The following is a 57,671-nucleotide window of genomic DNA, read 5'->3' as shown; positions in this document are numbered from 1 at the left end:
CAAATTTATCTCCTAAGTAACTCTTCTGCAGGTGAGATCAAACTTGCTCAACCACAAGATAGTCAAGAAGCGACTCCAGAGTTGGGAACCATCTCTCTAACCAATACGACAGTACAGACAAATGGTGTGCGAGGAGGGAGCGTTTTTATACGTGGAGGAAATTTGACTCTTGATAGAACATTAGTTGTCGCAAATACCACAGGGCAGTCTGAAATAGGAACTGCCATCACGATAAAGAACGGAATCTCTATCAACGCAACAAACAAAGTTTTGCTGGATAATAATTCCGTTCTAAAAAGTAATGTACTAACTGACGCATCACCTGGTATCGGATCAGGGGGTATCACGATAACCGCAGCAGACGTCGATATCGGCAATGGCAGTGCGCTCGATTCCAGCGTGAAAGTCGAATCAATGGGAGGCCCAAGCGGGGACATTTCAATTGACGCAAATTCATTAACTCTTCATGACTCTGGGTTTTTTCTGGCACTCACCGAAGGAACTTCCGACTCAGGAGACATTCTTCTCAAGACCTCTCGAGACCTCATCATAGAAAATGGTGGTCTGGTTTTTACGAATACAGAAGCTTTGGGGAATGCAGGGGACATCGAAGTCAATGCTAATCGCATTTTCCTGCTCGGAGGTGACTCCTCCAATTTCACGGGAATTTCGAGTGATGCAGACGAATTTCTTCCAAGAGGTGTCCCAACAGGCAACGTCGGAAACATTCGCCTGACAACTAATTATCTCGAAATCCTCAATGCTGAAATTTCTACTCCAACATTTTCGAATGGGAACGCGGGGAACATTGATATAGTGGCAAATGGAGATGTTCTAATCTCTGGCTCAACAGATCCAAGGATATTTAATAACCCCAATATATTCAGAGGTGTGTTCACAAACACATTCGAAAGTGGATCGGGCGGTCAACTACTTATCGCAGCCAATAATCTTACTCTGGAGAACAAGGCAAGCCTTCAAGCTTCAACCTTCGGGCAAGGTCCCGCAGGAAGTGCCATCATAAATCTTACTGGCAATCTGTATATGCGAACGGGCGCTTTCATTCAAGCACTTTCGACATCAACTGGCGCTTCCGGCAACCTTTCTCTTCAGGTCAATGACATCACGATTACAGGAAATAGAAATGCTACTAATTTTGCCAAATCCCCGGACTTTACCGGTCTATCAGCATCCACCGAAAACCCTGGGAACGTCGAACCTGCTGGAAACATCGACATCGTCGCCAACTCACTTACGATGCTAGATAAAGGATTAATTAGTACATTCAGAGAAGGGCCCCCAGGAGAGGAAATGCATTCTCTCAAAGCTGGGAATATTTCAATTGATTTGGCTACGACATTATCCCTCACTAATGGCTCTCAAATCGGTGCGAATACCAATGGCGCTACGGAAGGCGGAATCATTACAATAAGTGCCGAGAATATAGCCCTACGTGATATCAATGAGAATAGCCAGATAAGACGATCAGCAATCGCCAGTGCCAATTTTGGTGGCATCGATAGGTCTGGAGATGTCATGCTGTCAGCTAGACAGAGGATTGTGATCGAAAATGCCGCAATTGTGTCAACAGAAAATTTTGCCGCTGGCCCCGCAGGTACGGTTAACCTGGAAGCCGGTGATGCAATACTCGTCAACCAAGCATTTGTGAACACCAAGGCTGAAAATGGCCTTGGTGGACAAATTAATATTAAAGCCGAAAATTTGATTCAAATCACGGATAGCGAAATTACAAGCCGTGTGCAAGAAGGATCAGCCTCGGCTGGCAGCATTCTGGTTGACCCTCATTTTATAGTGGTGCAGAACAGTTTGATTGATACCAGTGCGAATGTTGGGACCGGAGGAGATGTCACGTTTGTCGCAGACTCGGCGATTCTCATTGATCCGTTTAGCACGATTGATACGTCATCACAATTCGGTGGTAGTGGGACAGTGGATATCCGGGCGCCCATCCAAAATCTTGGTGAAACCATTGCCCCATTGCCTGAAGGGATATTAAAAATCTCAGCCTTGTTCGCGGCGCGCTGTGCGGCGCAGAAAGGTGGCACGTTTAGTAGCTTTACAAACGAAAGAGGCCTCACTCCAGCACCAAGCAGTTTCTTGCCGAGTCCATTGGCGTTTTCGACCTCTGGTCCTGAAGGTACTACAACAACGATTTCACCGTTGGGCTTTAACAAAATAATAAATGAGACTGAGTGGAAATTTTTCACTACTGCCAAGACATTGGACCTTCCCCAAGGGTGCTCATCAGCTCCAGCATTCCCCTCCTAAGTAATTTTTCCAAATTGTCGTTCTACTCTAATAATCTACATTCTAATTTTTTGCTCGTGTGAAGCGACCTAAGATTCCTTCATCATACCTGACATGACATTGCCTCCGTGTCTTCGCTTACGTTTGACAGCCTACGCCTTAAATCCTATAGTTTCATTCAATCCGTCACCACATACAGGCCGTTGAGGGGTAAAACCTATGGCCGAAAATTCAAAGCGCAATCGCATGACTCCTTTCAGTCGAAAGGAAAGTCCATGTCATTGTGCTTTTTTGTTTGTACACACCATCAGAGATAAGGGTCGAATTTTTAAGGAAGGAAAATTTGAAAGACAACGAAGCATTTATGGATTTGAGTTAAAAGATACCGTCGAAGAGGAATTTAGTCATTAGAGTTGGATTATTCTAAATACCAGAGAACTAAATGCCTGACGTATCTAGAAAGATACACATGTTATCCAAAAGGATACAGCTCAAAGAAGTTGCACCAATAATTATATGGATCAAAGTTTTTAACAATATTAGATAAACATTCTTGCAATTACGACATTTATCCTCATGGCATCGGCCTTGCTGTATCTAGCAAGCAGCCATGGAAATGCTTCTGTAATTCGAAATACTGTCAAGAAGGGAAGGAGCCATGGCACGAAATCACGTTTTTCATTGTTGCCAAGAGCCTTTTTTGAAACTTCTTTTGTCAGTAGGAATTTGGACCATCTTCAACATGATTCCGAATTACAGCTTCTCCCAAACTCCCCCGCCAGTCACCATTGATGGATCTCTACAAGGTCTAACAGGAAGCGGAAACAATTCAGGTGCCCAAGCGTTGTCCGGTCAAGACATCACGGTGACGCGTGAAATGGGTCTTGTCAGAGGAAGCAATCTTTTTCATAGCTTTGGTCGGTTTAATGTTCCGACTGACGGAAGTGTGACATTTACCGGACCTAATTCGATCCAAAACATTCTCAGCCGCGTGACCGGCAATGACATTTCCAATATCGATGGCACCCTCGCCTCTGAAATTGCGGGCGCTGACCTCTATCTCATGAATCCCAACGGAATCATTTTTGGCGAAAAAGCATCTCTGGACGTAAAAGGTTCATTTTACGCAACCACTGCAAACAATATTGAGCTAGAAGATGGAGAATTCTTTAACGCCGTTAATGATAAAAAAATAGACACCTTACTGACCACTTCCCCACCTGAAAAGTTTGGATTCTTGGGGAATAACCAATCGGGCTCAATCGTAGTTGAAGGAAGTTCCCTTGCAGTTCCTCAAGGGAAGACCATTGCTTTGGTGGGTGGAGACATCAGTATCACCGGAGCTCCACCAATTTTTCCTGGCTTCCCTCCTCCAGACACCCTTAAATCTTCACAGGGACAAATACTAATTATCAGCCTTGAGAATGAACAGAATAGTACAAGCGTACCTTCTTTGACTTCTAGAGAAATTACTTCGGGACAAGCAGGTGGCTCAATCACGATTAAAAGCGCAGCCTTGAACACTTTCAGTTCCAGCGATTCTGGGGGAAGCCTTACAGACTTCGAAAAGAACCAACCATTAGTGGTCATTAGGGGTGGTCAGCTAACTATGAATGACACTGTCATATCAGTGGGTGACTCTGCTCCCAACCGGAAGACTGCTGATGTCACAATAGACATGACAGAAACCGTGACTGTCCGAAAATCACAAGTTCTGTCACAATCAGAAGGTTCAGGAGAAATTGGGCTCACTTCCATTAGCGCAGGTGAAACTCTTTCTATAAATGAGACCAGGGTTTCTACATCGGGGTTCCTAGAAAACTCCAATGTATCTACTCAATCTGAGAATGGCATAGCTTTCAAAGCTTCTACTTTGATGATTCAAAATAGTGAAATTTTAGCAAGCAGTACTGGCAAAGATGGTGATCAGGGTCCTTCAATAATCTTAGAGGGTAATTCTATTTCCGTAACGGAAGGTTCAACCATTGCATCAAGTACTTTAGACGAGTCTAATGCTGGCAATATTACGATCGAAGCTATCGAAGAAGTCCTTATTTCCGATACTTCGGCATTGGACTCCAATACGTTAGGACAAGGAAATGGTGGTGATGTTTCCGTAAAGACTCAGCGCTTCACACTTCTTGATGGAGGCACCATACAAAGCGTCACAAGAGATAATGGAAACGCAGGAAATATCTTCATAAATGCAGAAGAAAGTTTCACTATTTCTGGAGAAGTTAGTGATGAGTCTAGTGTGATCCCTAGCCGAATCCTGACTCAAAGCGCACAACTGTCACAAGGCCAAGCCGGAGTAATTGAAATAGATACAGGTGATTTTGTTTTGATTGATGGCGCACGTGTAGACACTAGCACTGGAGGATCCGGGACCGGAGGGTCAGTAACAGTCAAAGCTAAATCCATCTTGATTTCAGGCAATACCACTCAGATCAACTCAGGCACTATCGGAAAAGGCCGAGGTGGAGAAATCAAACTTGATGCCTACGAGAAAATAGAAGTAACTGATGGATCGACTCTCTCATCACTAAGCAATGATGCTGGGAATGCCGGTAACATTAAACTCGACGCTGGAAGTAGCATTCATCTCAAAGGCTCTAGAATTACTACGGAGGCCGAAAATTCTTTAGGAGGGAACATCACATTTAATACAACTAATTTCATTGAAATTGTGAATAGTCAGATTGCAACCAAAGTTAATATAGGTTCAGGAGCCGCTGGAAGCATTACCTTGGATCCACAGTTTATCATCGTACAGAACAGCTCCATAAATACTAGTGCCATTTCAGGGAATGGTGGTGATGTTACTTTTGTAGCCGATTCAGCAGTCTTGATTGACCCGTTTAGTAGCATAGATACGTCATCTAGATTTGGCGGAAGTGGAACTGTAGATATAAGAGCCCCAATCCAAAACCTTGGTGAGACGATCGCACCATTGCCAGAAGAGATTCTAAAAGTCTCTGGATTATTCACGGCAAGTTGTGCTGCACAGAAAGGTGGAAAGTTTAGTAGTTTTGTTAAAAAAGAACGAGATGGGATTTCACAAACAGCTAGATCCTTTCTAACAAGCCCACTGTATGCACCATCCCTTAGATCCGAGAAAATTCGACTAGCTCTGAACAAAGAAAAATTATTCAAACGGCGTTTGTTCCATCCAACGATTGAACGTCATACGTCTTATAAAATCAACTGCTCTTTTTAAGGAAACTGGACGCCGGAACAAAAGGTTTCGAAGTTGTGAGTCACATACTCGACCTAACACAGTAGGACCTCACATTAAACGAAATCATTCAGCGCTAATTATACTCATCTGATAGAAAATGCTTATGAGTAGGGAGTTACTATCATTTTCGTGAGTCTATATGTTCATTCCACTACAGAGGGAGGGTTATCATGGAACATAAAGTTCCCCTGAATCAACTATTAGTTGCTGTCCTTGGGCTTTCTAGCATTCTACTATTTTCCGCAGAGCTTTCTTATGGAGACTATAAACTAAAAAAACAAAAAGTAAATAATACAACTGTATGTGGCTTTTCACTCCCCACTGTAGAATGGGAAGATGTTCCACCACCGAATTCCAACGAATTCGAGAGTTTTGTTATAGCTGTTGTACTGCCAAATGGATACCATATTCCAATTGAATCAACTGCCCTTCCAACCGATATGAAATTAAAAGTTTCGCCTGGAATTATGAAAGGCTTGAGATCATTCACCGGAATATACATAAAGTTAACCTTTTCTGGATATACCAGAGTCTGGGATAAGTGTAAAATGCCCTAGATAAAGAGAGATAGTCTAGAATAACTAGATACGAAAGAACCGATTAAGCAGCATAAAACAGACTCACTTGATCAAGCACTTTGATCCTGGACCACGGAGTAAATCGCGAACATTCACCATTCGATGGTCAGGTACATAAGGCGGATGCAGAAAGTAGTAGGGTCAGGCATGTGAATTTATTTTCTAGCCAGATACCCTTAAAGTTTCCCGCATGGCACACGAAAACCACGCGTGGAGTTCGAAGGGGCGCTCTATCATGTGATTGCACGGGGCAATCGCTGCACCACGTTGTTTAACCATGCGGACAGAGGTGGTCCCGTTTTTTTGAACAACTGGATGCCCTTCGATAAGTAGATTACTCCAGGTTGAGTTAGACCGCTTGCGGGTGCGGCTGTTCATGAAAGGACACATGATCCGGCGTCTGGCCGGTCAGTCCCGAATGAGGCCGCCGACTGTTATAAAACTGGAAATAGCGAGCGAGTCCCACTCGCGCCGCTGAAACTGAGTCATAAGCTTGTAAGTACACTTCTTCATATTTCACGCTTCGCCACAACCGTTCGACGAAGATGTTATCACGCCAAGCCCCTCGCCCATCCATACTGAGGCGAATCCCTTGCGCCTTGATGAGCTCGGTAAATGCGTGACTCGTAAACTGACTGCCTTGATCCGTATTCATGATGTCGGGAGGGGCATACCGGCTGAGGGCATCCTCAACGGCGTCGAGACAGAACTGGACGTCCATGGTGATCGACAATCGCCAGGCCAGGACTCGGCGCGTAGCCCAATCCACCACAGCCACCAAATAGACAAAACCCTTGGCCATTGGAATAGAGGTCCCCTCCATGGCCCACACCTGATTCGCACGAGTAACCGCTAGGTCTCGTAGTAAATACGGATACACTTTGTGTGCCGGGTGACGCTGTGTGGTCCGCGGCCGACGATACAGCGCTTCCACGCCCATGCGCTTCATGAGTGTACCCACATGTTTTCGACCCACGGTGACACGTTCCTGTCGCAAGAGATTTCGGAGCATTCGTGCCCCAGCAAACGGGAGCTCTAGATGCAACTGATCAATACGGTTCATGAGGAACTGATCCTCCTCGGTGACCGGCTTGGCTCGATAATAGAGGCAGCCGCGACTCACGTCCAACGCCTTAGCTTGTTTCGTGACTGCCAATTGGTGTGTGCGGTCGACCATCGTCTTGCGCTCAGCACGCCCGCCTTGGTGAGCGCAGTTTCTAAGAAATCATTTTCCAACGTCAATTCCCCAATTTTTGCATGAAGGCTTTTCACATCAACGGGGGTTTGAGCCAGCTCTCCGCCCTCAAAGACGCCCGCGGCGCGATCCAGAAGTACGGTCTTCCATTGCGTGATTTGATTCGGGTGGACATCGAAGCGTTGAGCGAGTTCCGCCACCGTCTGCTCGCCCTTGATGGCGGCCAGCGCCACTTTCGATTTAAAGGCTGGAGAATGGTTCCGTCGAGGTCGTCGGCTCATGATCCGCTCCTTTCTTGGGTGGCAGTATCATGCCACCTTTTGCAGAGCGTATCCACTTATCGACTTGTTCAGTTTCTTGGGACCACCTCTGACAACTACAAAGAATACCTCACTCGCCTCCAGCGATATCAACAGCGCAATCGCCTCACGTGCTATGTCTGCTGAGTCAGTTAGGGTCAGGCATTAATATTTATTAATAACCATTTGGCTAATACTCTCCTAACTAGGAATTCCATTATTTTTAAAATATTTCTGTGCTACACAGCAGCAAAATACGGTACTCTGCACTGATTTCCAACACTTTATAGTAGACAGGTTTAACTCTATTTTCGTGTCGACCCCATTTTCACGTACAATATCGGTCGACTGAATGATCGCATCGAGCAATGGCGTAATAGGATTGACAGTGCAAAATAGTGTATTACTACTTGTAATACACTTAATAATTTTAAGGAGGATCAATGGCAACTCGCACCATGCGACTTGATGACAAAGCTGAAAAAGTTCTTCAAGAAGTTGTTCCTAAAACAGGACTCTCGATATCTGACACGTTCAAAAATGGAATCTTGGCTCTTCGAGATGCCATCTCGGATCAGCCACTCCAATCACCGTATGACGTCTATCAGAAATTGTATCGGGCCTGGTGGATATTCGAAAGCTCCCTCTACGCAAACACGTCAAGGGGTACAAGACGCCATCAAGCGAAAACATAAACGATGATCATCGTCGACACGGTTCTGTTTGAAATTTCAAATAGGGGTCAGGCATGTGAATTGACTTTATGGCAAGGATTCCATACAATTTCTCCCATGGCACGAAAACCACGCGTGGAGTTCGAAGGGGCGGTCTATCATGTCATTGCACGAGGTAATCGTCGTACGACGTTGTTTCATCACGCAGACGACTACAAGGAATACCTATCTCGCTTTCAACGTTACCAACAGCGGGATCGCCTCACGTGCTATGCCTATGTGCTGATGGCAAATCATGTCCACTTGCTCGTGCAAAGCAGTGAGATTCCTTTGTCCCGCACGATGCAGACATTGCAGTTTACCTATACCCAGTACTACAACCGTCGATATCGAAAAGCTGGCCATTTATTTCAGGGACGGTATCAGGCCATTCTCTGCGATCGCGATGCCTACCTCCTAGAACTTGTCCGCTATCTGCATCTTAACCCCGCCAGGCTGAGAAAGCCGATGGATCCGTGGCGGTACCGCTGGAGTAGTCATGGCGCATACCTCGGGCAGACATCTCCTATTCAGGTCGATACCGACAGCGTCCTAGAGCACTTTCACAGACGACGCGGACCCGCACGCAAAGCCTATCGCGATTTTATGCGAGACGGGCTGACAATGGGCCATCAAGTGGAGTTTTATGAGACAGTCGATCAGCGATTTTTAGGTGACGATCGTTTTCTCGAGGAGATAGCGAAAAAGAGCAAGGAACGCAACGCAATTCCTTTACGAAAGCTGAAAATCTCTTTCACTCGGCTCTTGTCTGCCGTCGCTACCGTGACCGGGAAGACAGCCACCGAGTTAGTCGAACAAGGGCGCTACCGTGATCGAACCGAGGCACGTGCGTTCTTAGTCTTTGCGACTCGAGAGTGGAGCAGATTAACGGTTCAAACCATTGCCCGGCATCTCAACCGTGACCCTTCGATGATCAGCCGCCTCCACAGCGGATATCTCACCCAACGTCGACCTTCCTGGGAAAAACGGCTTCGCTCTCTATTGACTCATTAAAGCAATATTCATGTCTGACCCCTATTGAAGATTTCTCCAAGTCGTCATATCTATCACTGGGTTTTCTTTAAAACGTTTCCATGCCCGTCGGTTCGGTGCGTGGCACACCGCGCTGCTTGAGGCGGAGGTCGGATATGGCTTTCATTTCATCCCGGCGCGCACGGTTAATTCCGCCAAGCGGTTTGTGTACCGTTAAGCCATGCCACGGATTGAATGAGAGATCTTCGCAGAATAGTTTTTGGGCATCGGATGTGAAGGTTTGTTGGGGAATGTCGATCGTGGCGATTTTGATAAACGGAGATTCATTTTCATCCCAGATAGCTAAGGTATCCTCTATGGGCATCGTCTCCGGATCTTTCTGCACTTGAATTAAAAATTCCAAACACCAATCGCCCTGCGCCAAATCCTTCGCCATCGCTTCTTCAAGGTAATCACCGGAAGGGTTGTCAGGAAGCGGGCTTTGTCGTTCGATGCACGATTTGACTTTATATTTGACGGCAACCGCGCTTCCGTCAGGATTTGGAGCACCAAGTTGAAATGGTGCGACACTGAACCAAGTGATTTCCAAAGGGTTCGCGAATTGTTTCCGGCCTATGAGTGTATTCTTTAATGCCCGTGGCCGTTTCGAAAAGTATCCGGCTGTTGCGAACGTTCCGCCATTAAATTCCCCATCGAAGAACTCGAAGAAATCTTTCGGAGTCCCGGCAAAAAATCCAGGGAAGGCGATAAACAAGAAATCTTGCGTATGCTGTTCATCGCCCGGAATGGGAAGCCGTTCGCCCTCAACGCCCATCAGCTTAATCGCCAATCCACGGAAATCTTTATCTTTGTCCGGAGTCACCTCCGGCGCCGAATTAGAAAAGCGCATCCATGCTGGGTAGGACATACCCTTTTGAAACACGCCGACCTGATACTGTTCCGGAATATCCTCGTCCACGATAAACCGCGCTTTCACACAGCCATTGGACTTGGGATGCGTGTCGCGCAAAAACTCTTGGCCTTCATACTGCTTGGCAAGCTGAGTCGAGAGCAATGTCTTAATATTTTCAACCGTCTGCCGCTCATCATTGGGTACCTGCTCTTGCCCTAGCTGTAACGCCGGGCTATGCGTACATCCGATCACCACCGTGAACACCATCGAAAGACTGAAAAAACGTAATCGCGTCATGTAAAAAGACCATATCATCATAGCTGCCATCGATCCTTTCACACGTCGTGTTTCTGGGTGAACCAGACACGACGGATAGTTTCACAACGGCTGAACATTGAAAAAATGTCAAACATAGTTCACGTAGTTATGCCATCGCTTGGGCATCAGCAAGAATCACGTCAGTTGCCTTCTCGCTAATCATATACACCGAGGTGACGATAAAAAACCCCGGGATCTTCGGAAACACGGAGGCATCGACGACACGTAAATTTTTAGTTCCATGAACACGAAAATTTCCATCGACCACCGCCAACGGATCATCTTTCGGTCCAATCTTACACGTGCAGGAGGCATGATGCCCCCAGGCATTATCTTTGACAAATTGGCGGAGTTTCTCGTCGCTATCATATTCCGCACCCGGAACCAACTCACTGTCAACCACATTGTCGGCCCGCTTCATAATGCGTCGCGCAGTTCGAATCCCGTCGACGACAGAATCGAGATCTTCCTCCCACCCAGCCGTGCCTTCATCAAAATATCGAAAGTTAATATCTGGCGTATCGCGTGGATCGTTTGAACGAAGTGTGACCATACCCCCTCGATTTTGGGTATGCGCTTTTAATACCGCCCAGGTGAAGAAGTTTTTTTGACGTGCGGCATCTTTGGAATAGCCGGGATAGTACCCCTTGAAATAGCCGACTAACCCGAAAATGAATAAATCTGGATCCGGCCGACTGCTATCTGATCGTTTAATGAGCGACAAGACTGCCCCATTAGACGTATAGATTCCTTTCCCCGCTTCCCAATTTTGAAATATGGGATCTGAGATTCCACCAGGTTCTGGAGGAGTAAAGGTCGCCCCTTCAAGAATGGAAAAATCGTTTTTCATTTCACTGACAACACCGACTTCATATCGGTCCTGTAAGTTTTGACCAACGCCTGGCAGATCCACCTGGACATCAATCCCATATTGTTCCAACTCCGCTTTGGGCCCAATCCCCGATAGCATCAACATTTGCGGGGTATTGAATGCACCACCGGAAAGTATAATTTCACGGCTGAATCGTACAGTCTGCCGTACCCCGACATTCGTCATCGGATTGACCTTGGGGTCGGCTCGATACAGATGTTGCCCTTCGAGATATTCCACTCCAACGGCTTTCTTACTACCATCTACGTCGTCTTCAAATATAACCCGCGTCACCAACGCCCCTGTTTTGATGGTCAGATTGTTTGGGCAGGCCTGCTGCACTCGTCGGATGTATTCTCTGGTACCCACCCGCTTCCCTTCATTCGTGGAAAGAGGAGTAAACACGAGACCTTCAGGACTCTTTCCTTTTCCTCGCCACCGCCAATCGTTGGGATCTAAATGCCCTTTGAGTTTCAGCTTGACGCGACTGATCAATCCGTCCACTCGAAAAATCGATTCGCGAAGCGTGGCCTTGATAAGCTTCTTAAGCGGTTTATCTCCAATAACCAATTTCGGATCCGCAATGTTCGTTGTCAACCACCCGCTAAAGCCATGCCGTGTCGGATTGCCATCTGCAAGTCCGGGAGCCTTCACATACTGGCAACGCTCAAGCCGTTCAAAATACTGACGCATATTGTCATCCGACCATGAATCATCGCCAGTTAATTCCGCAAGCTCATCCCAATCGCTTTTGTGCGGATAAATAGTAATCATGGCATGGTGAGCCGTACAGCCACCAAGCGCACCAGCTCGTGGATACAACACGCCATCTTTATCTTTCACATATTTGTCATCACGAGCCTGTTTTCCATCAGACGCATAATGTCTGACGAAGAAATTCCATGACTGCGATTCGTCCTCTGACGCTAATCCGTGAAACGCTGGGACTTGGTAGGTGTACGACTCGGCATCTCCCCCGGCTTCGAGCAACAAAACACGATGGCCAGCCTTGGCCAGATTAGCCGCCAATGGTCCGCCACCAGCCCCTGAGCCAACGACGACATATTCGTATGCCTCCTCGCCAACCCCCAACGATGAGCAGGAAATGGAGGGCAATGGCCCAGACGGATCCTTGTTAAAGAATGACGCACACCCGCTCAGCCAAGCCGTCAACCCTGCGGCAACAGTGGCAGCTTTCTTTGAGAACGATCGCCGAGTGAGTTCGGATTGAGGCACGTTCTCTGTTGGTGATGGTTTGCTCATATTTCTGTCATTACAATGTTTTGAGAAATTCAATCAGTGCAAGCTTGTCGGTATCACCAAGCTTGCTCCCATACTCGTGACCACGATCGATAACAAAATCCTTGCATTTGTTCACTTTGAGAAGGTCCGGCACTAATTCTTTCAACAAAGCTGTACTTTGTTCATCATTGAGATTCTCAGCCTTGATGCGTTTGAGCCCAAGCTTCACTTTGAGTAGAACTTTAACGAGACGGGCAAGGCGGACGGGATCTTTAAAGGACAGCTCGTTGTTAAGATTGGCCAGTAAGTTGATTGGTGTCCCTTTGGGAATCGGACCAAGAACAAACTCATCTTCACCATCTTTCAGGAGCTTGCGCTTGAGTATCTCGGGAAGATATGCCTGGTTCACTTTCAGGTAGCTCACTTTGGTGGTTTTATAAATGGGCGGGCACCAGGGAAGCCCCCAGGTTTCTTGACAATCAGAATTAAACCGCTTTTCGGGCCAGAGCAGTTTTTCTACGCCGTCTTGAAAGGCTTCCATCCGTCCGGCAACCGATGGATCGTTCGTAAATTTTCCAAGCGCATTATTATGGAAATACGGCGCCGTACTCCACATGCTGACGAGTGAAGGCGAACGATAGTACCCGCGCCCCCCACCCGGCATTTCATAGGTTGAGGGTTCTCCCGTCAGGGGATGATGTACGGTAATCGGACGCACGGCTGGAAGCGTCTTGTAGGTTTCCGATGTAAAATTATCCCAAATATGCCCCCTCAATCCATTTGTGGCCAATGCGGCACATGCATTAGTCTTGAGGTCCGCAACAGAATACCGATGTTCATTCGACAAATAGTTATTCTCCAGAAAATCTGGCTGCATAATGATCTGGCGCATCTGTTTCTTGAAATCTTCCGATTCCACCCATTTATTGTAGAAGGAATCAAACTTCGTGACGGTATCATGCGGTTCGGGCTGTTTGCTGGAATGACAGCTTGCGCAATTGTCTGCAAAGACAGTTTTCCCCCGGTTGAGAACTGACTCATCATTCGTTACATAGGCTTGACCACCTGGCGCGTCTTTTAAATGATGGCCTCCCGCCGCTTTCAAGAAAAAACTCGCGAGATTTCCGACACGTTGTTCCGTAGCCTGCCAATAGACAGAATTTTCTTTGGCCGTAGCCACGTCCATCGGCGACTGTTTTTTACCGCCAATAATCGGCTTAAAATGTTGAATCCATTCTTCGTGGAATTCGCCAATATTAATATAGACACGGCTCAGCGCACCAAGAATGCCAACCGAATCAGCACCATCTTTAAGAATATGGGGAACAACCATCTCAGGTGACGTTCCCGGTACCGCGAGCGCGCCTCCGGCAATTTGCTCTGTCTCTCCTGTTCCTAAGCGAGCACCCACCTCGTAAATCGCATTCATCGTTCGCGGATTGTTGATATTGTCCGTCGCAATAATTGAAGTATCCAAAGCCCCAGGGGGCGAACTATTAAATAATTGCCACACAAAATTCTCTTCATCAGGATGGGCGATAAAGATTCGACCGATCCAGAAGTATTGCGCCCCAACGTTTGTGGAAAGATTTTTCCATTCAGGGTTTTCAGGATCAGCTGGCGGGTGAAGCGGGTGAGGTCCGGCATGACAAAACGCACACGACATACCCACACGATATGGACGTTCTAGTTCTTTATCTAAATAGTAGGTCGGATCCGTGTAAAAGCGTTCGGCATCCCAATAGTCCACGGCATCCTGATCATATTCAGAACTGGATTCATCGAACTTGGGATTGAGGAACAGACGTAACCCCACGATTCCTGACGGTTTTCCGTACACCGCCGGATCGATGCCTTCCGGCTCCGGTTCTATTCGCTCGTCGAGATATAAACCATATTGAGGATCGGGACCTGTGGCTTTCTTGAAACCCGGTTCGTTCATCAACCCTAAATATTCAAAGCGATTATCTCGGCTGTAATAATATTTTTTGCCGTTTTTATCAGGGTTGGGATACGAAGACAGCGTTTTCAAAAAGTCCAACGTGCCAAAACTATTTTTCGCCATATAGTCCCAAAACGCCTGATTGCCACCCGTCCACAACATCCATGTGTTTCGGCCTTTGACTTCATCCGTCGTCAGCTCAATGCCTCCGTCCATATCACGAAACACATCTACAGCGGTTTCCGGAAAGTCGGCAGCCGTTTTACCCTGACGTTTGGCCTCATCCTGTGCAGTGGTCCGAAACAGGCTGCAACCCGACACGAACACAAGCGAGGAAACAAGACAGGATACAATAAGTACTGTGAGCTTTTTCATATCAACCATACCTCCTTACAATCAGTCATTGAACACAAATTTTTCGATGAACGTGTATGGCTTCTTTTTTCGCATTTCAAGAAAGGAAATGCCGTCATTGGGGCAGTAATGTTCGTACCACCCGGCAATGGTGAAAATCTTGTCCAAAAGTCTGCAGATTACATGCCATCGAAAAATGAATGGCGCAGTACCATGGGCCGAACAATTTCACGAGAGAGGCATAGGGGTTGAACATACGTCGCTTCCAGAGTTAGGACGTAAAACTACCCTAGAATTGCCGAATTCTATCGAAGAATACCATGGTAGGTGTTTATGAGAAATTTGTCTAGAGGGGAGGGCCTCAGCTATACCTGCGGCAACGATGTATAGATATAGATACACCTTGTATCTATTTTGATAAATAACTTTCCGATCACGGGCATGACTGTCATGTGTGATTTACGTTAACCGGTTTAATTCTTCTAAAGTATCGGGAATGTGAAAGGTAATCTCTCCGTTAAATTCTCGATTAATGAGGCCTTGAAAAAAAATACGACTGATATTCTCATGAAGATGTTGTGAGGTATCGACTCGATCAACGACATTCCACAGGCGGCTCCAAAGGGAAGGAAAGGTCGCTACCAACCATTTCGTCAGATACAGGAAACGAACTGGCTCAATGCCGATCCTTTCACACCCTGCTTTTCCCATGAGTTCTTCCATGTACATCCTCGGGAGAATGTGCATACCAAGCCGTCGCAACGGAGTTTGCGGCAACAGATCATTCAACATGCGGAGATTGACCGCTGCCAATTCGACGCCTTCTGGATTATCGACGGCATTCACATAATGCCTCCGGGTATATGACGTATAAAATTCCTTGGCCTCGGCAAGATTTTTCGGAACATATTCGCTGCTATCAGGGTCTCCTTTGGGATGAATACCCATCATTTGGGCAAAGATCCGCCAGAGATAATACAAATCTTCAGCTTGTTCATTCGATAACCCAATGCGTAATTGCTTGAGTCCCGAAATCACCAAATAGGAAAACCCCATGACCGCTCCCAATTTATCTTCTAGGTTAACTGGGACACCATAGCGCTCTTCGTAGTGTGGGAGATGTTCTCGTACAATCTTACGAACGCCGGCATGTAGCAAGCGGATTTTAGGGACGGTGATCAGGGCTTTACCTGAGGGTTCAAACCCTCCCACGGCTGAAACATTAATGAGCATTTGCAACACCCCAAGTATCCGTCGATAGGGACGGTGCGAAAGATTATTCGATATGCTCAGTACTTTCGATAGATTGGGAGCCGCATACCCTTCAGGAAGACTTTTCGCTAATAGCACTAAGGCAGATGGAAGGGCATGCGTCATAAAGACGCGTTGCCCCCGTTTAATCCGCTCACCATCAATGGGGTGCGCCTCAAGCAAGGGCAGATTCATCGTCGAGGCCAGAAACGCGCGAAGCGGTTCAGGGATATCGTTCGAAAGAACAGCCGTATTCGTATTGAGTCGTTGAAAAAGATTGTTGAAATCTTCCTCCTTCACCACGTCGTGAAGTTCAGCCAAGCAGTGATCGGCCGTAGCATCTCCCTGTAGTCGCAAGCTATCTAAAAATTGATCATCTGACCACTGACTTTTGCCTCTGTCGTCATTGATAGCCATGTCGATGATATTCCGTGTTCCGTCGTGAGTCACGCATGAAAGAATACACATATTTCGTGACACGAGAAAGATGCATCGCACGAGAACATCGCGCAAGAATGAACGATGGAGATCTATGGTAGTCGGCTATAGCTGAACGAGCAAAGATGGGTAGGAGGCCGTATCACATGACCATCGTGCTAGAACTTCAAACGCCAACACACGTACCATGTGCTACTGGAACACGAAAAGTTACTCCGGCACATATAGCAGAGCACATGAATTATTCCACGGCATTCATGGATTAAGACTCTCCTTGCGCCGTCAATTAATATTCTCGACAACCGTTCGAATATACGGTTTTTCAGAGTGTGGGTTATCCGGACTGATGGAGTCACGGTACCATGAAACACTATCTTCCTCTCTAGCGACCTCCAGAATATCGCTCATTTCGATTTGCTCAAGTAGATACACTCGTCCCTTCGGATATTCTGGATTCTCAGGTGCCCGCTCAATCAAGTCCGAGATCGAGTCGAAGGCGTCATACCACAAACCCGCTTCGGAATACACGGACGTCACTTCCTGCGGTTCAGCATTCCGTAATTCGGCTAACAACGTTTCAGGCGGCACAATCCGCTTGATGTATCCGCCAGCGACAAGATTCTTGGAAGGGGAATCCTGATCGACGACTAACTCGACAAACCATTGGTATTCCTTATTTAATTCCAGTTTGACGTTGTGATCTCGGAGACAGATCGTGTGAATACCAGGCACGCCATCATCGGCTAAGGTTAATTCCAACACTGGCTTGATGTAGTCTTCATGATTCACGGTCAGCACCATTTTGTAGGGAGCAGATTTGGACAAATACCAATAGAGCGACGGTTGCTCTTTGATGGTCAATCCTAAGTGGTCCGGAACCATAGCAAACAACATGGCTAGAGCCATATCATCTCCTCGCGTTCCACCTCCAACTCTGCCGCCTGGAGCTCCAATACCCTTTGGTGGTTTGTACACAGGCATTCGGAGAGGTTTCGTAGATATTTGTACCTTTTCAGAGAGGTTCATCTTCCTCTGTCCATCTACCTCGTGTGCGTCTCCTTGTACATTGAGAGTCTGCGCATAAAGCGGATTGCCCCATTCACTCATTGGCATGAGACCGACCATTATCCCTAAGGCTGTGAGAAGAAGCGTATTGGACTTCATGATGAAGACCTCCAGTTATAAACACTCATCCTTGGAAAATAAAAAGAACGGTTACTCAACAGTGTTATAGCCGTTCCAATTGACTTCCGTCTGTACGACGTGTGTTGTTGCGCTGTGTACATGATGTACATTCGCTTGGAAGTTATTTGGTTTCGCTATAATGTATGGAATATCGAGTCCGGAAGCAATAATCATCCAGCCTTCTTCTATTCCAGTGACGATAGACTGTTGAAACACCATGAACAATATAGAAACTAAGAAAGGCAAGGTTAATGCCATAGAAATATCTTGAACGTCGTCATGCAGAACGAAATCCCAAACCACTGATAAAGAGAAGAAAATCTCGTCCATACAGAATTCCGGATGAGAAAAAGCATTCTACATACTACAGACATACTGTCTTCACCGTAGACAGTCATAACGAAAATATATTCATAAAATACTGTATTATTTGAAATTGTATAATATGTCTACATAGTGAATTTATGTAAACATTGTAGACATTTTTGGACAATTGCAGTATATTTTTTCATCATCCGTTCAGCGAAAGACTGAATCTACGAGATTGCTTTGCACAAAATTCCATGCCACGACTTCAAAATCGGCAACGGCCAAGGCTTGACCCATCGATTGATCCACTTCAATCAATCCTACCTCTCTGTCGAAAAATGAGAGCAGAGCGTAATCTGCCCGCGTTACTCAAACTGATTGCCAAAGAAGCGAAACATCACCTGTCAGCAAACGACGCCAGCCTTCTCCTCTTCGATCAGGAACGCTGCGAACTCTGGTCCTACATCACATTGGACGGTGAAATCATCCGTTTTGATGCAAGACTTGGCATTGCCGGAGCAGCAGCACTCACTGGAGAACTGCTGAATATTACTGACGCGCAACAGGATTCCCGGTTTTACAAAGACATTGACGCACACTCCAAAAAACGAACTCGCAATCTTCTTGCGATACCGCTTCAATCTCATAACCATGAAGTGCTAGGAGTGTTGGAGGTCATGAATAAAAAGCAGGGGACCTTTACCCCTCAGGATGAAGTGATTGGACGTGCGCTCGCCGAACAAGCGGCACTGAGCATTGAATCAACGCAAACCGTCCAAGAACTTACACAACAGCAGCAGCAGCTCATCACGGAGAACACGCAACTTCGGAAAGAAATTGAAGGACGCTTTGCGACGCAACATTTCATCGGCATTAGTCCTCATATGCAAAGCATCGTTCGACTTATTGACCAAATCCAAGAAAGTTCGGTTGATGTGCTGATCACGGGAGAAAGTGGGACAGGAAAAGAGCTGGTCGCCAAGGCCATTCATTACAATAGCCTACGAGCTCACAAGCCGTTCATTGCCTTAAATTGTGCCGCAATTCCAGAACATCTCGTGGAAAGCGAACTCCTTGGGATACAGCGAGGCGTGGCCACAGGAGTCGAAGCGCGTATTGGGAAATTTGAACAGGCCAATGGTGGAACGCTCTTCCTCGATGAAATTGGAGATCTTGGTATCAATGCGCAAGCCAAAATTTTACGAGTATTGCAAGAACGGATGTATCAGCCAGTCGGAGGCCGAACCAATCATTCAATTGATGTCAGAATTCTGGCCGCAACCAATAAAAATCTTGATGAACTCATTGCTCAGGGCACTTTTCGACAGGATCTCTATTATCGCCTGAAAGTTATTCACATCCATACGCCCCCGCTTCGGGAGGTTCCGGAAGACATTCCACTCCTTGCCGCACATTTTTTAACGCAACAATCACGTCAGGTGAAGAAAGAGGGCAAGCATCTGAGTCTCAATGCGCAACGTGCCTTGCAAGCGTATCACTGGCCAGGAAATATTCGAGAACTTGAAAATGAAATGAAACGATTAGTGGCCACCTTGAGACGTGTCGTGGTTTCGGAACAAGACCTTGACACCCATATTCGCACTCAGAAAAAGGCTACCCCCAAGCAATCAACACACAGTGCCGGCACGCTTCCTGAGGCTGTCGCCCAATTAGAAGAACAGATGATTCGAGACGCATTACGCTCCTGCCGATCGAATCAGGTGCAGACGGCAAAAACTCTTGGGCTAAGCCGCCAGGGTCTCATCAAGAAAATGAAACGATTGGGGATCTAGAAGAAATGAACGTATCTCGTGAGAAAAATTTTCTGTTTTTTCTTGACAAGATACGCTTCACGAGACACGAGATACGTTCTTTTTTTCGACAAGTGACGGTATTACGAATTCTGTACAATTCGTTCCGGTGGCCCACTCAACACACGATACACCGTCACGGAATCCTGCTTGCCGCGAAGCTCGAATTGCCCAAGCTCTTCGATGGCCCATCCCTCATCAAGATAGCGTTTGGTTTCCTTGGTAATCAGAAGGCTTCCAAAATCCAAACCCGTATCAATTTTCGACCGGTCCTTGCCAAGCTGCTCTAGCCGCGCTGCGATATTCACGACATTGCCAACTGTCGTATACTTTAACCGTTGGATGCCGCCGACACTTCCCGCAATCACTAACCCACTGGCAACTCCAATTCTCACGTTCCCTACAGGAATGGATTGTTGAACATGGATCTGATTTAACCGGTGTATTTCTTGAATTAATGTCAGCCCGCATTGCACCGCATTGATTGCATCTTGGCGAATATCGTTTTCGTGCGTACGAGCAAATGGCACACCAAAGTTCGCCTTGACGCCATCACCAAAGTAATCATCGATCACGCCGTGATGCGCAGCAATGACGTTGGCCATCGACAGGAGATAGGTATTAATCCACTCCATTAACTCCTGAGGCGACAATCGTTCAGCCACTGCGGTAAACCCTTCGAGATCGGCAAAAAGCACTGTGGCTGTCAATTTTTGTGGCCGAATGCGTCCATCTTGCAAAAATTGTTCACGCTCAGCCCAAATTGTCTCAGCAACCTCGCGCGACACATGTTGAGAGAAGAACTGCATGAGTAATTTTCGCTCCTGTTTATCCCTTTGCGACACCCATGCGGTCACGATACTTCCCGCACTGAACCATGCGATCGCAGGGGGAATGAGAGGAATCCACCAGTTGCTCAGAAACAGCCAATACGCGATCAAGATAATCCCGCCAACCCCTCCGCCTAAAAGAAAAATTACACGCCAGGGTGATCCCAGTCTCAACGCTAAGAGTCCACCCAAACTCCCCCAGACGATGATCCAGCCAGCTTCCAGGACTTCCGATACGTGACGAATCGGGGTCTCATGCCCTAATGCCATCCGAATAAATTGGCTGACCATATGCGCATGGAGTTCCATGCCTGAAATCTGCTGGTCTCTCTCCTGCCCAAGACTGAACGGAGTGTAAAAATCATCTCTGACACTTTCAGCCACAGACCCGATCACCACAATTCTGTCCTTTATCGCTTCTGGATTTACATCACCAGACAATACTGAAGCGAGAGAGAAACGTTGAAACGAATCATGCGTCCCATAATACTTCAGTAACATTTGGTATCCGCTGGGATCGCGGTTGACATATCCTCCATCAGAAGAGTGAAATCGTGGTATCGTCGTATTCCCAAGTCTCATCAATTCTGGCTGTGACGGATCAGGGTAAGGCACGATTTCGTCTTTTTCTAAATACTTGAGCGCGATTAACAGAGAAAATGACGTAGCCACGCTCTCCTGGTCTTCTAAAAATAAAAACCCTCGTCGAACAATTCCTCCAGGATCAACAAGAATGTCATTGAATCCTATTTGATCGGTTCCCTCTAACATGGGAGGGCCAGCTACGCCACGTCCATGCTGATCAGGAAATTTCATGACCGTCACAATTCGTGAATTCGCAGCGAATATCGCATGTAAATCGTCTGTACCTGGGGAAACGTCCCGATCCCGGTATAAATCTAACCCGATGACACGCGCATCAGACTTCGTCAAAATTTTCAGCGCTTGCGCAATAAGTTCATCGGAGATGGGCCACTGATCAAGAGACCTCAGATCGTCTTCGGTGATGGTAATCAGAACGATGCGAGGGTCGGGAGTGACGGGGACTGAGGTGAGTCGCACCATCCAATCATAGGTACGAAGCTCTATAGGTTCGAACAAGGCGAATTGACGACAGCCAATCACCGCCATGCTCACAAGGAGACCAATCCCAAACACACGTACCGGAGAAGACCGAAGGACCGTGCGTAGAGAGGTCATAGCAGACCTATTAATTTAGAGCCAATTATTGATAAGGAGGAATGGCGACCAATAGCCTGGATGTTGATAGGAAGGATGGCTCAATAATTTCTTCTTGGCCATTTGCAACGCCACCGCTTTGGATACAGACGCATCTTGTAATTGGCGGTAAAATTCCGTGATCAGTTCTGATGTCGCCTTGTCATTAATAAACCATAGGGTGGCCAACGCACTACGGGCACCAGCTTTTATCGCGATGCCTGCCAGCCCAAGCGCGGCGCGATCATCCCCCGCCGCCGTTTCACAGGCACTCAACGTTAATAAATCCAACGGCGTGTCTCGAAATTGATACAGCCCAATCAGTTCATCCAATCGATCCATCGTTAACTTTTCATCGAAAGCCAAGAGAAAGGTGTTCTTGGCTTCCCCAGAAAATTTCGCATGCGAAGCGATATGGACAATGCTCGGACGTTCGTCTTTCATTTCAAACTCAAGTTCATCAACCTGGAATTGCTGATTTAAGAGAACACGGCCGCCATACAGTTTTGTCAGAGCTTGTATTTCTGATGCCACATTGGGCAAGGAAGGAAACCCTTGCACAGCGTCCGTTAATCCAACCGAAAGCAGCTTCACCTTCTCTCTATCGATCGGACGTGGGTCCGTCAAGTCAATTCCCGGCGTAATAGCCAGCGCATACTGCGCAATGAGAAACTCTTTGCCATCGTGAAGCGCGCCAAGAGGAATGGTCCGCAATGGTCCATCCGGGACAAACACAAGGGTATGAATATCAAATTCGTCCAAATGAGCGCGAAGCGGTTGAATAAGCCAGGTGTAGACCTGCTGGGCATACGGCAAATATTCACGCGTTGTACGTTTTTCCAGGAATTTCCTCAGCATTCGAACTTCTTTTGTCAGAACCTTTAACGTGACTGACACTCGTTCTCGTTTGAATTCAGCCTTCTTCCCATTGTGAACACTGATGAGTAGCTCCATTCGGTCAGGCAATAGAATCGGATACACGACAGCTGTATGTTCCAACCCCTTCACAATTTCATCAACATTCTTTTTTTTCGATAATGACGCTTCCACACAATTGTCGCGAAAATAGTCCTGCAGCTCCGCTGTTTTGAATTGCTCCATCGTGCGCCGTGCATTTCCTAAAATACTCTGGTTCACTGCGTCATCTCTCGTCTTATCGGCTTGCGTCAACAACAGATCCACCAGTTCAAAAAACAAAGGACCGATCGACGTTCGAAACGATGCAGATTGAACGGGAAAGCCGCGAGTCACTTCATTTCGGATCGGCTGAAGCGTATAGACAGCTCGGCGATACGCTAAAATGGCTTCATCCGCCTTTCCCTGAATTCGCAATAGGCGACCGGCTTGCCATTCCCACTGATACAACGACTCAGAAGCGGAGCCTTGCTGAGCCGCGTGAATAGCTCGACGCGTCAGTTCCATCGCCTCATCGAGTCGACCTTCGTCTTCGTACAAATGCCCTAAATGCCCCCAGCCATAGGAGGCCGTTCGATGATCTTTGAGGCGACGGGCGATCTCTGCGGATTGCTGAAACGCCTCAGCCGATTGGAGTCCAAGCTGCTGCTGAAAAACCTTCCGCTCCTGACGAAGACGATCATAGGCCAATCCAATACTCAGAAACTCTTGCGCTTTTCGATGAGAATCTTCTAGGTCATGTACTTGCGTCATGGCTAAATCAAGACGGTCTTGGCTTGCTGTCCATTCACCTTCAAGAAGGGAGCTCCAGGCCGCATTAATGAGCGCCGTGACAGCCAGGGAAGGATGATTCATTGCTTCGGCAAGGACCGTGGATTCCGTAAACGAACCAAGCGCCTCACCGTATCGTTGTTGGGAGGCCAGCACATTGCCACGATCATTGAGAATCGTCGCAACCAACTCGGAGTCTTCGAGTTCTCGAGCCTCTGCCAAGCTTTTAGTGAGATACTCTTCAGCCACGTCCACCATCCCTAAGGCAAACGCCACATTGCCTAACCGCCCAAGAACCCTAGAAGCCAATATTCGATTGTTGGACTCAACGGCTAGCTCTCTGGCCAAATTCAGCGTGACCCCTGCCCGTTGATATTGACCAAGGTTGTACAAGGCTTGAGAAAAGTACAGTAGAGCCTGGGCTTGGGCATCAGGTTGCTCTGCTTCCTCAAATTCACGAGCAGCTTGCTCCCACTTCTGAGCCGCTTGGGCAAAATGGCCCTGAGAAAAATATTGTTTTCCTGTCTCGAGAGCATCGTTGCTGGCCTGAGACTCTGCAGCAGAGACGAGAGGAATCGGAGAGGAAGGACTCACAAGGACAATCCCAAGAGTCAAGGCCCTCGCAGCTAGTAAGCACGGCGTTCTTGAGAACATACGTGTTGATATAGAAAAGAGAAACTCAAGAACACTCTGCATCTTCGTCTTCCTAATCTGTCCGGGTAGCAGAATGTGATCATGCATAATTTCGCGCGCTTCGTCTCAATGTGCTTCTGTAGACTCTTTGAGAATAAAAGCTCCTAATTGTCGTAACCGCGAAAAGTATTCCACACCCTCATCGGGTAAGTCCGGCAACAAGACATCGAGCTCCGAAAGACTATCCTGAAGTATCGACACTCGTTGCCTGTCCAATTCTTTTTCTTCTACATAATATGTAATACATCCCACAATGACCGTATCCAACATCATTAATTCACCCTCAGCGCCTTCTAATGCCTCTGGCCACTTTGCATCCTGATGCGTCTGCCACAGCTCGGTGAGATCGGTCATTGAAAACACCTGTTTCCCCCATGATGTCTATTAGGCAACAGCATGAACAGGAACATGACGATTTTCTCCTTTTGCCAGTTACACTCGTGAGTATTGAAGAGGCTGCATGAATGCAACAAATCTGTCAAGTCATTGCATGACAGTAGCCAAGCTCAGACCGGTACAGGTTATAATGTCATTCAAATAGCGCAAGAGGAGCGAAACACATATGCAGACACTTGAACAGTTATCATTTGATAATTCCTATACCCGATTACCCGATGGATTTTTTCAACGGGTTCACCCGACTCCATTCCCCAATCCACATGTCGTAAGCATGAATCCAGTAGCAGCCAAACTCATTGACCTTGATCCGGCTGAGGCCAAGCGACCCGAGTTTGCCGAATACTTTTGTGGAGCAAAGTTGTTTCCCGGGAGTGATCCCATAGCCACATTGTATTCAGGCCATCAATTTGGCCACTACGTGCCGCAGTTAGGGGATGGCCGGGCTATTTTACTGGGTGAGGTTCGAAATGCCAAAGGCGAAACATGGGAATTGCAATTAAAAGGGGCTGGCCTGACTCGATTTTCTCGCGATGGGGACGGCCGAGCCGTCTTGCGATCCACTATTCGTGAATATTTGTGCGGGGAAGCGATGCACGGATTGGGAATCCCGACCACGCGAAGTTTGTGCATCGTCAGCGGAGAAGAAGTTGTCTGGCGGGAAAGACCTGAACCCGGCGCCATGCTTCTTCGGATGGCTCCCAGTCATGTTCGCTTTGGAACCTTTGAAGTCTTTTACTACCGTGGACAGCATGAGAGTTTAAAAATCCTGGCTGATTATGTCATTCAGCATGACTATCCCCACTTAGCTGCTGTCGAAAACCGATATGCCCGACTCCTTCACGAAGTCGCGGTTCGGACAGGCAAAATGCTCGCGCAATGGCAGGCAGTCGGGTGGTCGCATGGCGTGATGAATACGGACAACATGTCTATCCTCGGCCTGACAATCGATTACGGACCCTATGGGTTTATGGAATCCTTTCACCCTGGATTCGTGTGCAACCATTCCGATCATCACGGACGTTATTCGTTTCAGCACCAGCCCGATATCGGCTATTGGAACATCCGGGCACTTGCAAAAGCGATGTCACCGTTGATTGAGCAGTCTGAACACCAAGCCGCACCAGAATTGTATGAAAAGACTATGCTCGAAAAATATGCAGGGCTGATGCGAGACAAATTAGGCCTCGTCGAGAATCATACTGGCGACGACAAATTGGTGACCGACTTGTTAAATCTGATGGATTCCAGCCGTACGGACTACACGAATCTTTTTCGATCCTTGAGCGGATTTCAACAAGAATCTCCCCAGAACAACTCAGCGATCAGAGATCAATTTCTCCACCGTGAGGCCTTTGATGATTGGGCAGCACGCTATCGTGAGCGGCTGCAAGCCGAGAAAAGCCAAGACTCAGAACGTCAAACACGGATGAATCAAGCAAACCCAAAGTATGTCCTCCGAAACCATTTGGCCCAACAAGCCATTGAGCAAGCGACCCGGCACAACGATTATTCTGAGATCGATCGTCTTTTGAACCTGTTTAATGATCCGTATACCGAACAACCTGGGATGGAAGCCTATACCCTTCCACCGGCTTCGGGTAGCGAGCCAATCATCGTCAGCTGTTCATCATAGTTTCGCGAATTCTAATATATTCCACTGAGCAGAATTGACGTACCCAGCATGAAGCACTTCAAGCTGCGGAAAGTTATACCCGCTTAGCTGACTGTACACCATTGAGGGATTTGACGACGCAGGGATTACGAGAATTTCGTCATGAGAAATGACACCAATCCGGTAAACTTAATCGGCGAAAACCGTGAAGCATTCACACATAAAGCATATTAAAGGCTTGAGCTTTCAAAGCTTTCCTCATTTTTCGTTTGACGTCTAACATTTTCCGACTTTTCCATGATTCGCATTCTTCTCTTCTTTTTTGTTTTAGCCGCGGTCTTCATCGGCCCACAACTCTGGGTCAAGCGAGTGTTTTCGCAATATCGAACTCCAAGAGAGGACTTCCCTGGAACAGGAGGAGAATTGGCCAGACATCTGCTGGATCGGTTTCATCTTCAAGACGTCCAGGTTGAAACCACCGACATGGGCGACCATTATGACCCTCTCGCCAAAATTGTCAGACTGACTTCGGAGAACTACTACGGTCAATCATTGACTGCGGCAACGGTTGCAGCCCATGAAGTTGGGCATGCCCTCCAAGATCAAGCGGGGTACTCCCCCCTCAAGGAACGGACACGTCTGGTGCGTGTAGCACAGAGAGCAGAAAAAGTGGGATCGTTTGTGATGTTAGGGATTCCAATTGTGGCTGCCATCACACGTGCGCCCGGAGCGGGACTTCTCGTCATGATTGCCGGCATCGCCACCATGGGAATTGGCACACTCATTCATTTCTTGACGCTGCCAGTGGAATGGGACGCCAGCTTTCGCCGCGCACTTCCCGTGTTGGAACAGGGTGGATATCTCTCTCCGGAAGACCTTTCTGGAGCGAGAAAAATTCTCAAAGCCGCCGCACTCACCTATGTTGCAGGATCAATGGCCAGCTTACTCAATCTCTGGCGTTGGATTGCCATGATGCGCCGGTAGAAGAATACTCGTCCTTCGTGAAGCATCGTTCCGAGGAGAAAAAACGTGAAGCGTATCCCGTAAAAACTGGAAAGACTCCTTATGCGAGATACGAGCAACGAGCGACGATTCATGAACGACCAGTCAAGAAAGGCCGCGGATGGATTTTCAGTAGACCCAGAGAGGAAAACAAGACGGCTCAAAAAATCGATTGGCTTGTCAGCACAATATCACTGATATCCGTTTGATTCCCGCCAAACATTGGTGCAGCTAACAAACGACCCAACGGAGTTATTGGCACATGATGATAATAGACCCTCACAACAGTCAGACGTTCTATTGGTGCCAAGGTTCCATCATAGGTAAGGTAGGTCGTCAGTTCAGATGACAGCCCGCAATTGGGTTCCGTCTGAGGAGAGCGAACCCCGTTCCCCGATAACGTTCCTCGTTGAAAGACCACACCACATGACGGCACACTATCCGTCGAATCTCCCGCTTGAACAGGAACAATATATATTTTGTAATCATCTGGGTTTTGAGCGAACGCCAACGACGAACTCGACGCGGCAAGGAGGTCTAATAAGTTTTCGCCTGCATTGAGATCGCGTGAAGCCAGATTCCCTCCTTCTCTGGCAATATGCGTAACTGTGGTCTGCGCATGAATCATCGAACCAAATTCTACAATACCAAAGGCGATCACGAGAAACACGAGCATCATAAACAGCCCTTCAACAGCCGCGATACCTTGTTCTCCAATTCCTGTATGCGAGCGATGGTTTGCTGTGTTCTTAAAATTCTTCATTTCGATATGTGCCTTCCGCGGCCATGGGAATTCCCGAACCATAACTTGAAAACAGTTTCTCAAGAAATGGTGTGATAAATTGATGTTCATAATGTACGCGAACACGCATATAGGCCCCACTGCCTCCCGCACTAGAAGGATTCGTGTCCCACGAGTCTGGGTCTGAATAATCAGAGCCCACTGGGAACACCCAAATTTTGGCTGGATCCAGTTCCATGATAGAGAACGTCTGGTCTTGTATAGCCTTGACGATGGAAGCTTCCCGAGACAAGGAATTATCGTCTTCATCTTTGAGTGTGACGCCCAATAGGCCGACACGCATACCTTCCCGCGTGGCATACTGCAAGGTATGTTGATGGACAAAGAACCAGCCAAATTCAATCACAGCCATCACAACGAGTAAAAACAAGGGCAGCACAAGAGAAAATTCAAGAGCTGTCGAACCCTTTTCATTCCTTAGCATCGATATATCTTTCTTCCCGTCAGCGCAAAGCTACTGCAATAGTCTTAATTTCAACCGATTCGCGATAATCTGGAGCAATCCTTCCAATTCAGACGAACTGGTGGCATAAAACCGGTAGCTCGGTCCGCTTGAGACTTGATTCAAGAACGTCTGATTGATCGTCCCAAACCCAATCACATAGATTTTGATATTCTGCGCTTTGATTAATGCCGCTTCATCAAGAGCCTTTTGGACAGACGTTTGGCTGATATAGCCTCCGGCAGCAGCCGGAGCACGATCATTCATGCAATCTTCCGGTCCTCCTCCCGCGAGAGGAGCATAGTAGTTGTGTGCACTCCCCGGACCATAGGTTGCATCTTCGAGGATCCACCATTTGGTTGTCTTCGGAGAGGGACAACTTGAAGGCCCAACCGGTAAGCCGTCCCCTCGAGGTAAAGGATTGACACCCCCTGATGGGAAAACCGCTTCTACAGCATTTGGGTTATACAATGTATCATGAACCTGGCCTGCAGTATTTTCTAAAATAGCTGCCGTAAACGTATTAGAATTTCTCGTAAACACCGAAGTAAATCCCGTCGGCTGACCATCGGAAATCAAGATCACATATTGATCATCCCGTTCATTGAGTGGCTCGGTCGTATAGGGCGTAAATCCCGTACTAGTACGAGCTTTGGCTAAGGCTTCAGACGTATTGGTCCCGCCATTTGCCGCTAACCCGCTGATGGCACTCGTCAAGTCCGAATGAAAATTATTTTGCAAAGCATACGAAACGACGGCACCTGAGGCAAAAGAGACCAATCCAAATCGACTTCTGTCTTGTGTATCCTCAAAATTGTCAATGAATTGCTGCGCGGCATCCCTTAGGTCTGCGATGGCAGCTCCCTTCATAGAGCCTGACACGTCTGTGACTAAGACCACTTCAGCTCCGCCAAGTCTCGCGGCCCCTAAGGCTTCAACTGGTACGCTATCGCCGGCATAAGATAATGCTCGACTGACCGTACTCAGAACATTGGCCGACCCGCTAATGGTCACTTTGTTTGTTACATCGTTCTTATCCACGCTAAACGTGGTGTGTTGATCTGTCCCCAAAAGGCCATCGGGAAAGTTTGCTGTTGCCATCTGCTGCATAAACAAAACTTTATCCGGAATATTCGGATTCGTGAGATGTGTGGCCCCAGCCAACGACGCAGCATCGACCGCTTTGGCAATTTCCGCTTTCACGGCGAACCATCGACCAGCTTCAATGCCCAATGCGGCAAACCCAAAAAGTAAAACGACGAACACCGAGCCCAATACTAAGAAGCCGCCTCTCGTATTCTGTAATATGTGCTGATTCATGGACTTCAAGTGTTTCTTCCTTCTTTGGCCCTGGCAACGCCGTATTTCGCCAATAGTTTTATATTCGTGAAAGCACGACACACGCACACCCAATACTGACCTGTATCGGACAATCTCCGTCAGGAGTTGAAGGGAAAAAGTACTATTGTTAAGAGGTTAAGAGATTGTTGTATTCAAGATACAATGGAGCGGGGAGTTATTGACTGTCCAGATAGCAGAGGAAATGAGACAACTCCATGAACGGCGTTATCGTTCAATCTTGTATATTCCCTGTTATTGTCTTCGGTCTTACCCGTTTCTTTGCGAGAAAAGAACACTCAGTACGACAAAAATACCTGAGAAAGAAATTATTTAGGAAGGAAGTGTGTCTAAAGTGTTGAGGAGAGATTCAACAGGTGTCTCTAATTGTTTACGTTGGTTGCAGGGTCGACAGGATGGAACGACATTGCCTCTGGTACTTTTCCCTTTACGAGCAAGCGGGATCTTATGGTCCATGGTAAGTGCTGAAGCGGGGAAGGTTTGTTGACAATAGTGACATGTCCCTTTGTTGATAAGAGCAAGCCACCATTGCGTTTTTCGAAGTTTTCGAGCACGCTCCCGCTCTACCTTGATGTGACGCTGCAAGGCTGGATCAGGGTCGAGGTCGTAGTAGGAGTCTTGACTCGCCATACGTTCGTGAATTCTACCTTACTCCTTTTGTCTTTGACGAATTACGCTTTACGAGCGACGAGATACGATAGCTTAGTCTAGAGCGAGCGTGAGGCACTTCGCGGACCCACCGGCTTTTAAAAACTCATCCAACTCAAGTTGATGAGGGAGATAGCCTTTCTCCTCTAGCAGCGTTGTGGTTTCAGGGCATCCGGTTGGCAGGACAACATGGTTCCCGACACACACGGCATTGCACGCAAACCGTTCAGCCTCTTGAGGAGGGACTGGCACTCGTCGTGCTTGCTCAAGGCGTGATTCAATAACCGCTCGCGCGTAGGAATCAAACGCACCGGGGAAATATAATACTTCACCGCCGCTGAGGGGACAAAAACAGGTATCCAGATGATAAAATCTGGTACTGACGAGTTCGAGCGGAAGTATTTCTTTATGAAAGATGTTGGTTAATACCGTATAGGCGCGGACATCGCTCCGTTGCCGATAGCCTCCGAACCACACATCAGCAAATCCCAGCAGATCTCCTGCACCTTCAAAATAGAGGTCTTCGTCCAACCGAATGACTTCATACCCCTGCTCTTCAAACCATCGCGCAAAATACTGTTCCTCACGCTGACGTTCTGGATGACGAAACCGACTGGGTACGGCTTTTCCATGGGCCACGACTCCTGCATTGGCGGTAAAGACTAAATCGGGCAAGCCAGGCACTGGTTCAATATATTCAACCTTCACACCAATGTCTTCTTCGAGAACATGAACAAGTGCTTGCCATTGGGTTTGGCATGTGGTCGGGTCGGAGGCATTGGAGATCCGCATCCACGGATTGATTTCGTATTCAATCCCAAAATAATCCGGACGGCACATCAGCAGGCGACTCATCGAGGACTCTCTTTGTCTTGCCAACCTAACTCGCGCGCCAACTCACTCAGAAACGAAGACGAATCCATGACGAGTCCCACCGCCTGAAAACTACCTCGGTCACTCAGCTTGGTCGGCACGGCTGGATTAATGTCCACACACACAGTCGGCACCGTTGCGGGAAGTAAATTTCCCGTGGCCACGGCATGGAGAGTTGAGGCAACAAGGAGGACGAGTCCTACGCCTGGAAGTGCAGCTCTCATCGCGGACTGCGCGTGAATCGAATCGGTAATGACTCCCGGTAACGGACCATCGTCACGAATCGTTCCAGCCATCACGACCTTCACCCCACGGCGGACACACGCAGCCATAATGCCGTCATGAACAAGACCTGACTCTACCGCCTTCTCTATGCTCCCAATACTCCGTATACGATTGATGGTTCGTAGATGATGTTCATGGCCATGTGGTACGGCTCGCCCGGCTCCAAGGCTGTATCCCAACGAGGTCCCAAATATACCAGCTTCCATATCATGCGCGGCAAGAGCATTCCCGCAAAACAGCACGTGAATATAGCCGGAGTCAATAAGCCAGGCGAGCGCCTCTCGCCCACCCGCATGCACGATTGCCGGGCCTCCGGCTAAGAGGACCTTTGGCAAAAACCCTTCGGTCTTTCGTTCCTGTTTGATATTGCGCATTCGATTGGCAATGTCGCATATGATATGGCGATGCGGACGTTCCGAGGAGACTTGCGCTTCCATAAACCCGAACACATCCCGCTCATGCGGACGTTCAAGCGGAAAAACCTTTACCCCTTCGCCTCCGGTCACGATCAAGTCGCCTTTCTTGGCTTCTGCCATCGGGAGCATCTTGGCCGAAGGTGGATTGTGATGCACGGCAATTGCCAGATCCATCTCGACGCGCTGAACCTCAACCCATTGACCATTCAGCCTGACCTGGGTGGGGAGATGGCTTGTCGCATAAAAGGCATCGGGCAAAATGCCATCGGCGGGCGCTGGCTGAACGGTACAGTCACGCTCAGTTTCAATCGTGGCACCATGAGGTTGAATCGCTTCAATAATCTCTGCCAGCAAGGAAGCCGTCTCAGCTTTAACTTGAATCATGACATGAGATGAGGCTTCTCGTGTCTCCCCAATCTTGACTTCTAACAAATCAAACCTACCTCCTAACATGACAATAGCGTCTAACACCTTGGCCAGAATCAGTGAATCAATGATATGTCCGTTCAGAATAACTGTTTGGGTTACCATCGCTGTTATTTTATCATGGTTTTATCTAGTGCATATCGCGTCTGTATGCACGGCAGGTCTTCTCCTGCGGAGTGGGGGACCCTCTACGCTCATCTGGTAAGCAAGCGAATCAACTGGTATACTTGAAAGTGTGAAAGGATCATTTTATATGTGTAACAGGCTACACTCCTCACAAATCCACACATGGTTCTTGTTTCCAATACTTTCACTATTTGCGGGTATGATTGCCGTTGATCCAGTCTTGGGGTCCACGGGCACAGAAGTGTTTCGAGGATTTACCAGTCACATTAGCCAACACATTTTACAAAATAAACAGGACTTCTACGTCGCTCAATCATGCACGTCTTTTTTCTATAAAAAAGTCAAAAAACCTCAACGTCCACAAGTTGAGAGGATTTTCTACATCCCGGCATCCCAACCTCCCGAAAATTTTGACTGCTCGACTCGATACCCAAAAGGACTTGATGAAGCCCGAGAAGCGTTTTCACAGACGCAACAAACACTTTCCCTGAGCCTGACGTTTTTTGAATTTGCACTGGTGGGAGATAAGGATGACGACGAGCAATATGCAGGGATGGAGTTACAGGATGTCATGGAATCATTCGGCGTCACCTTCGAACCCCATTTGTCTTCTGCCCGTTATGTACATAGCCTGAATGGATTATTCGATTCAGTGATGCATGAAGGGCAGATTGAAACCCTGACCAAGAGTTTGGGCATTTTACTGAAAAAGGGGTATCGCTTTACCCCAGCAGACCAAGCGGCCCTCAGCCGCGAGATTAACTAACTAGACCACTTATAATCTCATACCCAATTGCACATATGGTTCAAAGCAATAAATGGGTATACAGAAGCCCATCGGCTCACTGAACTATCGTGGTCTAGCCCACCCTGTAATCCCATATTCAGTTGCACATAAAGTTCAAACAAAAGCGGCTTGAACGCCAGCCAGTGGCTTCCCCAACTATCGTGGTCTAGGTCACCTTTAATCCCATACTCAGTTGCACATAAGGTTTAAGCAAGAGAGAGGTCAACGTGCGCCAGTGACCTACTCAACTACTGCACACTACCAATCGATCCCATAAACTGCTACTGGAAGCGATTCAACACGAGTCGCCCATTTCCTGGCAATACATGAATCTCTGAAGAGAATATGACTTCTCGGATAAACGCCTAGAAGACTCTGTGAGTATCTTGCCCGCCACGTGGCTCAAGGAGAAGAGCTCGACACTGACGCAGATGATTCCGTAATCTGTTGAAATCGTGATGGCCTTAGCGTTTTGTGGGACTCGTCATCCGTTTTCGTGAAGAGCCTCGAAGGTCGATAAAGACTGCTGAGCGGGGAAAGGACTGAATTCAGGGAGTATTAGGTAGACATCATGAAAAGTTTTTTCTCGGCCTTTACGAGCAAGCTTTGGTAAAATTTTTGAGAAAGTGGTGGTCATTTTCAAAAAATTAGGAAATCTCGTGCAGTTTCCAAGGGTATTTGGTATCCTAAACATATGAGGAACACGGTAGACACAAAGCGCGATTTACGATTTGTCGCCCCAGAGGACATGACACTCTTTGAAAAAGCCAAGTGGGAAAGGTCTCTGAAAGCCTCACTAGAAAGCGGGACAGAGGAAGCCGAGCGATTTTTTGCCAAGCGCAGAGAACACAAGCAAGGAGTGGGATTGAACCCAGCTGGCGAAATCATTTGCGAAAAAAACCAGCCATAGGCCCATGTCCCGACCGATACTGTTTGTGATTGCTGGACCGAATGGAGCGGGAAAGACCACTTTCTACAAAACACATCTTGCCCCCCTGACTGCTGCCCCATTTATTAACGCTGATGACATTCAGCGCAACGAATTGACAGACCAGAGCGTTGAAGCCGCCTACCAAGCCGCCGCAATCGCAGAATATCGAAGAGATCAGCATTTAGCTGCACGACAGAGTTTCATCACGGAAACGGTGTTTTCCCATCCTTCCAAACTTGTATTGATTCAGCATGCCAAAGAGCAGGGCTTTGAAACCCGTGTATTCATGTGGGAGTCGAAAACGCCGATTTATCCGTTGCACGTGTGGCCGAACGGGTGAAAGAGGGGGGACATCCCGCACCGGAAGACAAAATCAGGGCGCGTTTTGATCGGAACGTGCCGCTGATTCATGAAGCGATGCGCATGGCGGATATCGGCTATGTCTATGATAATTCAGCGCTGAATATCCCGCATCAGCATCTGATGACATTTGAGCAAGGTCAGATCGTCAAGCTAAGCCATCATCAACCACCTTGGGCGCATAGAATTTACAAGGAAGATATCGAACACTTTCAGGCCAATAAATCCAATCGTGAAGCAGAAGATGAAAACGGAAGAGAAGGAGGCACTACATAGAACGGAGAATATCGTACGGTAAGGGTACTATACGTAATCCAAAGAAAGATGTGCTCCTATGAGTGGCCGACACGCATTTCACTTGTTAATAGAACATATCTTCTTGCAAATAAAATATCAGCATTGGATTAAAACCTGTAAGGCAATTGCTGAACAGAGCCGTACAACTACCCCATCCTAAACTCCCTCTCACAACAATCGCTTATTCGGACTGGCTCTTTGCCTGTTCCAGTAAAGGTTGGCTCTCTGCGCGTTGAATTCGTTCAAAGGCTTCCCGCGAACGGCTTCTGACCGTTTGATCCCAGTCCTCCTTCATGGTTTCTTCAAGCTTTTCTTTGGCTGCGAGTGCTCGCATTCGACCAAGGGCTAATGCGGCCGACGCCCGAACATGAGCATGATCATCTTCAAGAGATCGAATCAACAATGGAATGGCTGGCTGATGATTCAATATCCCTAAGTAACTGGCCGCCATTCCCCGAATTCGATGCTGTTTGTCGCCCAACGCGGTTTTGACGGTAGAAATAAAAAGCTCAGCCATGGGCGTGGCAATACGCTCCAACCCTTCCAGTTGATACTCATTGAGTTCAATCAGCACACATGCAATGTCCAATCGTTTTTTGGAAGATGGTTCTTGCTCGAATCGAGTAACCAGTCGGTCACGCTGTGCCCGCGTTTGACGTCGAACTCGAACCTTCCGCACGATAACCCCAAGAACAAGGCAAGAGACCAAGACCATAAGCAGGATAGGAATGATGTCATCAACAATCCAGTCCTGCGTATCAAACGATAAGTGATTCCAGACCCAGATACCGCCCACCAAGACGCCAATACCGACCAGACCGGCCAGCACATTAAGTTGGCCTGTTGGGCGAGAGTCAGTTGTCATTGGATTTCCTCACCGACTTGACAGAAATTCTCATCACTTCTAGGGTGAAATGAACCGGAGGCTCTATGAAAGTCACGATTTTGGGCTCGGGAACGAATCTCCATCCTCGCCGTGCAGCAGCGGGATACCTGGTACAAACCAGCCAGCCCTTCCTTATTGACTTTGGACCCCGCACCCTGACGAATCTTCTGAAAACAGGGATCAATCGTCATCGAATTCAACATCTCCTGTTTACGCATTATCATGCCGACCATTTTTCCGACTTCATTACGTTCTTCTTTGATGCCGTTTGTCATGCCCGCTATGTACGGAACCGACCTGACCTCACAGTGATAGGACCGAAGGGGACCAAAAAACTCTTTCGCAGTATTTTCAAGACTTTTCCTGCCTTTGACAAGCCCCCATTTCGGGTCATTCTCAAAGAGGTCGACACACGCTCATTTACAATTGGCACGACGCGGATTACCCCTCGGCCGATGACCCATACGGATCAACAAACCTGCCTGGGGTATCGAGTCGAACATCAAGGCCGCTGTTTCACGTATTCTGGTGACGCATGCTATTCAGCAAATCTCGTGCGATTATGTCGAGATGTTGATCTTGCCATTTTAGATTGTTCTTTTCCAAGAAACCGTCCAGGAGCGGCCCATATGCATGCGGGGGATTGTGGCAAAGTTGCCGAAGAGGCAGGAGTCAAGCACTTGATGTTATCGCACTTTTACCCGGTAGCCGAACGGTTCGACGTGAAAAAACAGGCAGCTCATATCTTTCGCGGAAAAATTACCTTAGCTCGTGATTTGATGACGCTGGACTGGTAAACAACAAACACCTCATTTGCTCTCTGCTGCATGTTCCAACGAGGTCATTAATCCATTCAACCGATCAACGCGCCTGGACTCTTGTTGCTGTTCATACACTCCAATCAGATTTCTAATCATTCGGGCCACAATTAAATCATTTGGTGTATGCTTCAGGTACACATCATCAAACTTTACACCAGCATCAGTAAGGAATTGCTGACAATCCTTTTTCTGTAAAAAGGCCCCTCCGTTAAAACAGTCGATAAATACGGCGGGCTCTGTATTCTCAAGCTTGACGACAAAATGTCCGGGCATGCCTACACCTACACAAGACAGACCCAACCGGTTCGAAAGCAGTAAATAGAGCACCGATAATGTAATCGGGATGCCGGTACGACGATCGAGAACACGGTTGAGAAAACTATTGTCTGGATCATAATAGTGATCTCGATTCCCGAAAAACCCTTTTTCCTGAAAGAGATAGCGGCAGAGGATATGATTCGCTTGCTCCTGCGTCAACGATGGAACCAGGCGTGGCCGAATTTCTTCAGCCAGACCATCAAGTTGTTGTGTATAGTAACCCATATCGGTATTAGGATAGGCGGTTCGAGCGAGCAGAAATATCGCAGCCTCTAAATCAAGAGGCTGTCCACCAGTCGTGAGAAGCTGCTTCAATTCATTCTGTAAAGTCACAAACCTGATATCTTCACGAATATCAGTCAGACGTGGCCCTAAATCTTGCCCTCTCCAATCAAATTCTTCCAGAAATGGCAGCACCACTTCGCCCATTGTGACTAATTCTCGTTGAATCGTATCGGCCACATGGGTGTTGGGATCGGTTAATAACTGAAGCAGGGCTTGGATTTTCCGTTCTGTCGAGGAATCTATTTCCATACGTCCTTTACCAGGCTCTTGTAGAAAAGTTTCGGATTTTTTTCGCAAAGAAATTTTTCTGGAAGTTCCAAAACCTTGGCTACCAAGAGGTTCGAGAGCCTTTTAACAAATCAAGCTTTTTAGCACTTCTTTTCTTTCCCTAATTTTTCAATTTGAAATTTGCACTTGTACCTTGATTAGCTATCCTACCGTCTTCCTGAACGCCTTCGCACCTCCATAGAGACAGAGTGCATCAAAAACGATCAGAACACCCAGCGCAATTAATATTTGAGGAATAGCCGCCTCCCATCCAATCAATATCAATGGACGAACCGCATCAATGACCCACGTCATGGGATTCAGCGCCGCTAAGGCCTGCATCCATCCAGGCATGGCGGAAAGAGGAACCAATGCCGAACTCAGAAAAATCATAGGGAGGGATAAAAATCCCAAGACTGAAAAGAAATCTCCGTGACTTTTCACAGAAAACGCCATGGCCATAGAAATGGCTGTCAGTCCAACACCAAATAACATGCCTATAAGAAGGATCACCGCTATGCCGAGTATGCCAGTTTCTGGACGGACATCAAAAAAGAACGCCACACCAAGAATCACTAAAATTTGCATCGCCGTAATGGCCATCACGAACAGAAATCGGCTGAGAATGACCGATGAACGTCGAATCGGCGTAGCCATCAATCGTTCCAAAAATCCATTCTCTTTATCGAATAATAAGTCAACTCCACCGGCAAGGCCATTGTTCAATACGGTCATGACCACCACGCCTGCCGCAAGAAAGCTAATATAATTAGGGGCCTGGACGACATTAACATCAGCCGCCCGCTGAAAAAGACTCCCGAAAAAAATAAGCCAAAACAACATGGGCTGGACCAAGGTAAACAGCATGCTAAATTTTTCTCGGCTCAGCCGCTTGACCCAGCGATTCGTCAGTGCAAGCACTTCTTGTATTTGATTCTGCATAGTCATTCCTTCATCCCAGTGTCTCGAGCCATGAGTCGACTACGGTAGTACGACTCTCAATTCCTGAATATCAACATTCCCATTCGCTATCGATGTCGTACACAATAGTGAACGTACGGGGGAGGGGAGTTATCCAGCAGATTCGGAGTCTGAGGATGATGCCGCGTCTGCCATGGAACGGCCCGTATAATGAATGAACACATCATCTAAGCGTGGACGATGATATTCAATACCTTCGATGTGACAGCCAATACGGTTCGTCGCTTCAAACAGCGCAGGCAACGCTTTTTCAGGCGCATCAACTCGAATATCTAATCCGCGTTCACGCGACCGTATCGATCGAACAAACGGCAGGCCTTTAATTTCCTCTGCCAGTTTTTCATGTACACCAGGATCAACCTCGGGTAAGGTCAAGGATACCCCGTCTCCCCCTAACCCGGCTTTTAACTCCTTCGGCGAACCCGTAGCTCGAATAGTTCCCTCATCAATAATCGCAATACGATCACATAGCTGATCCGCTTCATCCAAGTAATTGGTCGTCATCACGATCGTCATGCCCTGGTCACGGAGTCGACGCACATAATCCCAAACATTGAGACGACTTTGCACATCGAGCCCTAGCGTCGGTTCATCTAAAAACAGTACTTTGGGATTAGGTAAGAGCCCACAGGCGATATCAAGCTTTCGCTTCATGCCACCTGAATACGTTTTGGCAACTCGATCGGCATGATCTTCTAAATCAACGAGTTTCAGCAGCTCTTGAATCCGTCGAATGGCTTCTTCCTTTGGTAAATGATAGAGGTCACCAAGAAGCAGCAAATGCTCTCTGCCCGTGAGAAATCGATCTATGGCTCGCTCCTGTGGAACATATCCAATCAATTGCCGAACCGTATCCGCTTCGGTCACCACATCATGACCGAAGATCGTTGCGTGTCCGCTTGTCGGCTTTAAGGTGGTGATCAGAATTCGGAGAGTCGTACTCTTCCCTGCGCCATTGGGACCAAGAAGACCAAAAATTTCACCGGTCTGTATGGTTAACGATAAATCTTGAACAGCGGTAAGACTCTCATAGGTCTTACTCAATGCGGTCACTTCGATGGCAACTGAAGAGGTAGCCACAGAAATCACCCTTGAGCGGAGGATTGCAGGTCGGCGAGCTTAAACTTCAGAAGGTCTGTTAAGCGGCGAGCCCGTTGAGAAAGATGCTCAGCTTCGAGCAAAAATTGCTTTTCTAACGGCGTGAGATCCAACCCAGCCGATAAACTATTGACTAATACCCCATCTTCGAGATTCTCGGACGTCAGGAGTTCACTGAGGTCATTTGCCTTTTTCAAGTCTAAATACGATACCGCCATCTCAACAAGCTTGGTTCGCGTTGGTGATTCCAGCGTAAGTGATTCTTGAGTATCCGGTAACAATTGGAGTTTCGCTTGGCGATACGGTGTCACGACCGATTGTTCGTCATATCTGCCACGACACAGGCCTTTCAAGACAATATTAAATCGTCCGTCAGATAGCTTCTCGGCACTGACAATCCGCCCTACACAGCCTAACTCATGGATGGGAGGGGCTTGATAATATTGCGTTTCCCATCCATCTTTCAGCAACGCCATGCCAATACAATCGCCCTTGGCTACCGTATCCTCGATCATCGCTCGATACCGTGGCTCAAAAATATGAAGCGGCAGATAGGTATGCGGGAAAAATACAACATTCGGTAATGGGAAAAAAGGAATAATATCAGGGATCGGCGACGTCTCTGATGAAGTCGAATGTACGTCTGAAAACATGGGCTACGATAGCCGAGGGTTTTCTTGAATGTCAACGCCACTCTTCAGGGTACACCGTTTCATGAAGGCTCGAAGTACTTCTTAAATCAAGGGATTTGCGCTCATCTACCCTCCATGCTATAAGCCCGACCAGGTTTTCCATGCACACACGCCACCCTTTTCGTTTCGTCAATTCACTCAACAAGCGCGTCTTACTCTCTATCGCCGTTCTCTGTACGTATGTATGGGTGTGGGGATTTCAGGGTAGTGTTATGGCCGGAAAACATGAGCACCAAGCCAAACCGACATTCCAACATGCACAGAAAGGCTACACGTACACGTTTCCCGATGACCATGGTGCCCATGAGAATTTCTTGACGGAATGGTGGTATTTCACCGGACATGTCTTCACATCAGATAGTCGACGATTTGGCTATGAATTAACCTTTTTTCGTCGCGCCATCGATGATGAACGTGCGTGGGCCAACCCTTCTCAATGGGCCATTCGGCAACTCTATTTGGCACATTTTGCTCTCACTGATGAACAAAACGAACGATTTCAATTCGCTGAAAAAATCAGCCGTGAAGCGTTCGGAAAAGCCGGAGCCACACAAGGTGCCTTACATACTTGGATTGACCAGTGGTCAGTCCATGCTGTGGATGAGGACCATCAACAATTTCGCTTGCAGGCCGACGCGGGTCGCTTCTCGATAGATTTCGTCACACATGCCCCTAAAGCCCCCGTCATACACGGCCTCGACGGTATCAGCCGAAAAGGCTCCGGCACAAAACATGCCTCGCATTACTATTCGCTCACTCGACTACACACGACAGGCAGCCTTCACATAGATGGGGAAGAATTCACCGTCACGGGCACAAGTTGGATGGACCACGAATTTGCTTCTTCAGAATTAGAAGACGGTCTGGTGGGTTGGGATTGGTTTAGTCTGCAACTCGACTCAGGACATGACATCATGGCCTACTGGATTCGTCAACAGGATGGGACGTTTTCCCCCGCCTCCAGTGGAACCTTGATCTTTCCTGATGGCTCATCGCAACACTTGACTCGGAAGGATCTCGCCATCACCATACGCGATCACTGGAAAAGCCCAAAGAGCGGAGCACGCTATCCCAATCAATGGACATTAACGATTCCTTCTCACGGTATCCAGTTGCACATTACCCCGAGGATGCACGATCAAGAGTTACGCACAGATCGAAGCACGCGAGTCACCTATTGGGAAGGTGCCGTTGATGCGTCCGGAACATTTGAGCAGAAGCCTGTCAATGGAATGGGCTACGTGGAATTGACGGGCTACGATAAACCCTCTTAGCTGCCGGCTTCTTGCCGGAGCTCAAGCGTCATGCGTATGATGCGTTTTCGAACGACCTACTGAAATTCAGCACCCACTTGGTATATCCATCGTGAATACAAAACACCGTGCTCATTATTCCGTAACAATTTGGTGGCTTGTCATCGTGTTCATGGGTACACTCATTAGCTGTGGTGAGCGGAGTAATACGATTGTATCGATTGCTCTTCATCCAACCAAGCCGAACATTGTCTACGTAGCAACAGATGAAGCCGTGTATAAGTCTCGCGACACTGGTGAGAGCTGGGAACGCTTTGAAGGAGAACTCACACGAACACGCGTGATTAGTTTAGCCATTGACCCCGAACTGCCAGCCACAATTTTTGCGGGCACGAATGGAGACGGAACGTATATCAGTCCGGATGGAGGACGAAGCTGGCATCAATTTAACCATGGCCTACAAAAAGGCACGATCTCAGCCATTGTCAATCAAGTGGTATTTGACCCCAAGGGAAGCCAAACCCTGTATGCCGCAACGACGGTCGGGGTGTTTCGGAGCACAGACGGCGGTCGAACCTGGGCTGAGCGGATGTCAGGCATGACCGAAATTAATTTTGTGGTTTCCCTCGCCATAGATCCTCTCAAACCAGACATTCTCTACGCTGGGACAACCGGAGGAGTCTACCGTTCGAAAAACGGAGCAGAAAGTTGGGTAAAAGTCACGGAAGGCATGGTTGCCTTTGACGCAAAAATGGCATCTATGGCCATGGGAGTGAATAGCCTTGCCATTGATCCGAACGATACCCGCACCATCTATGCCGGAACAACTCAAGGTCTTTTCAAGAGTACCAATCGAGGAAATAATTGGACAAAGATTGGGAAAGCCCTTGGAGACGGCTATGTCAGTGCGATACAACTCGACCCGACACATTCTTCCACAATTTACCTCGCCACAAGCCAAGGCGTGAAAAAAAGCATCGATGGCGGAACATCCTGGGATGCAAAAAACTCGGGCATTGACGCAACCAGTATCCGAAGTATCCAACTCAACCCCCAAGACTCACACTCTCTCTACATTGGCACGAACGGAGGCGGTTTGTACCGAACAGCTGATGGGGGCGAATCCTGGACGAAACTCCCTCTCACACAGACACAATAATAGTCGAGTATTTTAACTAAATTGCCTGGCAATACATTCTCTTGTTGCAATCTGGAGCACACAAAAAGCTCTGACAGAACCAGCAGCTCGCGAACCTTTCCTTTTCCTTTCATCTTCGTGTATAACATCCTATACGCCTCTTACAATTAAAGATCATCGTGCTTTTCGTGATGCCGTTCGATTGACGCAGAACCTGTGTAACTGCACGTCAACATCACGAAATTCAACGCCAATATCTAAACTACGGTGAGAAACCCTAGTAATTTTTGGACGAAGCCGGTGACGAGTCCGTCTTTTTCCTAAACGATAGGACTATCTTGCAGATTAGGCTTGAGATGTGCCTTTGTTTTGTAAAGGAACCCCCTCTCTATGGCAAAGCAATCTAAACAGAGTCATGTAGATATGAAGTTACTTAAAGAACAGATTTCTACCTATCGACGGCTGATGCGTCGTGTCACTCCGGGACCGTGGTTTGAATACCGAGGATTAATTTGGTCTGAACCGCGAGAAGGGCAACCGGTTGCTTCAGTCCGGCATGAGGACTTATATTTTGGGACCAAGGCTGGCGTATCGAAAGAATGCGCGGTCAATAGCGATTACATTACCGCCTTAAATCCAAAAGATTTCCATGAATTTCTCACGCAAGTCGATCTGTTAGTGAAAATACTCGATCAGAAGAAAAAGCCCACCACCTCACCATAACCACAACATAGCGATCAACGTGACTCACTAGATAAAGAGCGTGGTTTCCGCCCCTGCCGTGAGTGAAAGAATTGCTGGAAGCCCCATGACTTCATCAACCTGTTTGGCTACGGCATCGGAGTCGACACCCATATACTCCAACCCCGCACTACAAGCCACAACCCGAAACTGGCCGACTTTTTTGGCTTCTTCCAGCATATCTGTAATCAGTGGAACATTGCGTTCCTTGATCAACGCCGCCACTTCGGCAGCCTGCCCCTCATATTCAGGGGGAAAGTCCAATTCATTTAGACGACCTTCGGATAACTTCTTTATCGTCCAAAAGAGCAACACGACCGTGACATCTTTATCCATAGCTGCCGCCGTCAACCCCAACGTTGCAACTTGATGAAGTTTGTCATACGTGGCGTTATGGGCAAAGATAATGAATCGAGGTTTTTGACTCACCGTACCCTCTCATCGTGCCGGAACGGTACAGCAGGCGACAAACAGCCCGACACTGCAGCGTTCATACTATGTACCACCCTAAATATGCCATGGTCTTAGTGACTGAATGTCTACGAGATTCATCATCGAGTATCTGCAGTGGAGAGGACGGCACTCATAGAGTATGAGATGGCGAAGCATCTACCAACGATGGATAGATGGCACCTTACCGACGGGACAGTTGAATCAATGGTTGCGGTTGTGGTTGTCGTCTTGTCAACGACCAGTTGTCTTCTTCAAACATCAAACAACATTTCAATCGTCCACAGACTCCGATGCGATGGCTATCTCCGCCTGACCATTGGCCTTCAGGACGCCCATTTTTATTGGGATTAATCGGCTTAAAATCTGTGAGAAAACTGGCACAACAGAGGACCAGCCCACAGGTATCGACCCCGCTCAGTCGTCCGGCTTCTTCACGGCTTGAAATCTGCCTCATCTCAATTCTGCACCCAAACCGCCGAGCCAGGTCCTTGACTAATTGCCGAAAATCCACCCGACCATCAGCCGTATAGGTAAAGGTCAAGGTTCGGCGTTGAAATGCGCTGTAGACCTCAACCAATTTCATGTCGAGGCTAAGGGAGTTGATGAGCTCCAAACAATATTCACGACCTTCTTCAACGACCTTTTGATGACGTTCGATCGTCCGTTTATCGTCCGCCGTAGCTTTTCGAAGTGTGGATCGCATCACCCGCATTGGTGGGGTAAAAGGAAGAAATTGTGGCTCGGAATAGACCTTGCCATAGGTTTGATCATTATCGAGAGCCAGAATGACATAATCTCCTGTTCGCAGAGTATGGTCACTTGTGCGTGTTTTTTTGACTTCCCCTGTATCTCGGACTTTCACCCCTACAACGGCAACCGTTTGGGCATCAAGCTCTTGATCTTGGTCTTGATCTATCATGAGAATCATCCTCATTCATAATAATAAGCCAACCTTCGGGATTAGGCCCCTATCATACCTAAGTTTCTATAGGAGTCCAAGCCGAACAATTTCAACTAAATCAATTGGTTACAAAGAAACATCGGAATTCAATACCATCAAACTCTTACGAGTCAGCTGATCGGCGTAAAAATGAAGGGAGCGGATGATCGTGTTGAAATAGTTGGAGAGGAGATAAAGATTGGGATGCTGACAGAACGTCTACGCCTCCCTTCTTCCCAGTACGAAAGATATCGAGCGCTTGCGCATAATGATATCCACATCCCATAGGATCTAGCGACTGACGTAAGGAATCAGGTTGATCCCAATGTGCGGTAATCAACGCCGTTCTGGCGGGATTTCGATGACTGAACATAAATGACAGATGATCTGGGTACCAATCTGCCCCCCCGGTAGCGTATGAGACAAACAACTTTGCTTGGGCGTTTGCGCACAGATCAGCTAAATATTGATTTGTGAGAAAGCCATTTTCACCGACGTCAAGCCACGTTCCCGGATGAGACAAGCAGGCATGGGCCGTATAGCTTCGGACTTCTTTCAGTTGTTGTTGAGAAGCCAAAACGGTGGAAAACGCACCGTAGCGCTGTACAAGATTTGTGATGATGCCATCGTGCAATGGGGACTTCCCCGCATTAGTTGGTCCACTATCCGCGTGAACCAGCGTATTGTGCCCACGATCGGCAATTGCATAACAGTTACGCGGCAATGCTAAATCGCAGGGGTCTTCTCCATAGAACGGAACCGAGGCAACCTCTCCACCATCAAATTTCCACGTATCACCATGAGCCAATTCTTGTACATTGGTGAAGCCCAGCTCTCGAAGCAACGACACATAATCGTAATACAAGCTCTGCCGGTTCTTCCGGCTTGGAACAAAAATCGGGACGTCTTTCGGCAAGTGGAAAAGGGTTCGCGGATCAACGTGATCATCATGATCATGAGTCAAAAAGATAGCCGCTGGCCGAGGAAGAAGGTTCATCCAGAGAGAGGGAGTAGGGGATTCGGCAAACCATGGCATGAGCCAGGGGTCCACCCAAAAAAACTGATCCCGTTGCCGATACATCAGGGCGGCATGCCCGAGATGAATGACATCCTGATCTTGTGTATGCCGTAACCACTGCTCGCGAACTGAAGCAGTTGACGTGACAGCCAGGCAATCACTGTCCCGCAATAATTCAAAAAATTTCGTCACATGGCGTTCAATCTCTCGACCTGATGCAGTCGCGACCGCTTGGATCTCCGCGACCGTCCGCGTACCATCTAAAAATCCTAAAAACTTCCCAATCATCGGGGCGATCGGTCGTTCGAACATAAAAGGCACGGCATTGCGTGTCACCGCATTAAAAATACGAAGGCCGGCATAGGACATCTTTGCCGATACGCTTGCATCAGAAGGATACCTCCACTGAAACGTGCCATCTGGTTGTCGTCCACAGTGTATATGAGCTTTTAATTGAGGACGTGATTCCACCACCTCAGCATAGGCATCTTCCAGTCTTCGAGATATGGCAGCATCGTCCAACGGCGCACGATGAGCCAGAATGTCACTGATTGCCGTCTCGACCGAACTCAATAAAATACTATGAACCTGATGCAAGCTTGCTACAACCTGAGGGTCGACTCCTCCCAGAAACGGGAGAGGACCGGGAGGTTCTGAGCTTTCTAGCTGAACCCAGACCCACGGGTGAAGGCCGATATACTGATCAGCTTGATAAATGTCCCAGGTGCTCATTCGTAATCTCGTATCTCGTCGCTAGTATCTCGTTTATAAATAACGTTCTAACCTTTCTTTCACGAGCGACAATTCACGAGCAACGAGCGACATTTTTTCATCCGTTTCACGTTTCCCGTTTTACGTCTCACGCTTGCTGACTGTTGGTTCATAGAGCACTTGAATGACATTTCCATCCGGGTCAGCCAGATAAAATGAATAACTGCCATCTCGGTGCTGTTTGAGTGGCTTCACAATCGGGACACCCTCTGTTTGCACCCGCTGGAACATCGCATCAACATTGGCTGGCGAATCAATGAAAAACCCTAAATGGTCTAAAAATTGACCATCCTTATTAGAGAAGGCAGGTAGATTCTCCGTGGGTATTTGGTGGAGAGCTAAATTATCGGTTCCAGAACTGAGATATACATTATCGGGATCGGGTTGCCACACGACGTTCATCTCAAAAACCTGTTCATAGAAGGTTTTCGACATCTGAACATCTTTGACATTCAAGGCTAAATGACGAAGGCCAACGATACCGAATTGACTCATACTGCTCTCACGCGGTCTTACCTACTGCTGATAGTCCACCCAATCATGATGCACTGGATGGCCATCATACCCAGGGCTTGTGGCCGGAGCAACCCCTTCATTTAGCAGGGAGTGTTTGTGGTATGGTTACCTGATATTCTTGCATCAACAACGTAGACGGTTTGTGATAAATGATAGGAGGAATGAGAGAATGAAGGATCGATTCGTACCATGGATGCTGTTCACCCTATTGGTCTGGGGAGCCGGACTTCTTCTTGCCAACGCAGCCCCTCTTTCGACTGAGATAACGGGAAAGGATAGCGCCCCGATGGTTGTGGTCTCAGAAGGCCATTTTCCGATGGGCGTCCCCAGTGGAGCACGCGACGGGGGTATAGATGAACGACCGAATCACGATGTGTTTCTTGATACATTTTATATCGATACATATGAAGTCACGAATGGCCAGTATTTGCAGTTTGTGACTGAGACCAGACACCGATCCCCTCACCATCCGACAGATTCCACGAAAAATCTCTGGCAAGGGAACACGATGCCGGAGTCCATTATCGACCTTCCAGTCATCAACGTCGATTGGTACGATGCAAAGGCCTATTGCGAGTGGGCTGGCAAACGGCTTCCAACCGAAGCGGAATGGGAAAAAGCCGCCAAAGGCCCCAATGAATGGCGGTTCCCCTGGGGAGATATCGAACCCACGGATAAACACCTGAACTATAATCAGACGACGTGGCGGGGAGAAACAACGCTCGTACCGGTCGGCATTTATGAAGCCGGCAAGAGTCCGTACGGAGCATATGACATGGCCGGCAATGTCTGGGAATGGGTCGCAGACTGGTATGACGCAGGATATTATGCGAAAAGCCCGGAGCGAAACCCGCAAGGCCCTCACACGGGTGGCTTTAAAGTCCTTAGAAGCTCAGGCTGGCAAGGCGAAACCCCACAAGCCCGTGTCTTTACCCGAATCAAAAGCAAGCCGCTGGACCGGAACCATTCCACAGGGTTTCGCTGTGCGAAGGATGCGGAAAAGACCGCGGAAGGTAGGGGGTAAGTAGCAACCGTACAAGTCGTTGTTTTCCCCTTTGACTTGTGGTAGAACGCCAGTTATGGATAAGGAAACACGAAAATTTCTGACAGAGAAGTTTGAGGCGCTCGATACAAAGTTTGATAAGATCGACACGAAATTCGATGCCATTGATTCCAAGTTCGAACATATACAACAGCACATTGATGTTAAAGCCGTTGAAAACCGTCGACATTTTGAAGTGGTAGCTGAAGGGTTACGGAGTGATATTCAGCAAATTGCCGAAGGACATCAAGTTCTGTTGGATGGGCAAAATCGAATTGAGGTTCGCTTTCTCGAACGCGTGAACGAAGTGGAACGCGAACTAGGGGCCATGATCAAATTTTCCTATGCCGACCTTGACCGACGCATTCATAATCTCGAAGATACGGTTTCAACTCTCACATCACGCATTGAACACATAGAATCGAGATTCAAGTAATCTTTTCTACCAAAGCTTTCCATTTGTTTCCCAAAGATATCCCGGTTTACCTTTCACGCACCCACCTGGCGAAGAGTGTAGACAATTTCGACAAAATCTCGTTGAGCATTCATCACATCTGTGTGATGGGTTTATACGCTTGCGGAGTCTCGTCGATCACCACAGAATCCTTAAGCATCTCATTCCTCAAAAAATCAGTCTTACGCCATTTTCTTTCCAGTCGGGCAGAGGCCATGCACCAGTTTTTCTCGCTCTCCTTCAAGGTGAAAGCTGACGCCAATCCCTACGATTCAGAATGGAATCGGTACTTTGTGGGTCGTAGGTCGGTCGTGGCCGGACTAAGAAACAGTCTTGGAAAGGCTTGAGCCGGATACGGGGCAACTTGTATGTCCGGTTCTGAGAGGGGTAGGTGATAGCAATGTCACCTACCTACTCGATAAATAATCAGTCATCGGAAAAGCCGCAATTTTTTTACTGAAGTACCGTTCGTGGACCCCAAAGAATTAGAGCGGCTCCAGCAAGACAAATTCCAGCTCCTATGGTATCCCAAAGATCGGGGGCCACTCTTTCAACAGCCCAGAGCCATAAAAGAGAGGCCGCGATGTACACCCCTCCATATGCGGCATATGTCCGTCCTGCAAAGATTGCGTCGGATCGTGTTAATAAGACTCCAAAGATCACCAGGCTCACGATCCCGACTGTACCCCACCAAGGAGACCGACCTAATCGAAGCCACATCCAAAATGCAAAACATCCCCCAATTTCTGCTATTGCTGCTCCAAGGTATAAAACAACTGTGTTCATTGGCGCTTCTCCTCAAAGAGTGCATCAATAATAGGGCAATCCGGTACTAATCCCCCTTCGCAATGAGAAGAAATCTCACCGAGAGTTTTTTGAAGCTTCCGTAAGTCAACAATTTTCCTTTTCACCTCGCCTAAGTGATTGTCGGTAATCTTCTTGACCTGTTGGCACGTATAGCGTTTTCCATCAACCAGCCGCAGTAGGGTGCGAATTTCATCAAGAGAAAACCCTAATTCGCGGCTTCGCCGAATAAACATCAACAGATTCACTTGATCCCTTGTATAGAGGCGGTGTCCCCCTTCGGAACGTGATGGTTTCGGTAAGAGACCAATCCGCTCGTAATACCGAATAGTTTCAATATGAACGCCAGTTTCGTTTGAAAGAGTTCCGATTAACATCATTTAGGCCCCCTGAAAAAACCTCTTGCACCTGTAGTGACTACAGGTTTTATCATAAATATAGAACGGGAGGAAATGAGAATGAAAGGAAAAGGGATATACGCCACCGGCGGCCTAATTGGAGCCGTTCTTGCTTCGACGTGTTGCATTGCGCCCTTGGTCTTGCTCTTCCTTGGCATCAGTGGCGCATGGATTAGCCATTTAACGGCGTTGGCTCCGTATCAACCTGTTTTTCTTATAACCAGCCTTGGTTTTTTGGCTGCCGGATTTTGGAAGGTCTACGGGCAGCCCAAGGCCTCCTGCGAGGAAAGCCCCTCTTGCGGCGCGGCTCGGTCAGACAAAGCTGTTAAGGTGGCGTTGTGGGTCGCCACCGTCCTCATTGTGACAGCATTGAGTGTAGAGCGGATTGGGCCATTATTTTTGTGAAGGACGAAGCAATGAAACGATTATGGAGTGTCCTAATGATCTTTGGACTTCTGACCGTGGCCGGAAACGCGGTGGCTCAAGAACAAACGATCACCCTTTCCGTGGAAAATATGACGTGTTCCTTGTGTCCGGTAACTGTGCGAAAGGCATTACAAGCAATTGACGGCGTTCAGGAAGCAGAAGTCTCTTTTTACACCAGCTCCGCAGTCGTGACCTTCGATGATGAAAAAACGGATGTGCACACGTTGATAGCAGCGACAACCAATGCCGGGTTTCCTTCAACAGTCGCTCAGGAGGATCGATTTGATGAGTACTGACACCCGTGACCTTTTCCGAGAGTCAACCATTACATGCCCGAAGTGTGCGTTTAAAAAAACTGAAACGATGCCCGTTGATTCCTGTCAGGTGGTGTATGAGTGCCAAGGATGTCAGACGACCCTTCGCCCTAAGACCGGGGATTGTTGCGTGTTCTGCTCCTATGGGAATGTGCCATGTCCGCCCATTCAGCAGGCACCAAACTGAGAACATGGGAATGAGCAATTTGAGGCCTTTTTTTTGAAGAGAAAAGGCATGCAATGGAGTTCAACGACGACCGTGGTTCTGTGCGGGATCGTTCTTTCTGGGACGACTGGGTTAGCAGAAGGTCCGAGACCCTATCACATTACCATGGAACAACCGGCCCCGTATTATTCCCCTGTATTGGCAAGCGTTTCTTCTGAGTCACCAGTTCAGTGGGATAACAAGACGGCCACTGTCCACACCATCACCCACGATGAATGCCTAAACGAAAAGGTCTGTATGTTTGACTCTGGTGCGATCGCGCCCGGTGAGAGTTTTACTCTATCTCTTAATCAAGCTGGTACGTATCCGTATTCCTGCCGTCTCCATCCGATCATGCGGGGAATCATCATAATACGAGACCGTAACAAGTAATGAGGCTGGTTGAGTGATAATGTAGATTACGACAAATCATCCCATCTTTTGCTAAGCGTTTCAATCACTTAATCCCACCACAAAAAGTTATTGTAACATGTCACGTTACGTGTTACGTTAAGTAATGATTGAGAATTTTTAGCACCGTGGCTTAAAACGGCTGTACGAAAAAGGCGATCGGAGCGGCTTGCGCACGGATATTGCCGACAAAGCGGATATGTATCTGTTGATCTTGGACACCGCTGAAACGGTTCAGGAACTCGATATTACAGGCTTTGGCTTTCATCGGCTTACTGGCAACCTGCGCGGGTTTTACAGTGTGGTCATGTCGAGAAATCACCGTTTGATTTTTCAATTTGAAGACGGCAACGCCTTTGACGTGGATTTAATCGACTACCATTGAGGAGAAAAGATTATGGCGATGAAAAACCCCGTACATCCGGGCAAGATAATTAAGCATTCTGTTGACTCCTCGGGCCTCAGTATTACCGAGGCTGCAAAACGCCTCGGCGTGACGCGGCAAACCTTGTCTCGAGTGACCAACGAACAAACCTCACTCTCGCCGGAAATGGCCGTCCGAGTGTCTAAGGCTTTTGGTTCTAGTGTTGAACATTGGATGCGCATGCAAATGGCCTATGATTTGGCCCATGTCGAGCAGATGGCCAAAACGATCAAAGTGAAGCGCTTTCCAGAAGTAGAACCACTTCCGGTTTAATCCTTTTGTGGACAAGAAAAGATTAAGGCTTTGGCTATGCTGATTTGCGGGTCCATACTTTCCGTATGGAAGCTCTCAACCATTTTAAGCCAGCCACAATCCCCCCCCCGGCGCTACGACGGGAAGTTTTTAGTCATAAATTCAACATGGCAGCATCAACACCGCTCGATCAAAAACCGCGTGTCCGTAAGCGCACCCGCAAATCAAAATTGGTGAAATAACACTCTCAAATAGGGTGTACCTTATTTGAGAGCTGTAGATTTGAATGTCGGTGTTTTGACCATTTACAGTTATCTGGCCTCGCATGTGAATGAGATTCATCTATCCCTTCACACAGACCACTTGCCGAAGGGTATAGGCAATCTCAACTAAATCTCGTTGAGCGTTCATCACATCAGTGATGCGTTTATACGCTTGCGGAGTCTCGTCGATGACGTCAGCATCTTTACGACACTCGACACCTGCCGTGGCCTTTTCATGATCGGCAATGGTGAATCGGCGTTTCGCTTCAGTCCGAGACATGGCTCGGCCAGCCCCATGACTACAACTCTGGAAGCTTTCTTCATTGCCTAAGCCACGGACGATAAACGATTGAGTCCCCATGCTTCCTGGGATGATGCCCATATCTCCTTTTCTCGCTCGGACCGCTCCTTTACGCGTCACAAAGACATCTTCGCCATAGTGATGCTCGACGGCTACATAGTTATGATGGCAATTCACCACTTCTTGTGTTTCATGAAACTCGGGAAGTTCACCCGTTTTTTTAATAGCCCGAATAAGGTTCTCCATCATGAGTCTGCGATTCGTCAGAGCAAAGTCTTGTGCCCAATGGACCGCTTGAACATAATCGTCAAAATGGTCTGCGCCTTCGGGAAAATAGGCAAGATTTTTATCGGGAAGATTTGCAAGATGCTTTCTCATGTCCTTTTTGGCCAATTCGATAAAATAATTGCCAATCCGATTCCCTACGCCTCGTGAACCACTATGGAGCATAAACCATACGGCATCATCCGTATCTAAACAGACTTCAATAAAGTGATTCCCGGTTCCAAGCGTGCCTAAATGATTGACGTCATTCCCACGGTCCAACGATCGGTGCTTCCCTCGGATTTGATCATAGGCAGGGCGGAGTCTTTCCCATTCTGTCAAATGATGTGTGGGAATATCATGCCAAGCCCCTCGGTCGCCCCTCTTTCCATGATTCGTACGGCCATGGGGAACCGTCTTCTCAATCGTCGCTCGAATTGATTTGAGATTGTCCGGTAATTGTCGGGCATTCAAGGTCGTCTGCACCGCCATCATGCCGCACCCAATATCGACACCCACCGCTGCGGGAATAATCGCTTTCTTCGTAGGAATCACACTGCCAATTGTCGCACCCATCCCCCAATGTACATCAGGCATCGCGGCAATCCACTTATGAATAAACGGAAGGGACGCGACATTTCGAAGTTGTTGCTCGGCTTCGGGCTCGAGGGGCACACCCTTCGTCCACGCCTTAATCAGAACGCCAGTCTCGGTCTCAATGATGTTGTAGGATCGATTGCTCACTTATCAAACTCTGCTATCACGTTTTCTTTTGATGAGTCTAGCTGGTCATTGGCTAACGGTCTTATTTTGGGTTAATTGTAAAAATTTCATCTTCGGTTTCCTTGCTTATGTCTCATTTCATTCTAGGTCACTTCTCTAACATGTGATAATTCCCTCTTTTCAGGAACAACACTTTTCCAGTATTAGCCAGCCGTGAGAGCCTGAATTGGTTTTATCTTCCGAATAGCCTTTGCCGCTGGGGAATGGCTTGCGTGATAGAGGTCCCACGCCAATTGTAAGTTGAGCCAAAATTGTGCTTCCATTCCGAATAGCCGCTCAAGTCGAAGCGCCGTATCAGGCGTCACTCCCCGTTTACCGTGAATTAATTCATTAACACGCGGATAGGAGACCCCAATTTTCTTGGCTAATTCTATTTGGGCTATCCCTAAAGGCTTGAGGAAATCCTCAAGTAAGATGTCCCCTGGATGCGTTGGCGGTCCATGTGTTGGAATGCGAACCATATTTTTCATTCCTTTCTAACAAATAGTGGCTGAAGAAGTTAATGCGCAATTCTAATGATAGTCCGTAATCTCAACATTAGCTGGACCTTCATCAGTCCAAATGAAACAAATACGAAATTGGTCATTAATTCTCATATCTATGTTGGTCGGCTCTATTTCCTTTCAGTTGTTCAAGTTCGTTGCCCGGTGGAATAGTTAACGAACGTAAAGTGACCACAGCGTTAAGTTGATCGAGTTTTCGTCGAGCCACACGCCAGATTCTTTCCGGGCAAGTTCTTCTGGCTTCTTTAGAATTGACCCGATTGAAAATATCTTCGGTACCTTGTCGATGGAATGACTTGATCATATGAATACCTTAACCATATATAACTACTAAAAATTATAACGCATAACGTTATACATGGCAAACTAGCATAGTTAGCTACCCTTAACAATTAAAGAATAAATGGCCAGAAGTCTATTTTGTCGAAGACTCATTGTTATCTAACCCACTAACCTTTATTATTTCTCTGTAGAATATAAAGTTAGATCCATTTCTTTTCCATGTAGTAATTGAGGCTACGTTTTAAGATTTAGGCATAAGTTATGGCTAATCCAGGATTCAACGGACTGACGATTGCGGCATTTGAAAGTCGGATGGCCGCCGAAATGTCGCGGTTGATCGAACGTCATGGCGGAAAATCATTAGTTGCGCCGTCTATGCAGGAAATCCCTCTCGAAGAAAACCCTGCGGCGCTCGCATTCGGAGAACATCTTCTCAATGCACAGTACGACATGATGATCTTTCTCACCGGAGTCGGGACAAGAAGCCTCATTCACGTACTCCAAACAAAGTTTTCATTGGAATCGATCCAAGAAGCCCTTGGCAAAACCATCCTGGTGACCAGAGGACCAAAATCTGTGCTGGCATTAAAAGAGAACCATGTCGTTCCCACAATTGTTGTTCCTGAACCCAATACCTGGAGAGATGTGTTGGAAGCCATCAAGACTTTGAAGCCGGACAGCATGAAAGGGCTTCGTATCGCCGTTCAGGAATATGGGGTAAGTAATGAAGAACTCTTGGACGCCTTACGAGAATCAGGCGCAAATGTCACACCGGTCCCGGTCTATCGATGGGCCTTACCAGAAGACATCGAACCCCTTCGTCGATTATTGAAGAACGTTATCGAAGGCCACGTTGATGCGATACTTGTTACCAATGCCGTGCAAATTGAACATGTGATGAAAATCCTAGAAGAAACCCGGGAAGTCGATGAATTTCGATTGGCACTAAAAAACGTCCTCGTCGCTTCAATCGGACAAATTACGAGTGAACGGCTCAAACAGTATGACTTGCCCATTGACTTGGAGCCGAGTCATTCGAAAATGGGTATCTTCGTAAAAGAAACGAGTGAGCACATTCACGAATTATTACGTCAAAAACGTGGGAACTAAGACTTGCTCTCACCTTCTATGCGATTGTTTTCTTCATGAACCCCTCAAACACTCTTCCTCTCGATACGCTACTTCAATCGCTCCAGAACCCCGCCCTGTATGATCACGACATTTCACAATTTGAATTGCTCGAAACCCATATTTCATGGGTACTCCTGACGGGCCCGTACGCATACAAATTCAAAAAACCCGTCAACTTAGGCTTCCTCGACTTTTCCACGCTCGAACAACGACGCTTTTTTTGCGAAGAAGAACTCCGGCTTAATCGACGACTAGCGCCAGACTTTTATCTTGGCCTGGTCTCGATCTCTGGCACACCAGAATCTCCAGCCCTTGGTGGATCCGGAGAGCCAATAGAATATGCCGTCAAAATGAAACAGTTTCCTCCGAATGCTCTTCTTTCTCAACAAATTCTAGAGGGTAACGTTACTTCTTCACACATTGATGAATTAGCCAAAAGCATTGCGAGATTTCATGCACACACGACGGTGGCAGACTCTTCTTCAACGTTCGGGGCACCAAATCTGCTGCGTCGTCCCGTCATGAGCAATTTCGAACACTTATCCACGACTCCCAGCAACGTTATTTCTACACAAGACGTGAAACAATTGAAGCAGTGGACCGAGGCAGAACACTCCCGATGCCTGGAACATTTCAAGAACAGAAAATCCAGAGGATGTATTCGTGAATGTCATGGAGATCTCCATCTCGGGAACATCGCTCTTGTCGACAACAAAATCGTCATCTTCGATTGCATTGAATTTAATGAAGAATTTCGATGGATCGATGTCATAAGTGAAATCGCGTTCGTGGTGATGGACTTGATCGATCGAGGCGCTTTTGGGCTCGCATGGAGATTAGTGAATACCTATTTAGAACAAACAGGCGACTATGAGGGATTGCGCACCTTTCAGTATTACCTGACCTACCGGGCCATGGTTCGAGCAAAAGTCATAAGCATTCGGCTGACGCAAGAGGAAGAAGAGACCACGGAAAGTGCCAAACTTGCGGAAGAACTCAAGAAATATCTCACACTGGCAGAATCATTCACCACACGACCTCATCCCGTCCTCATTATCACGCACGGCCTTTCAGGGTCAGGTAAAACCACCGTCTCACAAGCACTACTCGAATCCCTCAGCGCTATACGAATCCGTTCCGATATTGAGCGAAAACGCCTTTTAGGGCTTTCCCAATCAACAAGAACCGACGCCCAGCAAACCGATAGCGTGTATTCCGAAGCTTCAACGCAATCGACCTACGCTCAACTAGAAATGCTTGCTCGCTCCGCCCTAGAATCCGGGTATTCCGTCATTGTGGATGCGACATTCTTAAAACAGACCTATCGAGCGCCTTTTGCCGCATTGGCGAAAGAAATACATGTTCCTTTTTTCATTCTTGATATTCGTGCCCCCGAAGCCATACTCCGGCAACGTATCGAGGAACGACTACACAAAGGACATGATGCATCGGAAGCGGATTGTGCTGTCTTAGAGCAACAGTTATTGCACGATGAACCATTCGCTCCCACCGAACAGTCGTATGCGGTGAACGTAGAAACCACACATCCCAATCATCTGAATGAGGTCTTGAGCGTGATTCGGGAAAAACGAGAGACGCCAAGCGCTCGGAAGTCGTCGTAGACATTCGAGCAAGCAAACCTCTTCTTAAGAATTTGTTAAAAGATAAACGGAACGAGACGGGCCGTTTGACGTTGATAGTCTGAATATTCTTGAAAGTGTTGTACTAACAACGTTTCTTCATACGTGAGCTTCGCAATCAAGTCGATCCCGAGACCCAACCAGACAATCAACCTCAGCATAGAAAACTCATTCAAGATCATCGCAAAGGTACAGAGCAGCAGCGCCGTATACATCGGGTGCCGGATAAAGCGATAGGGCCCATGGGTGACTAAAACACTCCGTTCATGGACCTCGGGGAAGACATGAAGGTTTTTCACGGTCATTGCCTGAAATGCCCACAAACCAACAACGAATCCAGCAATCTCAAGAGCCAACAGCCATCCGGTTGAGACAATAATGGGTCCTGTCAGTACAATAATCCCAATACAGACGAACTGAACGCCGACAAGCAGCGTCGATTTACTGAAAAGCAACTGATTCATGATCGTTTAAGGGGCCATACAAATTTTTCCGCGAACATCCAAT

The 57,671-nt window shown here is 47.6% G+C and carries 55 protein-coding genes and 2 pseudogenes (1 of these 57 only partly in view); 26 read left to right on the top strand and 31 right to left on the bottom strand.

Going from position 1 to position 57,671, the window contains the following annotated elements; genetic code table 11:
* The 3 genes from ACWHX8_RS00555 to ACWHX8_RS00545 form a co-directional block, all read left to right on the top strand.
* Window positions 1-2,289 carry the 3' portion of a two-partner secretion domain-containing protein gene (locus ACWHX8_RS00555; protein ID WP_447970030.1) on the top strand. It extends 744 nt beyond the left edge of the window, so the window shows 2,289 of its 3,033 coding nt (coding positions 745-3,033); its start codon lies off the left edge, out of view; its stop codon occupies window positions 2,287-2,289.
* A 637-nt stretch (window positions 2,290-2,926) separates the two neighbouring features.
* On the top strand, window positions 2,927-5,485 hold the full coding sequence (locus ACWHX8_RS00550) for a two-partner secretion domain-containing protein (protein WP_447970029.1): 2,559 nt from the start codon (window positions 2,927-2,929) through the stop codon (window positions 5,483-5,485).
* A 191-nt stretch (window positions 5,486-5,676) separates the two neighbouring features.
* Entirely contained in the window at window positions 5,677-6,063 is a 387-nt protein-coding gene (locus ACWHX8_RS00545; RefSeq protein ID WP_447970028.1) for a hypothetical protein, read from the top strand.
* 370 nt (window positions 6,064-6,433) lie between these two features.
* Here ACWHX8_RS00545 and ACWHX8_RS00540 read toward each other — a convergent pair.
* Window positions 6,434-7,560 (bottom strand): IS3 family transposase gene (locus tag ACWHX8_RS00540; RefSeq protein WP_447970027.1). Its coding sequence is split into 2 segments (ribosomal slippage): window positions 6,434-7,305 and window positions 7,305-7,560, totalling 1,128 coding nucleotides; the frame shifts between segments, so codons are not numbered across the junction.
* A 461-nt stretch (window positions 7,561-8,021) separates the two neighbouring features.
* Between ACWHX8_RS00540 and ACWHX8_RS00535 the strand changes: the two genes are divergently transcribed.
* Together ACWHX8_RS00535 and ACWHX8_RS00530 are read left to right on the top strand one after the other, a co-directional pair.
* The gene (locus ACWHX8_RS00535) at window positions 8,022-8,273 is read left to right on the top strand and encodes a hypothetical protein (RefSeq protein WP_447970026.1); all 252 of its coding nucleotides are present in this window, start codon (window positions 8,022-8,024) and stop codon (window positions 8,271-8,273) included.
* 96 nt (window positions 8,274-8,369) lie between these two features.
* Window positions 8,370-9,305: a transposase gene (locus ACWHX8_RS00530; protein WP_447970025.1), complete on the top strand. Its 936-nt coding sequence runs from the start codon at window positions 8,370-8,372 to the stop codon at window positions 9,303-9,305.
* A gap of 67 nt (window positions 9,306-9,372) precedes the next feature.
* On the opposite strand, the gene ACWHX8_RS00525 is transcribed toward ACWHX8_RS00530, so the two are convergent.
* The 6 genes from ACWHX8_RS00525 to ACWHX8_RS00500 all read right to left on the bottom strand — a co-directional run bounded on the left by ACWHX8_RS00525 (window position 9,373) and on the right by ACWHX8_RS00500 (window position 18,107).
* The gene (locus tag ACWHX8_RS00525; RefSeq protein WP_447970024.1) at window positions 9,373-10,473 is read right to left on the bottom strand and encodes a catalase family protein; all 1,101 of its coding nucleotides are present in this window, start codon (window positions 10,471-10,473) and stop codon (window positions 9,373-9,375) included.
* A gap of 127 nt (window positions 10,474-10,600) precedes the next feature.
* Window positions 10,601-12,628 (bottom strand): GMC family oxidoreductase, encoded by a 2,028-nt coding sequence (locus tag ACWHX8_RS00520; protein ID WP_447970023.1) that lies wholly within the window; start codon window positions 12,626-12,628, stop codon window positions 10,601-10,603.
* 10 nt (window positions 12,629-12,638) lie between these two features.
* A complete protein-coding gene (locus tag ACWHX8_RS00515) occupies window positions 12,639-14,924 on the bottom strand; it encodes a hypothetical protein (protein WP_447970022.1) in 2,286 nt (761 codons plus the stop codon).
* A gap of 438 nt (window positions 14,925-15,362) precedes the next feature.
* The gene (locus tag ACWHX8_RS00510) at window positions 15,363-16,571 is read right to left on the bottom strand and encodes an oxygenase MpaB family protein (protein ID WP_447970021.1); all 1,209 of its coding nucleotides are present in this window, start codon (window positions 16,569-16,571) and stop codon (window positions 15,363-15,365) included.
* Between the two features lie 303 nt (window positions 16,572-16,874).
* Window positions 16,875-17,756, bottom strand: coding sequence for a DUF928 domain-containing protein (locus tag ACWHX8_RS00505; protein ID WP_447970020.1), 882 nt, complete (start codon window positions 17,754-17,756; stop codon window positions 16,875-16,877).
* A gap of 51 nt (window positions 17,757-17,807) precedes the next feature.
* Window positions 17,808-18,107 (bottom strand): hypothetical protein, encoded by a 300-nt coding sequence (locus ACWHX8_RS00500; RefSeq protein WP_447970019.1) that lies wholly within the window; start codon window positions 18,105-18,107, stop codon window positions 17,808-17,810.
* A 233-nt stretch (window positions 18,108-18,340) separates the two neighbouring features.
* Between ACWHX8_RS00500 and ACWHX8_RS00495 the strand changes: the two genes are divergently transcribed.
* Entirely contained in the window at window positions 18,341-19,879 is a 1,539-nt protein-coding gene (locus tag ACWHX8_RS00495) for a sigma 54-interacting transcriptional regulator (RefSeq protein ID WP_447970018.1), read from the top strand.
* Window positions 19,880-19,980: 101 nt separating this feature from the next.
* Here ACWHX8_RS00495 and ACWHX8_RS00490 read toward each other — a convergent pair whose 3' ends face one another.
* The 3 genes from ACWHX8_RS00490 to ACWHX8_RS00480 all read right to left on the bottom strand — a co-directional run bounded on the left by ACWHX8_RS00490 (window position 19,981) and on the right by ACWHX8_RS00480 (window position 24,678).
* Window positions 19,981-21,927, bottom strand: coding sequence for a CHASE2 domain-containing protein (locus ACWHX8_RS00490; protein ID WP_447970017.1), 1,947 nt, complete (start codon window positions 21,925-21,927; stop codon window positions 19,981-19,983).
* 15 nt (window positions 21,928-21,942) lie between these two features.
* A complete protein-coding gene (locus tag ACWHX8_RS00485) occupies window positions 21,943-24,327 on the bottom strand; it encodes a CHAT domain-containing protein (RefSeq protein ID WP_447970016.1) in 2,385 nt (794 codons plus the stop codon).
* A 63-nt stretch (window positions 24,328-24,390) separates the two neighbouring features.
* Window positions 24,391-24,678, bottom strand: coding sequence for a hypothetical protein (locus ACWHX8_RS00480; protein WP_447970015.1), 288 nt, complete (start codon window positions 24,676-24,678; stop codon window positions 24,391-24,393).
* 208 nt (window positions 24,679-24,886) lie between these two features.
* On the opposite strand from ACWHX8_RS00480, the gene ACWHX8_RS00475 reads away from it, so the two are divergent.
* Both ACWHX8_RS00475 and ACWHX8_RS00470 read left to right on the top strand, forming a co-directional pair.
* Window positions 24,887-26,356, top strand: a complete 1,470-nt coding sequence (locus ACWHX8_RS00475) for a protein adenylyltransferase SelO (RefSeq protein ID WP_447970014.1) — start codon at window positions 24,887-24,889, stop codon at window positions 26,354-26,356.
* A gap of 276 nt (window positions 26,357-26,632) precedes the next feature.
* Window positions 26,633-27,319 (top strand): zinc metallopeptidase, encoded by a 687-nt coding sequence (locus tag ACWHX8_RS00470; protein ID WP_447970013.1) that lies wholly within the window; start codon window positions 26,633-26,635, stop codon window positions 27,317-27,319.
* Window positions 27,320-27,497: 178 nt separating this feature from the next.
* On the opposite strand, the gene ACWHX8_RS00465 is transcribed toward ACWHX8_RS00470, so the two are convergent.
* From ACWHX8_RS00465 to ACWHX8_RS00440, 6 genes are all read right to left on the bottom strand, one after another.
* A complete protein-coding gene (locus ACWHX8_RS00465) occupies window positions 27,498-28,100 on the bottom strand; it encodes a TadE/TadG family type IV pilus assembly protein (protein ID WP_447970012.1) in 603 nt (200 codons plus the stop codon).
* On the bottom strand, window positions 28,087-28,563 hold the full coding sequence (locus tag ACWHX8_RS00460; RefSeq protein ID WP_447970011.1) for a TadE/TadG family type IV pilus assembly protein: 477 nt from the start codon (window positions 28,561-28,563) through the stop codon (window positions 28,087-28,089). Before ACWHX8_RS00460 ends, ACWHX8_RS00465 begins: the two co-directional genes overlap by 14 nt.
* Window positions 28,564-28,593: 30 nt before the next feature.
* A complete protein-coding gene (locus tag ACWHX8_RS00455) occupies window positions 28,594-29,901 on the bottom strand; it encodes a VWA domain-containing protein (protein ID WP_447970010.1) in 1,308 nt (435 codons plus the stop codon).
* 351 nt (window positions 29,902-30,252) lie between these two features.
* Entirely contained in the window at window positions 30,253-30,570 is a 318-nt protein-coding gene (locus ACWHX8_RS00450; RefSeq protein WP_447970009.1) for an HNH endonuclease, read from the bottom strand.
* 72 nt (window positions 30,571-30,642) lie between these two features.
* Complete coding sequence (locus tag ACWHX8_RS00445; RefSeq protein WP_447970008.1) at window positions 30,643-31,443, bottom strand: dimethylarginine dimethylaminohydrolase family protein; 801 nt, start codon at window positions 31,441-31,443, stop codon at window positions 30,643-30,645.
* On the bottom strand, window positions 31,440-32,693 hold the full coding sequence (locus ACWHX8_RS00440) for an ornithine cyclodeaminase (RefSeq protein WP_447970007.1): 1,254 nt from the start codon (window positions 32,691-32,693) through the stop codon (window positions 31,440-31,442). Before ACWHX8_RS00440 ends, ACWHX8_RS00445 begins: the two co-directional genes overlap by 4 nt.
* Before the next feature lie 148 nt (window positions 32,694-32,841).
* On the opposite strand from ACWHX8_RS00440, the gene ACWHX8_RS00435 reads away from it, so the two are divergent.
* The 4 genes from ACWHX8_RS00435 (at window position 32,842) to ACWHX8_RS00420 (ending at window position 35,068) form a co-directional block, all read left to right on the top strand.
* Window positions 32,842-33,480 (top strand): hypothetical protein, encoded by a 639-nt coding sequence (locus tag ACWHX8_RS00435; protein WP_447970006.1) that lies wholly within the window; start codon window positions 32,842-32,844, stop codon window positions 33,478-33,480.
* Between the two features lie 715 nt (window positions 33,481-34,195).
* On the top strand, window positions 34,196-34,411 hold the full coding sequence (locus tag ACWHX8_RS00430; RefSeq protein ID WP_447970005.1) for a hypothetical protein: 216 nt from the start codon (window positions 34,196-34,198) through the stop codon (window positions 34,409-34,411).
* A gap of 4 nt (window positions 34,412-34,415) precedes the next feature.
* Window positions 34,416-34,772 carry a zeta toxin family protein gene (locus ACWHX8_RS00425; RefSeq protein WP_447970004.1) on the top strand — a complete coding sequence of 119 codons (357 nt, stop codon included), beginning with the start codon at window positions 34,416-34,418 and terminating at the stop codon, window positions 34,770-34,772.
* A complete protein-coding gene (locus ACWHX8_RS00420; protein ID WP_447970003.1) occupies window positions 34,757-35,068 on the top strand; it encodes a signal transduction histidine kinase in 312 nt (103 codons plus the stop codon). The genes ACWHX8_RS00425 and ACWHX8_RS00420 overlap by 16 nt, the downstream gene beginning before the upstream one ends.
* A 202-nt stretch (window positions 35,069-35,270) precedes the next feature.
* Here ACWHX8_RS00420 and ACWHX8_RS00415 read toward each other — a convergent pair whose 3' ends face one another.
* Window positions 35,271-35,954 carry a HEAT repeat domain-containing protein gene (locus ACWHX8_RS00415; RefSeq protein WP_447970002.1) on the bottom strand — a complete coding sequence of 228 codons (684 nt, stop codon included), beginning with the start codon at window positions 35,952-35,954 and terminating at the stop codon, window positions 35,271-35,273.
* A 65-nt stretch (window positions 35,955-36,019) separates the two neighbouring features.
* On the opposite strand from ACWHX8_RS00415, the gene ACWHX8_RS00410 reads away from it, so the two are divergent.
* Window positions 36,020-36,772, top strand: a complete 753-nt coding sequence (locus ACWHX8_RS00410) for an MBL fold metallo-hydrolase (RefSeq protein ID WP_447970001.1) — start codon at window positions 36,020-36,022, stop codon at window positions 36,770-36,772.
* Window positions 36,773-36,784: 12 nt separating this feature from the next.
* Here the strand turns inward: ACWHX8_RS00410 and ACWHX8_RS00405 are convergent, their stop codons facing one another.
* The 4 genes from ACWHX8_RS00405 to ACWHX8_RS00390 form a co-directional block, all read right to left on the bottom strand.
* A complete protein-coding gene (locus ACWHX8_RS00405; RefSeq protein ID WP_447970000.1) occupies window positions 36,785-37,648 on the bottom strand; it encodes a SirB1 family protein in 864 nt (287 codons plus the stop codon).
* 180 nt (window positions 37,649-37,828) lie between these two features.
* Window positions 37,829-38,608 (bottom strand): ABC transporter permease, encoded by a 780-nt coding sequence (locus tag ACWHX8_RS00400; RefSeq protein ID WP_447969999.1) that lies wholly within the window; start codon window positions 38,606-38,608, stop codon window positions 37,829-37,831.
* 129 nt (window positions 38,609-38,737) lie between these two features.
* Window positions 38,738-39,727: an ABC transporter ATP-binding protein gene (locus tag ACWHX8_RS00395; RefSeq protein ID WP_447969998.1), complete on the bottom strand. Its 990-nt coding sequence runs from the start codon at window positions 39,725-39,727 to the stop codon at window positions 38,738-38,740.
* A gap of 5 nt (window positions 39,728-39,732) precedes the next feature.
* The gene (locus tag ACWHX8_RS00390; RefSeq protein WP_447969997.1) at window positions 39,733-40,398 is read right to left on the bottom strand and encodes an LON peptidase substrate-binding domain-containing protein; all 666 of its coding nucleotides are present in this window, start codon (window positions 40,396-40,398) and stop codon (window positions 39,733-39,735) included.
* Window positions 40,399-40,649: 251 nt separating this feature from the next.
* Here ACWHX8_RS00390 and ACWHX8_RS00385 point away from each other — a divergent pair, with 251 nt between their 5' ends.
* From ACWHX8_RS00385 to ACWHX8_RS00375, 3 genes are all read left to right on the top strand, one after another.
* Entirely contained in the window at window positions 40,650-41,711 is a 1,062-nt protein-coding gene (locus ACWHX8_RS00385; protein WP_447969996.1) for a lipocalin-like domain-containing protein, read from the top strand.
* Window positions 41,712-41,802: 91 nt separating this feature from the next.
* A complete protein-coding gene (locus ACWHX8_RS00380; RefSeq protein ID WP_447969995.1) occupies window positions 41,803-42,849 on the top strand; it encodes a WD40/YVTN/BNR-like repeat-containing protein in 1,047 nt (348 codons plus the stop codon).
* A gap of 369 nt (window positions 42,850-43,218) precedes the next feature.
* Window positions 43,219-43,551, top strand: a complete 333-nt coding sequence (locus tag ACWHX8_RS00375) for a hypothetical protein (RefSeq protein ID WP_447969994.1) — start codon at window positions 43,219-43,221, stop codon at window positions 43,549-43,551.
* A gap of 27 nt (window positions 43,552-43,578) precedes the next feature.
* On the opposite strand, the gene ACWHX8_RS00370 is transcribed toward ACWHX8_RS00375, so the two are convergent.
* From ACWHX8_RS00370 to ACWHX8_RS00355, 4 genes are all read right to left on the bottom strand, one after another.
* Window positions 43,579-43,998 carry a hypothetical protein gene (locus tag ACWHX8_RS00370; RefSeq protein WP_447969993.1) on the bottom strand — a complete coding sequence of 140 codons (420 nt, stop codon included), beginning with the start codon at window positions 43,996-43,998 and terminating at the stop codon, window positions 43,579-43,581.
* Between the two features lie 205 nt (window positions 43,999-44,203).
* Window positions 44,204-44,941, bottom strand: coding sequence for a regulatory iron-sulfur-containing complex subunit RicT (gene ricT / locus ACWHX8_RS00365; RefSeq protein ID WP_447969992.1), 738 nt, complete (start codon window positions 44,939-44,941; stop codon window positions 44,204-44,206).
* Between the two features lie 145 nt (window positions 44,942-45,086).
* A complete protein-coding gene (locus ACWHX8_RS00360) occupies window positions 45,087-46,712 on the bottom strand; it encodes an MBL fold metallo-hydrolase (RefSeq protein WP_447969991.1) in 1,626 nt (541 codons plus the stop codon).
* 120 nt (window positions 46,713-46,832) lie between these two features.
* A complete protein-coding gene (locus ACWHX8_RS00355; protein ID WP_447969990.1) occupies window positions 46,833-47,246 on the bottom strand; it encodes a VOC family protein in 414 nt (137 codons plus the stop codon).
* 190 nt (window positions 47,247-47,436) lie between these two features.
* Between ACWHX8_RS00355 and ACWHX8_RS00350 the strand changes: the two genes are divergently transcribed.
* A complete protein-coding gene (locus tag ACWHX8_RS00350) occupies window positions 47,437-48,291 on the top strand; it encodes a formylglycine-generating enzyme family protein (RefSeq protein WP_447969989.1) in 855 nt (284 codons plus the stop codon).
* Window positions 48,292-48,346: 55 nt separating this feature from the next.
* Window positions 48,347-48,745: a hypothetical protein gene (locus ACWHX8_RS00345; protein ID WP_447969988.1), complete on the top strand. Its 399-nt coding sequence runs from the start codon at window positions 48,347-48,349 to the stop codon at window positions 48,743-48,745.
* Window positions 48,746-49,216: 471 nt separating this feature from the next.
* On the opposite strand, the gene ACWHX8_RS00340 is transcribed toward ACWHX8_RS00345, so the two are convergent.
* Both ACWHX8_RS00340 and ACWHX8_RS00335 read right to left on the bottom strand, forming a co-directional pair.
* Window positions 49,217-49,549: a YnfA family protein gene (locus ACWHX8_RS00340; protein ID WP_447969987.1), complete on the bottom strand. Its 333-nt coding sequence runs from the start codon at window positions 49,547-49,549 to the stop codon at window positions 49,217-49,219.
* Window positions 49,546-49,947, bottom strand: coding sequence for a MerR family transcriptional regulator (locus ACWHX8_RS00335; RefSeq protein ID WP_447969986.1), 402 nt, complete (start codon window positions 49,945-49,947; stop codon window positions 49,546-49,548). The genes ACWHX8_RS00340 and ACWHX8_RS00335 overlap by 4 nt, the downstream gene beginning before the upstream one ends.
* Before the next feature lie 78 nt (window positions 49,948-50,025).
* On the opposite strand from ACWHX8_RS00335, the gene ACWHX8_RS00330 reads away from it, so the two are divergent.
* The 6 genes and pseudogenes from ACWHX8_RS00330 (at window position 50,026) to ACWHX8_RS00305 (ending at window position 52,018) form a co-directional block, all read left to right on the top strand.
* On the top strand, window positions 50,026-50,370 hold the full coding sequence (locus ACWHX8_RS00330; protein WP_447969985.1) for a mercuric transporter MerT family protein: 345 nt from the start codon (window positions 50,026-50,028) through the stop codon (window positions 50,368-50,370).
* 11 nt (window positions 50,371-50,381) lie between these two features.
* Complete coding sequence (merP, locus tag ACWHX8_RS00325; RefSeq protein WP_447969984.1) at window positions 50,382-50,687, top strand: mercury resistance system periplasmic binding protein MerP; 306 nt, start codon at window positions 50,382-50,384, stop codon at window positions 50,685-50,687.
* Window positions 50,677-50,892 (top strand): GDCCVxC domain-containing (seleno)protein, encoded by a 216-nt coding sequence (locus ACWHX8_RS00320; RefSeq protein ID WP_447969983.1) that lies wholly within the window; start codon window positions 50,677-50,679, stop codon window positions 50,890-50,892. The genes merP and ACWHX8_RS00320 overlap by 11 nt, the downstream gene beginning before the upstream one ends.
* Before the next feature lie 48 nt (window positions 50,893-50,940).
* Window positions 50,941-51,303, top strand: a complete 363-nt coding sequence (locus ACWHX8_RS00315; protein WP_447969982.1) for a cupredoxin domain-containing protein — start codon at window positions 50,941-50,943, stop codon at window positions 51,301-51,303.
* Window positions 51,304-51,457: 154 nt separating this feature from the next.
* A pseudogene (locus tag ACWHX8_RS00310) lies at window positions 51,458-51,706 on the top strand (type II toxin-antitoxin system RelE/ParE family toxin); the annotation flags it as partial.
* A gap of 18 nt (window positions 51,707-51,724) precedes the next feature.
* Window positions 51,725-52,018, top strand: coding sequence for a HigA family addiction module antitoxin (locus ACWHX8_RS00305; RefSeq protein WP_447969981.1), 294 nt, complete (start codon window positions 51,725-51,727; stop codon window positions 52,016-52,018).
* A gap of 321 nt (window positions 52,019-52,339) precedes the next feature.
* On the opposite strand, the gene ACWHX8_RS00300 is transcribed toward ACWHX8_RS00305, so the two are convergent.
* The 3 genes and pseudogenes from ACWHX8_RS00300 to ACWHX8_RS00290 all read right to left on the bottom strand — a co-directional run bounded on the left by ACWHX8_RS00300 (window position 52,340) and on the right by ACWHX8_RS00290 (window position 54,415).
* On the bottom strand, window positions 52,340-53,569 hold the full coding sequence (locus ACWHX8_RS00300; protein WP_447969980.1) for an RtcB family protein: 1,230 nt from the start codon (window positions 53,567-53,569) through the stop codon (window positions 52,340-52,342).
* A gap of 182 nt (window positions 53,570-53,751) precedes the next feature.
* On the bottom strand, window positions 53,752-54,069 hold the full coding sequence (locus ACWHX8_RS00295; RefSeq protein WP_447969979.1) for a HigA family addiction module antitoxin: 318 nt from the start codon (window positions 54,067-54,069) through the stop codon (window positions 53,752-53,754).
* A 51-nt stretch (window positions 54,070-54,120) separates the two neighbouring features.
* Window positions 54,121-54,415, bottom strand: a pseudogene (locus ACWHX8_RS00290) (type II toxin-antitoxin system RelE/ParE family toxin).
* A 239-nt stretch (window positions 54,416-54,654) separates the two neighbouring features.
* On the opposite strand from ACWHX8_RS00290, the gene ACWHX8_RS00285 reads away from it, so the two are divergent.
* A complete protein-coding gene (locus ACWHX8_RS00285; protein ID WP_447969978.1) occupies window positions 54,655-55,503 on the top strand; it encodes a uroporphyrinogen-III synthase in 849 nt (282 codons plus the stop codon).
* 35 nt (window positions 55,504-55,538) lie between these two features.
* Window positions 55,539-57,146, top strand: coding sequence for a bifunctional aminoglycoside phosphotransferase/ATP-binding protein (locus tag ACWHX8_RS00280; protein ID WP_447969977.1), 1,608 nt, complete (start codon window positions 55,539-55,541; stop codon window positions 57,144-57,146).
* Between the two features lie 35 nt (window positions 57,147-57,181).
* Here the strand turns inward: ACWHX8_RS00280 and ACWHX8_RS00275 are convergent, their stop codons facing one another.
* Window positions 57,182-57,628: a methyltransferase family protein gene (locus ACWHX8_RS00275; protein ID WP_447969976.1), complete on the bottom strand. Its 447-nt coding sequence runs from the start codon at window positions 57,626-57,628 to the stop codon at window positions 57,182-57,184.
* Window positions 57,629-57,671 lie beyond the last annotated feature (43 nt).

Source organism: Nitrospira sp. M1 (assembly GCF_965152605.1).
The sequence above is the reverse complement of the archived record's forward strand: the minus strand, read 5'-3'. Positions and strand labels throughout refer to the sequence as shown.

Coding starts and splice junctions, on each gene's coding strand:
- ACWHX8_RS00550 (WP_447970029.1), top strand. CDS start 2,927: ATGGCACGAAATCACGTTTTTCATTGTTGCCAAGAGCCTTTTTTGAAA.
- ACWHX8_RS00545 (WP_447970028.1), top strand. CDS start 5,677: ATGGAACATAAAGTTCCCCTGAATCAACTATTAGTTGCTGTCCTTGGG.
- ACWHX8_RS00535 (WP_447970026.1), top strand. CDS start 8,022: ATGGCAACTCGCACCATGCGACTTGATGACAAAGCTGAAAAAGTTCTT.
- ACWHX8_RS00530 (WP_447970025.1), top strand. CDS start 8,370: ATGGCACGAAAACCACGCGTGGAGTTCGAAGGGGCGGTCTATCATGTC.
- ACWHX8_RS00525 (WP_447970024.1), bottom strand. CDS start 10,473: ATGACGCGATTACGTTTTTTCAGTCTTTCGATGGTGTTCACGGTGGTG.
- ACWHX8_RS00520 (WP_447970023.1), bottom strand. CDS start 12,628: ATGAGCAAACCATCACCAACAGAGAACGTGCCTCAATCCGAACTCACT.
- ACWHX8_RS00515 (WP_447970022.1), bottom strand. CDS start 14,924: ATGAAAAAGCTCACAGTACTTATTGTATCCTGTCTTGTTTCCTCGCTT.
- ACWHX8_RS00510 (WP_447970021.1), bottom strand. CDS start 16,571: ATGGCTATCAATGACGACAGAGGCAAAAGTCAGTGGTCAGATGATCAA.
- ACWHX8_RS00505 (WP_447970020.1), bottom strand. CDS start 17,756: ATGAAGTCCAATACGCTTCTTCTCACAGCCTTAGGGATAATGGTCGGT.
- ACWHX8_RS00500 (WP_447970019.1), bottom strand. CDS start 18,107: ATGGACGAGATTTTCTTCTCTTTATCAGTGGTTTGGGATTTCGTTCTG.
- ACWHX8_RS00495 (WP_447970018.1), top strand. CDS start 18,341: ATGCCACGACTTCAAAATCGGCAACGGCCAAGGCTTGACCCATCGATT.
- ACWHX8_RS00490 (WP_447970017.1), bottom strand. CDS start 21,927: ATGACCTCTCTACGCACGGTCCTTCGGTCTTCTCCGGTACGTGTGTTT.
- ACWHX8_RS00485 (WP_447970016.1), bottom strand. CDS start 24,327: ATGCAGAGTGTTCTTGAGTTTCTCTTTTCTATATCAACACGTATGTTC.
- ACWHX8_RS00480 (WP_447970015.1), bottom strand. CDS start 24,678: ATGACCGATCTCACCGAGCTGTGGCAGACGCATCAGGATGCAAAGTGG.
- ACWHX8_RS00475 (WP_447970014.1), top strand. CDS start 24,887: ATGCAGACACTTGAACAGTTATCATTTGATAATTCCTATACCCGATTA.
- ACWHX8_RS00470 (WP_447970013.1), top strand. CDS start 26,633: ATGATTCGCATTCTTCTCTTCTTTTTTGTTTTAGCCGCGGTCTTCATC.
- ACWHX8_RS00465 (WP_447970012.1), bottom strand. CDS start 28,100: ATGAAGAATTTTAAGAACACAGCAAACCATCGCTCGCATACAGGAATT.
- ACWHX8_RS00460 (WP_447970011.1), bottom strand. CDS start 28,563: ATGCTAAGGAATGAAAAGGGTTCGACAGCTCTTGAATTTTCTCTTGTG.
- ACWHX8_RS00455 (WP_447970010.1), bottom strand. CDS start 29,901: ATGAATCAGCACATATTACAGAATACGAGAGGCGGCTTCTTAGTATTG.
- ACWHX8_RS00450 (WP_447970009.1), bottom strand. CDS start 30,570: ATGGCGAGTCAAGACTCCTACTACGACCTCGACCCTGATCCAGCCTTG.
- ACWHX8_RS00445 (WP_447970008.1), bottom strand. CDS start 31,443: ATGAGTCGCCTGCTGATGTGCCGTCCGGATTATTTTGGGATTGAATAC.
- ACWHX8_RS00440 (WP_447970007.1), bottom strand. CDS start 32,693: ATGGTAACCCAAACAGTTATTCTGAACGGACATATCATTGATTCACTG.
- ACWHX8_RS00435 (WP_447970006.1), top strand. CDS start 32,842: ATGTGTAACAGGCTACACTCCTCACAAATCCACACATGGTTCTTGTTT.
- ACWHX8_RS00430 (WP_447970005.1), top strand. CDS start 34,196: ATGAGGAACACGGTAGACACAAAGCGCGATTTACGATTTGTCGCCCCA.
- ACWHX8_RS00425 (WP_447970004.1), top strand. CDS start 34,416: ATGTCCCGACCGATACTGTTTGTGATTGCTGGACCGAATGGAGCGGGA.
- ACWHX8_RS00415 (WP_447970002.1), bottom strand. CDS start 35,954: ATGACAACTGACTCTCGCCCAACAGGCCAACTTAATGTGCTGGCCGGT.
- ACWHX8_RS00410 (WP_447970001.1), top strand. CDS start 36,020: ATGAAAGTCACGATTTTGGGCTCGGGAACGAATCTCCATCCTCGCCGT.
- ACWHX8_RS00405 (WP_447970000.1), bottom strand. CDS start 37,648: ATGGAAATAGATTCCTCGACAGAACGGAAAATCCAAGCCCTGCTTCAG.
- ACWHX8_RS00400 (WP_447969999.1), bottom strand. CDS start 38,608: ATGCAGAATCAAATACAAGAAGTGCTTGCACTGACGAATCGCTGGGTC.
- ACWHX8_RS00390 (WP_447969997.1), bottom strand. CDS start 40,398: ATGTTTTCAGACGTACATTCGACTTCATCAGAGACGTCGCCGATCCCT.
- ACWHX8_RS00385 (WP_447969996.1), top strand. CDS start 40,650: ATGGCCGGAAAACATGAGCACCAAGCCAAACCGACATTCCAACATGCA.
- ACWHX8_RS00375 (WP_447969994.1), top strand. CDS start 43,219: ATGGCAAAGCAATCTAAACAGAGTCATGTAGATATGAAGTTACTTAAA.
- ricT (WP_447969992.1), bottom strand. CDS start 44,941: ATGATAGATCAAGACCAAGATCAAGAGCTTGATGCCCAAACGGTTGCC.
- ACWHX8_RS00360 (WP_447969991.1), bottom strand. CDS start 46,712: ATGAGCACCTGGGACATTTATCAAGCTGATCAGTATATCGGCCTTCAC.
- ACWHX8_RS00355 (WP_447969990.1), bottom strand. CDS start 47,246: ATGAGTCAATTCGGTATCGTTGGCCTTCGTCATTTAGCCTTGAATGTC.
- ACWHX8_RS00350 (WP_447969989.1), top strand. CDS start 47,437: ATGAAGGATCGATTCGTACCATGGATGCTGTTCACCCTATTGGTCTGG.
- ACWHX8_RS00345 (WP_447969988.1), top strand. CDS start 48,347: ATGGATAAGGAAACACGAAAATTTCTGACAGAGAAGTTTGAGGCGCTC.
- ACWHX8_RS00340 (WP_447969987.1), bottom strand. CDS start 49,549: ATGAACACAGTTGTTTTATACCTTGGAGCAGCAATAGCAGAAATTGGG.
- ACWHX8_RS00335 (WP_447969986.1), bottom strand. CDS start 49,947: ATGATGTTAATCGGAACTCTTTCAAACGAAACTGGCGTTCATATTGAA.
- ACWHX8_RS00330 (WP_447969985.1), top strand. CDS start 50,026: ATGAAAGGAAAAGGGATATACGCCACCGGCGGCCTAATTGGAGCCGTT.
- merP (WP_447969984.1), top strand. CDS start 50,382: ATGAAACGATTATGGAGTGTCCTAATGATCTTTGGACTTCTGACCGTG.
- ACWHX8_RS00320 (WP_447969983.1), top strand. CDS start 50,677: ATGAGTACTGACACCCGTGACCTTTTCCGAGAGTCAACCATTACATGC.
- ACWHX8_RS00315 (WP_447969982.1), top strand. CDS start 50,941: ATGCAATGGAGTTCAACGACGACCGTGGTTCTGTGCGGGATCGTTCTT.
- ACWHX8_RS00305 (WP_447969981.1), top strand. CDS start 51,725: ATGAAAAACCCCGTACATCCGGGCAAGATAATTAAGCATTCTGTTGAC.
- ACWHX8_RS00295 (WP_447969979.1), bottom strand. CDS start 54,069: ATGGTTCGCATTCCAACACATGGACCGCCAACGCATCCAGGGGACATC.
- ACWHX8_RS00285 (WP_447969978.1), top strand. CDS start 54,655: ATGGCTAATCCAGGATTCAACGGACTGACGATTGCGGCATTTGAAAGT.
- ACWHX8_RS00280 (WP_447969977.1), top strand. CDS start 55,539: ATGAACCCCTCAAACACTCTTCCTCTCGATACGCTACTTCAATCGCTC.
- ACWHX8_RS00275 (WP_447969976.1), bottom strand. CDS start 57,628: ATGAATCAGTTGCTTTTCAGTAAATCGACGCTGCTTGTCGGCGTTCAG.